This is a genomic window from Gordonia polyisoprenivorans NBRC 16320 = JCM 10675 (assembly GCF_000241325.1).
GTDB classification, from domain to species: domain Bacteria; phylum Actinomycetota; class Actinomycetes; order Mycobacteriales; family Mycobacteriaceae; genus Gordonia; species Gordonia polyisoprenivorans.
The window spans coordinates 1-57,331 of the sequence record NZ_BAEI01000030.1; the positions used below are offsets into that span (position 1 = coordinate 1).

A 57,331-nucleotide genomic window follows, 5' to 3' on the forward strand; every position below is an offset into this window, starting at 1 on the left:
AATTTTCCGGGATGCCCCGCAACACACCGTGTTGCGGGGCATCCCCCATTCAACCCCCATCTCACGTTCGGCTCGATATCGTTCGAAGCCACTCGATCCATGCGTCCATGCCCTCGCCGGTTTTCGCGCTCACCGGTATCACGCGTGCGGCCGGATTGACCTGGCGTAACGCATCACGGTACGCATCGAGTGAGACATCAAGATGTGGGAGCAGGTCGATCTTGTTGAGGAGCACCACATCGACCGACCGGAACATGACCGGATACTTGAAGGGTTTGTCCTCGCCCTCGGTGACCGCATACACCATGGCCTTCGCGTGCTCACCGACATCGAATTCTGCAGGACACACCAGGTTCCCGACATTCTCGATGACCACCAGATCTATCTGCGAGAGATCGAGGCCTTGCAGCGCACGGTTCACCATCGGTGCATCGAGATGGCACTCTCCTCCGAAACCGTTATTGGTGTTGAGTAACGACACCTGCGCTCCGCGGCCGGCGAGTTGGGCCGCGTCGAGATCGGTGGCGATATCGCCCTCGATGATCCCGACCGGCACCTCCCCGTCTAGTGCGTCGAGTGTCGCCTTGAGGATTGAGGTCTTTCCTGATCCGGGTGAGCTCATCAGATTCACCGCCACCACGCCGTTCTCGGTGAACAGGCTGCGATTGATGTCGGCCCGACGGTCGTTCTCGGTGAAGATGGCCTCGAGGACGTCGATCCGTTCCGATCCGGTGTCGTAGGCGCTCATGTCCCCGAATTCACTGTCGCTCACGTCGCCGGACGGACGCTGCGTCGCCTCGATCGCAGCGAGGTCGTAGCTGTGTTCATGTGTGTGCGGTTCATGTGTATGCACCGCGCCGTCCCCGTGCGAGTGCACCGTCCCGTCAGCATGCGTGTGGTCGGTGTCGTGTCGATGAAAACGACCCATGGTCAACCTCTTTCGTGAGTACGGGTGGGCATGTCGTCGACGGGTGCTGTGACGTCGAGGGCTGTGACGTCGTGGGCTGTGACGTCGTGGGCTGTGACGTCGATGGAGGTCACGAGAAACTCTTCGCCCGTGAGAACCTCGACGCGCGCGCTGCCGCATCCCGGGCAGGCAATCGAGAACCGCGAGGTGATCGGCGACGTCGTCGTACAGTCGGCACACGCCACGGTGGCCTCGACCCAGTCGATGTCGAGCGCGGCTCCGCCGAGATCTTCCTGCGCGGCGACGATGTCCCAACAGAACGTCAGGGTCTCCGGTACGACCTGCCGCAGAGCGCCGACCCGTAGATGCACCGTGTCGATGCGGCGGACGCCGGCGTGCGGCCGCACCACCTCGACGATGGCGTGACACAGCGACAACTCATGCACGGTTCACCTCCGCAGGGTTTCCGACGGGGCCTCGCCGAAACGAGCGCGATAGGCGGCGGCGAAGTTCCCCAGATGCGAGAATCCCCAGCTCACCGCGACGTTCGACACGGTGACCCGGTCCGTGGGCAACGAGTCGGCCAGAACGTCGTGGATGCGGTCGAGCCGTCGATTGCGGATGTAGGCCGACGGCGTGGTGTGCAACTCGTCGCGGAACCCCTGCTGCAGGGTGCGTTCGCTCACCCCGGCCGCCTCGACGACATCGGGCAGGCTGATCCGCTCGGCGAGATGGGCCTCGATGTACTCCAGTGCCGCCCGGACCGTGCGACGAGAGATCGCCTGGGGACGTGCGACGAGATCGTCGTGGTAGGTCGAATCCTGGACGTAGAGCAACGTCGACATCAGGAGATCTTCGACGGCGCCGATCCCGATGCCCTGATGCAGTAGGGACTCGGCATAGAACAGTTCGGTGGTGAGCAACTGCACCGCACTGTGCCACCTCGAGGCGACCTCCGCGGTCAGGTCGAAGTCGGGAACGAAGCGCACGTTCTCGTGGATCTCGCGGCCGCGTAACCGCGAGAGATAGGAGTTGAACCGGAACGCCCCGAACGAGAGCACCAGGATCGTCGAGTCGACGCCCGGGACGGCGAGCAGATGATCACCGGGGTTGGCCACCACGGCATGCGTTGCCGACCCCACCAGCGACTCCTGATTCACCGACCAGTCGGTCGAGCCACTCATCTGCATGTACACGCCGTAGTGATCCCCATGCCGCGGGATCTCGAGATGGGCGGCCGCGATGTCGAGATACAGCAGCGACAACCCGCGGCTGCGCACCCCGTGGACGACCGCGTGAAAGGCCCGATCCCCGGTCGGCGTCAGGGTCAACTGGTCGACGTCGAGCGCGCGGGGAAGCATGAGCTGGGCCCGCGCGAGCTCGTCGGTGTCGAAGATGGGCCGGCTCTCCAGCGCTGGTGGCACACCGCGCGGCCGTACCCGACGTCGCACCGGGGCATTGGTGCGCGCCGCATTCACCCGCCGCGGATTGTGCAGAACCGACATCACACCTCCTCCGGTGAGCGTCCGACTCGGTGAGTCTCTGACGATGACCACCATTGTCCGGCGCTTCGGCCCGAGGACAAGAAGGTTGCGGAAATCGGATGAATGTTGCGGCTACGCGGTTGTGACGACCGTTACTGCGGCTTACCGTCGAGGGTGGTTTGGGAATCACGCCGCACAGCCCGTGGCCGTGAGCCGACCTTCCTTGGAGGATCCATGAGCACTGTGGTTTCCATGGTGGCCCCGAACGGACCCGACGACGGTGAGCAGCGCCGCAAGCTGCTCGCGGATCGTCTCGCCGATCCCGAGGTCGCAGACTCTCTGATGTCGCTGCTCGACCACGCCGACCTGGTGGCGATCCTTGTCGAGGGTGTCGACGGCATCCTGCGCCGCGGCGACGACCTGTCCAATACCCTGATCGACGCCATGAGCGAGGCCCGCGCCACCCTCACCGCCGACGACAGCCCGTTCGCCGGGATCAACGCCGACGAGGTCAAGGACGCCGCCCGTTCGGCGGTTGCATTGGCCAAACAAGCTGGACCGCTGCTCGCCGCGCTCGCCGACTCCGGGGCCGTCAATGCGGGCACCGTCGGAGCGGCCGGACGGCTCGCCGGCGCGCTCGGCGACGCCGACGCCACCTACAGCGCAGGCATGTCGGTCCCCTCGGCCTGGGGGATCGCCCGCGCACTGCGCGACCGCAACGTCCGCTCGGGCCTGGCCTACCTGCTCGAGGTCGCCCGGTCGCTGGGCGCCAGCAACGGTCAGGCACCTCCGAATCACGCTGTATCCCGGACCGATTCGTCCACCACAACACAACGAGGAGTGCGCTGATGGCTTCGGTGCTCTGGTTTCAAGGTGGTGCCTGTTCGGGCAACACCATGTCGTTCCTCAATGCCGAGGAACCCAGCGTCGTCGACCTGATCGTCGACTTCGGGCTGGAAGTCCTCTGGCATCCCTCACTGGGTCTCGAACTCGGTGATCAGGCCCAGAAGATCTTCCGCGACTGCGCAAGCGGTGAACGGCAACTCGACATCTTCGTCTATGAGGGCACCGTCATCGAGGGCCCCGACGGCAGCGGCCGCTACGACATGTTCGCCGAGCGCCCGATGAAGGACTGGGTGGTCGAGCTGGCCAACGCGGCGTCGGTGGTCGTGGCCATCGGTGACTGTGCCGCCTGGGGTGGCATCCCCGCCACCGAACCCAATCCCAGTGACTCCACCGGACTGCAGTTCCACAAGCGCAATCGGGGCGGATTCCTCGGCGCCGACTGGAAATCCAAGTCGGGGCTGCCGATCATCAACATCCCCGGCTGCCCGGCTCACCCGGACTGGATCACCCAGATCCTCGTCGCGCTGGCGACCGGCCGGGCCGGCGACATCGAACTCGACGAACTGCATCGCCCGCAGACATTCTTCAAGTCGTTCACCCAGACCGGCTGCACCCGCGTCCAGTTCTTCGACTACAAGCAGTCGACGATGACGTTCGGAGAGGGCACCCGGACAGGGTGCCTGTTCTACGAATTCGGTTGCCGCGGACCGATGACGCACTCGCCGTGCAACCGCATCCTGTGGAATCGGCAGTCCTCCAAGACCCGAGCCGGCATGCCGTGCACCGGCTGCACCGAGCCGGAGTTCCCATTCTTCGATCTCGCCCCCGGCACGGTGTTCAAGACGCAGAAGGTCTCCGGCACCATCCCCAAAGAGGTGCCCGAAGGCACAGACCATCTCACGTACATGGCGCAGGCCGCGGCCGCGCGTGTGGCCGCCCCGCGATGGAGCAAGGAGGACATGTTCGTCGTGTGATCGGCCGGTCGCACCGGTGCGGTAACTCGCCACCGATGCCGCGCCGTCGCAACCCGTCCACCCCGGCGAACCAACCAATCATGGCGAAAAGAGCATCATGACAACGACTTCCGAACAAAAGACGTCCATCGACCTGTTTGTCAGCCCACTCGGCCGCGTCGAGGGTGACCTCGACGTCCGGGTGCACATCGACGACGGAGTCGTCACCTCGGCGTGGACCCAGGCGGCGATGTTCCGCGGCTTCGAGATGATCCTGCGTGGCAAGGACCCCCAGGCCGGCCTCATCGTCACCCCGCGCATCTGCGGGATCTGCGGCGGATCGCATCTCTACAAGGCGTCCTACGCACTCGACACCGCATGGCAGACCACCATGCCACGCAATGCGACGCTGATCCGCAACATCGCGCAGGCCTGCGAGACGCTGCAGAGCATCCCCCGCTACTTCTACGCGCTGTTCGCGATCGACCTCACCCACCCGAAGTACTCGTCGTCGCCGATGTACGAGGAGGCGTGTCGCCGGTTCAGCATCTACACGGGCACGAGCTACCAACCGGGAGTGGTGCTTTCCGGCAAACCCGTCGAGGTGTACGCCATCTTCGGCGGGCAGTGGCCGCATTCGTCGTTCATGGTGCCCGGTGGCGTGATGTGCGCCCCGACGCTGGCCGACGTCACCCGCTCCATCGCCATCCTCGAGCACTGGAAGGACAACTGGCTCGAGAAACACTGGCTCGGTTGCAGTGTCGATCGCTGGTTGGAGAACCGTACCTGGGCCGATGTACTGGCCTGGGTCGACGAGAACGAATCCCAGCACGACTCCGACTGCGGATTCTTCATCCGCTACTGCCTCGACATCGGATTGCATTCCTATGGAGCCGGTGTCGGCAACTACATCGCCACCGGCACGTACTTCGAACCGTCCCTGTATGACCATCCGACGGTCGAGGGCCGCAACGACGCGTTGATCAACCGGTCCGGGATCTACGCCGACGGTCACTACTACGACTTCGACCACCTCAAGGTCGCCGAGGACGTCACCCACTCGTTCTACAACGGCGACCGGGCGCTGCATCCGTGGGAGGGTGAAACCGACCCGATCGACCCCGAACGCGGAAAGGCCAAGGGCAAGTACTCGTTTGCGAAATCGCCCCGGTACGACCTCAACGGCAGCGGCACCGGTATCCCGCTGGAGGCGGGGCCACTGGCGAGGCGCATCGCGGCGTCGGCACCCGGCGGTGGGCCCCATCAGGACTTCGACCCGCTGTTCAAGGACATGATCGACAAGATCGGGCCGAGCGTGTTCGTCCGGCAGCTCGCGCGAATGCACGAGGCGCCCAAATACTTCCGGTGGGCCAGGCAGTGGCTCGACGATCTCGACCTGCAGGAGAGCTTCTACCAGAAGCCCGTGGAACCGGAGTCCGGCAAGGGATTCGGCTCCACCGAGGCCGCTCGGGGCTCGTTGTCGGACTGGATCGTCCTCGACAAGGGCAAGATCGCCAATTATCAGGTGGTCACGCCGACGGCGTGGAACATCGGACCCCGCGACAAGGATGGCGTCCTCGGACCGATCGAGCAGGCGCTCATCGGCACGCCGATCCACGACATCAACGATCCCGTCGAACTCGGTCACGTCGCCCGATCCTTCGACTCCTGTCTGGTGTGCACCGTCCACGCCTACGATGCCAAGTCCGGCAAGGAGATGTCGAAGTTCGTCGTGAACTCGATGCTCTGATGGCCTCGACTCCCGCCTCGTCCACCCAGCCCGGGTCGGTGCCGCCCGCCCCGAGCGATTTGCTCGCCGACGACCCGCATCCACCCGAGCCGGCCGACCTCGTCGTCGTCGGATGCGGAAACCTGATTCGCGGCGACGACGCGGTGGGGCCGTTGGTGATCCGGCGATTGTGGGATCGCCACGGTGTGGTCGACGGGGTGCGGCTGGTCGACGGCGGCACGGCCGGGATGGATGTGGCGTTCGCGCTGCGCGGGGCCCGGCGGGTGATCATCGTCGATGCCGCCCGCACCGGACAGCCGCCGGGGACCGTGTTCCGGCTTCCGGCAGCCGAACTCGGCGACATCGGGCCGGACCCCGGGGTCCACACGCACTCGTTCCGGTGGGATCACGCCCTCGGATTCGCGCGCTGGATGCTCGGCGAGACGTGCCCCGACGACATCACGGTGCTGCTCGTCGAGGCGCAGAGCCTCGAGCCGGTGGCCCTCGACGCCGAGGAGCCCCTGCGCCCACCGGTTGCCGCGGCCGCCGAGCAGATCATCGAGTTGATCACCGCCGAGTACCCCTCACCTCCTCAGCCGGCTGAGCCCGAGGTCGAATTCACCAATGCCGGAAGCCTTCTCGTCGACGCCGACGTCGCCGCCCGGTTCTTTCCCACCGACTCGATCGCCGCACGCTGCGACGGCGACGACCTGCTGATCTACCCGCTACGGTCCACCTCCGCCGGCGGATTGTTACTGAAGCAGCGATCCGCCGGCGGGGACCGTGCCACAGTGGTGCGACAGGTGTTCGACGACGCGGGTCGGACGGCGCCGGTGGGCCGGTTCGTCCTGCGATGGGACGCCGACCATCACGTCGCACGTGTGCGGATAGGAGAGCGCTGAATGGTTCGTGTGCAGGTCCTCACCGGCGATGCGGCCCGGGCACCTCATCTTCCGGGCGGGGCGCAGTTCGCCCCGGCGGCACCGTCGGCGACCGTCGATGTGCAGCCGCTCGGGGTGTTCGCCTACCCGGCCGGACTGATGGTGATCACCGGCGACGAATTCGCTTCCCTACGTGCCACTCTCGCCGCCGGGTGTCGGCCGGCGAGCTGGCCACCCGAACTCGCGGGCATCGGCGCCGCTTACGACGGCCGCCTCGACGAGGCCACCGAACTGCTCACCGCCCGCGCCCGGATGACCGACCACCCACTCGACTGGTGCAATCTGGCGACCATCGCACCCGAACGGGTGAACCTCGACGCACTACTCGCGCGCATCGACCCACGGTGGCACAGTCACGCGCAACTGGTGCTGGCCCATCTCGGCCGCGGCGAGGTCCCCGACCCGGATCCCGCAGCGCCGCCGGAGGTCCGGGCCCTGATCCTCGCCGCGCAGGCCGGGTACGCCGAGGCGCCCGAACGCCGTCGAGAACTACTCGATGCCGCGATCATCGAGGCCTTCGACGCTCCGGCGCTGCGGGCATTGTGCCTGGCCGCGCGCGCCGAGGCGCTACGCGAACTCGGCCGTGCCCCCGAGGCTATCACCGACCTCCGGGAGGCGCTGCGGCTCCTCGCCGACGCCGACCTGCCCACCGCGCGCGCCGAACTCCACCTGGCCCTCGGGCAGGTGCTGCACGAGCACGCCGTCGACACCGGAACCGCGATGAACGATGCGGCCGCGGAGTTCCAGAGTTGTCTGCAGGTCGTCGATCCCGACGACGCACCTCTGGTCTGGGCCGCGGCCCACCGCGATCTCGCTGCGGTGTATCTGACGATGCCGCTGACCTCGGCGTCGGATCAGCTGCGGGTGGCGGTGGCCACCCAGTCGCTGCGCAAGGCGCTGGCGGTGTACACCCGCGACGAGCACCCCGAGCAATGGGCGGCCACCAGCGTGAACCTCGCCAACGCTTTGGTGTACGCGCCCAGCGCCCATCAGGAGCAGAATCTGATGGAGGCCGTGCAACTGTATGCCGACGTCCTCGCCGAGCGGGATCCGGCACGCGACCCTGCCGGCTACGCGCGGGTGCTCGCGAATCAGGGAAATGCGTTGGCGCACCTCGGGATGTTCCCCGAGGCCACCGCCGCCCTGCACGAGGCGCGGTTTCTGTTCGAAGACCTCGGGGCCGACGAGATGGTGCGGTCGGTGCGCGGGGTGCTCGACGAGATCGCCCGCGCCCGAACCCGTAATGCCCCAGATCCCGGTGACCTTGATGTCGGTGACCTTGATTCCGGGGAGGCCGACGATGGACAACCATGAGCGCCTGCAGTTCGACCTGCTGACGGCCACCGCGGCCGAGGCCTTCGTCGAGCGGATCGTGCAGCGCTGCGGCGGCACCGACAACGCCCTGCAGCGACTGGCCACCGATCCGGACGGGGAGGGAATCTGGTTGTCGCAGTTCGTCGATGCGGTGTTCGCCGACCACTGCCTCGACACCCCGGCGGGCCACTGCTTCGTCCTGGAGGCCACCTCGCGGCGACCGATCTCGATCGCCGTCGACGGTACTGTCGCCGAGGTTCTCGCCGTCGCCGCCCGCATGGCCTTCGCGGATCTGTTGCGCACCAAGGTGACCGAGGTTGTCCATCGAGCACAGGGGTATGGCGTATGACCACACAGCAGGAGAGACCGACGCAGGCGCCCGCCGCGTCGCCCACCATGGAGGAGTTGGCCAAGGCCGTCGACGACGCCGCCACGGCGGTCGCGGCGCTACCCGCCGAATCCCGTACCGTCGCCGAGGGATTGCGCGAAGCGCTCGACGCGCTGAACAAGGCCGCGCTTACGGCCATCGTCCGGCGCCTGCGCGACGACGACACCACCCGGGAGGCACTGTTCGAGCTCGTCGACGACCCGGTGGTGCACCTGGCGATGATGGTGCACGGACTGCTGCGGCCCGACCCGCTGACCGCGGCCCGTCAGGCGCTCACCGCTGTCGAGCCGATGATCGCCGCACACGGCGGCTCGGCCGAGGTGGTCCGCGTCGACGACCGCATCGCCTACATCCGGCTCGGCGGCTCCTGCAACGGTTGCTCGATGACCGATCAGACGCTGCGCACCACGGTCAGCGAGGCGATCGTGTCGGCGGTCCCGGCGATCGACGCCGTCGAACTCGACACCGCACCGGCGCCCACATCGTCGGCGGCATTCATCCCCCTGGGGGAGATCTCGGTCCGCACCGCCGAATCCGGCTGGGTCGACGCGGGTGCGGTGGCGGAGATACCGCGGGGTGAACTCGTCGTCCGTTCGCTCACCGACGAGCACGGCGAGTCCGCAGAGGTGATCATCGTCAACATCGGTGGCACCTTACACAGCTACCTCAATGTGTGCGCACACCAAGGCCTTCCGCTCGACGAAGCACTGATCGACGAGACCGAGGGCACCTTGACCTGCCCGTGGCACGCCCTGTGTTACGACGCCACCGACGGCGAGTGCATGAGCCTGCCGGGTGCGGCACTCGAGCAGCGGCCGTTGCGGCAGGACGGAAACCGGGTATGGGTACGACCACGCGGGTGACCCGTACGGTGTCGATGCGCACCACCCGCCCGGGTGGTGCGCCTCCCGCTGCCGACATCGCCGACTCGCACGGCTGGCGCGCGGCGCGATGGCTCGGCGCACCCGCCCCGGGCGGCCTGGCGCTGCCGTCGGCGACCCCGGCCGCCGACACCCTCTACGCACCGCGTGGGGTGTGGCTCGACGAGCACCACCTCATCGCCGCCGACACCGGAAACCATCGACTGCTCCTCTGGCACGGCATTCCCGACACCGATCACCAGCCCGCCGATGTGCTGCTGGGACAAAGTGAATGGGCCTCCGACGGCGCCAACGACGACGGCCGCGGCAGCGAGCGCGGCCTGCATCTGCCGACCGGGGTGCTCGTGCATGACGGCGCCCTGATCGTGTGCGACGCGTGGAACCATCGCGTGCTGGTGTACTCGGAGGTCCCCACGGCGACGCGTCCCGCGGATCTCGTTCTCGGACAACGCGAGCTCTCGGATGTCGAACCGAACCGTGGGGGCGCACCGAACGGCGCGAGCTTCTACTGGCCGTTCGGTGCGGGGATCGTCGACGGCGGATTCTGGGTCGCCGACACCGGGAATCGGCGGGTACTCGGCTGGCTCGACGGTGTACCCACCTCGCCGGACCGGCCCGCCGACGTCGTCCTCGGGCAGTCCGATCCGCAGGGGCGTGAGGAGAATCGTGGTGGTCCGGCCGACGCCTGCTCGTTCCGGTGGCCCCACGCCATCACCGGCGTCGACGGGTATCTTCTCGTCGCCGACGCCGGCAACCACCGCGTCCTCGGCTGGCGTACCCCGGTCGTCGCCGACCGCCCGGCCGACCTGGTACTCGGGCAATCCGACTTCACCGGTGCCGGCGAATTCCCCTACGCCCCGCAAACCGCTGCGGGACTGCGGTTCCCCTACGGTGTGACCGCGGCCGACGGGCAACTCGCCGTCGCCGACACCGCCAACAATCGCCTCCTGCTCTGGGAGCGTCCCGACTGGCTCGCCCGCGCCCTCGACGGGGTGATCGGCGGCGCCGACGGGGTCCTGGCCCAGCCCACCATGGCCGCCAACGGTGAGAACCGTTGGGACGCGGTGGCTCCCGATACCCTGTGCTGGCCGTACGGACTGCACCGGGACGGCAACACCATCGCCGTCGCCGACTCCGGGAACAACCGGATCATTCTGTGGGACAGGGCATCACCGGAGATGACGTCATGACGGTGCGGCTCGAGGTGGAGGTGCGTGGCGTCGTGCAGGGCGTCGGCTTTCGGCCGGCTGTTGCCCGGATCGCGCTGAGACGCGGGCTGTCCGGCACGGTCAGCAACGAATCCGGTTTGGTGCGCTGCGAATTCGAGGGCAGTGCCGACGCGGTGTCGGGCGCCGTGGACGAGGTCAGTGCCGGTCCCACACCGCTGTCCCGTATCGACTCCGTCCGCACACGGACGTTGCCGTGTCGCCATGACCACGGCTTCCGTATCGCCACCAGCCGCACCGGCGGGACGGGCCGCACACTGGTTCCCGCCGATGTCGCCTGCTGCGCAGCCTGTCTGGCCGAGATGCGCGACCCGGGCAACCGCCGCCATCGGCACCCGTTCATCACCTGCACCGACTGCGGGCCGCGCTACACGGTGATCACCGACCTGCCCTACGATCGCGCGGCGACGACGATGGCGCACTTCGCGATGTGCGAGGCCTGTCGGGCTGAATACGAGAATCCGCTCGACCGCCGATTCCACGCCGAGACCATCGCGTGTCCGGACTGCGGGCCGCACCTCGAGTTCCGGCGCGCCGACGGCGCACGGTTCGTCGGCGCCGCCGTAGCCGACCCGATCGACGCGGCCGCGCAGGCGCTGCACGACGGGCAGATCGTGGCGATCAAGGGGATCGGCGGATTCCACCTGGCCTGTCGCGCCGATCGGCACGAGCCCGTAGCCACGCTGCGCGACCGCAAACACCGTCCCGACAAGCCGCTCGCGGTGATGGCCGCCGACCTCGACCACGCGGCAACACTGATCGAGCTGACCAATGCGACACGTTCTGCGCTCGCGTCACCGCAGGCACCGATCGTCGTGGCACCGCGGGTGGGTGCGGTGGCACCGGGCGTTGCGCCCCGACTCGCCGAACTCGGTGTGCTGCTGGCCTATACCCCGGTGCATCACCTGCTGTTCGACGCGATGGGCGCGATCCCGCTGGTGATGACCTCCGCCAACACCAGCGGCTCACCCATCCTGTACCGCGACGACATCGACGACCGGCTGGCCGGGATCGCCGCCGCCGTTCTCACCCATGACCGCCCGATCCACGTGCCGTGCGAGGACTCGGTCATCCGGATCGCCGGCGACGGGCCGGTACCGGTACGTCGGTCCCGCGGGTACGCGCCGATGCCGGTGCCCGCCGCCGACGCCCCGGTGCCGATCGTCGCCACCGGCGGCGACCTCAAGACCACCTTCTGTCTGCTCGCCACGCACGACGGTGGCCACATGTCGTCGCATCTCGGGGACTTCGCCGACCCGCGCACCCAGCGTTCGTTCACCGACGCACTCGACCACCTCCAGACCATGACCGGTATCAGTGCGGGCGCGATCGCCTGCGACATACATCCGGGATACGCCACCACCTCCTGGGCGCGCCGCCACGCCGCCGGCCGTCCGATCGTCGAGGTGCAGCACCATCACGCGCATGCGGTGTCGCTGCTGGCCGAGCACGAGCTGCTCGGCACCTCGGCGCTCGTCTGGTGTTGTGACGGAACCGGATACGGGACCGATGGCGTCATCTGGGGTGGCGAACTCCTTGCGCTCGGACATGACGTCAGCACCTTCACCCGGGTGGCGCACCTGGCCGAGTTCGCCCTCCCCGGCGGCGACAATGCGGTCCGCGACCCCTCGCGCATCGCCCTGGACCTGCTGTGGCGCAGCGGAATCACCGACATCGACGATCTCGCACCGGCCCGCGCGCTCGGTGATGCGGCCTGTCGCATCCTCGCGCAGCAACGACGTTCGGGCATCGGCTGCCCGGTCACGACCAGTCTGGGCCGGCTGTTCGACGCGGTGGCCGCACTCTTGGGGATCTGTATCCATCCCACCTATGAGGGTCAGGCGGCCGTCGAGCTCGAAACCTGCGCGCGTACAGGAACTCCCGACTCGTTCGCCCCCGCCTCGTTCGCCCCCGCCAGGTCGGAGGCGGATGACGCGATCATCGACTACCGGCACCTGATCGCCGGGCTGGTCGACGGCCTGCGCACCGGGCGCCCGACCGCCGATCTCGCGGCGTCGTTCCAGCACTGGGTGATCGACGCGCTCGTCACCCGATGCGTACGGTCGGCGCGCGCACTCGACATCGGGATCGTCGGCCTCAGCGGCGGGGTGTTCGTCAACAACGCTCTACGCCAAGGGGTGTCCGACGGAGTCGAGCAGGCCGGCCTGCGTGTGCTCGCCCATCGCGTGGTCCCCGGGGGCGACGGGGGCCTGGCACTGGGGCAGGCGTGTATCGCGGCGGCGACGCTGCGATCCGGGCCGGCGAACGAACGGCCCGTACAGACCGACATCCCGGGCGTCGTCGGCGCATCCGGCACAGCGACGAAAAGAGCGGAGTAGCCATGTGTTTGGGAATTCCCGGCCGGGTGACCCACATCTGGGAGGAGGCGGGCACCCGCATGTCGACCGTCGACTTCTCCGGGACGAGCAAAACCGTCTGCCTGGCGTATCTGCCCGACATGCAGATCGGCGAATACACGATCGTCCACGCCGGTTTCGCCATCACCCGGCTCGATGAGGAGTCCGCCAACGAGACACTGCGGATGTTCGACGAACTCGGCATCCTCGACGAAGAACTCGGGTCCGAGCCCGTCGACGAAGGGACGAGCGCATGAAGTATCTCGACGAGTTCCGTGATCCGGCGGCCGCGCGCGCCCTGGTCCGCCAGATCCGTGACCGCGCCACCACCCGCTGGACGCTCATGGAAGTGTGTGGCGGACAGACCCATTCGATCATCCGCAACGGCATCGACCAACTACTCGACGACGTCGTCGAGTTCATCCACGGTCCCGGCTGCCCGGTGTGTGTCACCCCGTTGGAGATGATCGACCGCGCTCTGCAGATCGCCGGCCGCGAGGAGGTCATCTTCTGTTCGTTCGGCGATATGCTGCGCGTCCCCGGCAGCCACGAGGACCTGTTCTCGGTGCGGGCACGCGGAGGTGATGTGCGCGTGGTGTATTCACCGCTCGACGCCGTCCGTATCGCCGCCGACAACCCCGACAAGGAGGTGGTGTTCTTCGGAGTCGGCTTCGAGACGACCGCCCCGGCCAACGCGATGTCGGTGCTGCACGCCCAGCGACTCGGGCTGGTGAACTTCTCGATGCTGGTCTCGCACGTGCTGGTGCCCCCGGCGATGACCGCGATCCTGTCGTCGCCGACCAATCGCGTGCAGGCCTTTCTCGCCGCCGGACACGTCTGCACCGTGATGGGCATGAGCGAGTACGGCCCGCTCGTGGAGCGCTACCGGGTGCCGATCGTCGTCACCGGCTTCGAACCCCTTGATCTCCTCGAAGGTGTGCGGCAGGCCGTCGACCTCCTCGAATCCGGCACGCCCGCGTTGCGCAACGCCTACCCGCGTGCGGTCAGTCCGGCCGGTAACGGTGTGGCCCAGGAGATCCTGGCCGACGTGTTCGAGGTGACCGACCGGCAATGGCGTGGCATCGGGATGATCCCGCAGTCCGGCTGGAAGCTGTCGCGCCGATACGCACAGTTCGACGCCGAGGTGCGCTTCGGTGTCGGCGAGGTGACGGTCGAGGAGTCGGCGGACTGCCACGCCGGAGAAGTGTTGCAGGGGTTGCTCAAACCGAACGAGTGCCCGGCGTTCGGCACGCTGTGCACACCGCGCACACCGCTGGGGGCGACGATGGTGTCCAGCGAGGGAGCGTGCGCCGCCTACTACCATTTCCGGCGGCTGTCCCTCGACACGACGGGTGCGGCGCATGTCTGAGTCGCCGGCGACCATCGACCCCGAATCCTGGTCGTGCCCACTGCCGTTGCGCGACACCGAGCGGATCGTACTCGGCCACGGTGGCGGCGGCATCCTCTCCGAAGAACTCATCGAGAACCTCTTCGTGCCCGCCTTCGGCGGACGTCACGGTCCCGCCCGCGACTCGGCGGTGCTGCCCGTCGACGGCGGCCGGATCGCCTTCACGACGGATTCCTATGTGGTGCAACCACTGTTCTTTCCCGGCGGCTGCATCGGCGACCTCGCGGTCAACGGCACCGTCAACGACCTCGCCTGCAGCGGAGCCATGCCGCTGGCGCTCAGCGCCGGGTTCATCCTCGAGGAAGGACTCGAACTCTCGGTACTCGGGCCGGTGGTGGAAGCGATGGGCGCCGCCGCACGTCTCGCGGGCGTACGCGTCGAGACCGGCGACACCAAGGTCGTCGGCCGCGGATCGGCCGATCAGTTGTTCGTGAACACCGCGGGTGTCGGGGTCGTCCCCGCCGGCGTCGACGTGTCGCCGGAACGCATCCGGCCCGACGATGTGGTCATCGTGTCGGGGCCGATCGGAGAGCACGGTGTCGCGATCCTCAGCGTGCGGGAGGGCATCGACTTCGGGTCTCCCGTCGTATCCGACAGTGCCGCCCTGTGTTATCTCGTCCGTGACGCGCTGGCCGCCGGTGACGTGCACGCGCTGCGTGATCCGACACGCGGCGGGGTGGTCGCCGCGACCACCGAACTCGCCGCAGCCGCCGGCGTCGGCATCGAACTCGACGAATCCCGGATCCCGGTCCCCGAAGCGGTCGCATCGGCGTGCGGTTTCCTCGGACTCGATCCGCTGCAGATCGCCAACGAGGGAAAGATGATCGCCGTGGTCGCCGCAGACGACGCCGACGCGGTGGTGGCCGCCATGCACGCCCGGCCGGAGGGGCAGAGTGCGACCGTCATCGGCCGGGTGGTCGCCGCGCACCCGGGAATGGTCGTGGGCCGCACCGCCTTCGGTACCACGCGGGTCATCGAACGCGACCTCGGCGAACAACTGCCACGCATCTGCTGATCGGCGGCGCGCACAGTCTCGCCGAGCCCCGACCACGCCCTGGCGCCGGACATGGGGAAGATGGGGTGGTGGACACCTCACGGATCACGGTGAACTGTTCGATCCTGCTCACCGACCTGCCGTTGCTGCACCGGCCGCAGGCCGCGCGTGACGCCGGATTCGGCGCCGTCGAGTTCTGGTGGCCGTTCGCCGCCGCCGTCCCTGCCGACCGTGACGTCGACGCCTTCGTCACCGCGGTCGAGGACGCCGGGGTTCGCCTCACACACTTGAACTTCGCCGCCGGGGATCTGTCGGCAGGCGAGCGTGGACTGTTGTCGCACCCGGCCACCGGCGCCGAATTCCGTGACAGCGTCGACGTCGCGATCGGTATCGGATCTCGGCTCGGTGTCGTCGGCTTCAATGCGCTGTACGGCAACCGCATCGGCGATCTGGCCATGGAGGTCCAGGACGATCTCGCCGCCGAGAACCTCGCGTTCGCCGCCCGCGCGGCCGCAACCATCGACGCCGGCATCCTCCTCGAACCACTCAGCGGCATACCCACCTATCCGCTGACCCGGGCGGCGCACGCGATCGACGTCTGCGACAGACTCGCCCGCGACCACGGCGTTGACAACGCGGCACTGCTGGCAGACCTCTACCACCTCGCGGTCAACGGCGAGAACCTCGACGACGTGATCGACACCGTCGCCGACCGGATCGGCCATGTTCAGATCGCCGACGTCCCGGGCCGCGGTGAACCCGGCACCGGCAGCCTGGACCTGTCCCGACCACTGGCCGCGCTCGCCGCCCGCGACTATCCGGGATGGATCAGCCTGGAGTACATACCCACCCGTTCCGATACCTTCGACTGGGTACCGGACTTTCCCGCATTTCGGTGACGCAGAGACGGTGTGGTGACTGAGCGAACGATGGAGGAAACCCCGTGGCGACAATAGGATTCATCGGACTCGGCGTGATGGGCAGCCCGATGGCCATCAATCTGGTCCGTGCCGGTCACACCGTCGTCGGCTACAACCGGACCCCGGCCAAGGCCGCCGACCTCATCGCAGCCGGCGGTGACGCCGCCGAGTCGATCGCCGCGGCCGTCACCGGCGCCGAGTTCGTCGCACTCAACCTCCCGGCGTCTGCCGACGTAGAGGAGGTCCTCACCGGCCCCGACGGGGTCCTCGCCCACGCTGCGCCGGGCACCGTGGTCATCGACTTCTCCACCATCGATCCCGCGACCGCGATCCGCATGGCCGAAACAGCGGCAGCACAAGGGTGTTCGTTCCTCGACGCCCCGGTGTCGGGCGGGCAGGAGGGCGCGGTCGCCGGTAGCCTGTCGATCATGGTCGGCGGCAACGACGACGCCTACGAGCGCGCACTGCCGGTCCTCGACGCGGTCGGTGACACCATCGCCCACGTCGGGCCGAGTGGCAGCGGCCAGATCGTGAAGGCGGCCAACCAGCTCATCGTCGCCGCGAACATCCAGGCACTCGCCGAGGCGGTGGTCTTCCTCGAAACCCACCAAGTCGACACCTCCGCCGCCGTCGGCGTTCTCGCCGGCGGCCTTGCCGGCTCCACCGTCCTCAACCACAAGGCGCACCGCATGATCGAGCGCGACTTCGCGCCGGGCGGTCGGATCGAACTGCACCACAAGGACCTTGGGATCGTCACGGCCGCAGCCCGCGATGCCGGTGTGGTCACCCCGGTCGGGTCACTCGTGGCGACGCTGATGGCCTCGGCTCGCGCCAACGGCGACGGCGGCCTGGACCACAGTGCGCTGTTGCGGGGGGTCCTGCGTCTGTCCGGGAAGTTGGACGAGGACGCCGAGTAAGGCGAGGAGCCTCAGGCCGACGGCCTCAGGCCCGCAACACATCCCGGGTGACCTGCATCTGACCGAGATGCTGGGCGAGTTCATGCACCACGTGCAGGATCACCCACTGCGGTGAGACGGTCGCGAGGTCGACGTCGGAGGTGGTGCCCGTCGCATCCCGAGCGGCGATGCCGTCGCGAAGGATCTGCTCGGTCCACGTGATCATGTCGGTGCGCGTGCTTCGGATACGTGCGAGGAGGTCGGGGAGTGAACCGGTCGCGTCGAACTCCGAGGCCCGATCGCGCGGCAGATCGAGACCGCACCCGAAGCTTCCGAGCCACCATCGCGTCATCTCCACGCAGTGGTGGGCGACCGCATAGGGCGAGTTCGATCCGTCGACAGGGAGCCGTCCGTGGACCTCGGAGTCGGTGAGTTCCTCGAGCACAGCGACCATGCCGGTCCAGCACGTGTCGGCGGTGTTCAGGGCGGCAGCGGTCCACGAATCCATATCGAGGACTGTCGCACATGGAGTCACTTCGGCTGCAACGGACGCCGCCGCACCCCACTGTCGGTCGTTCTCGCCTGTTTTCAGTCATTTCGAAAGTAGAGATTTGGCAAAACCCCAGGTCGCGGTCGCTCGCTACCCACGCCAATGACTGAAAACAGGCGAGGAGAGTCGCCGGCCGTGTCACGATCCCTCTCGTGCGCATCGGAATGACGCTGCCCGTGATGGAGCCCGACCTGGACGCCGACGTCTTGCGGTCATGGGCCACGGCCATCGACGACGGACCGTTCTCGTCACTGTGTTGGGGTGAACGAATCGCCTTCGACAACCCCGACACCCTGACGCTGCTCGGCGCACTCGCCGCCTGGACGAGCCGCGTACGGCTGGTGACCACGGTCGTCGTCCCGCAACTGCACGACCCGGTCATGCTGGCCAAGGCACTGGCCACCGGCGACATGCTCAGCGGCGGCCGGCTCACCGTGGGCCTGGGTATCGGCGGCCGCCACGAGGACTATCGCGCCGTGGGCGCCGACCTCGCCACCCAACGTATGCGCGTCCTCGGTGAACGTGCCCAGATAATGCGCTTGGTGTGGGCGGGGGAGAACCTCACCGGCGCCACCCGACCGGTCGGGCCGTCGCCCGTCCAGGCCGGCGGTCCCGAATTACACGTCGGGACAACGGGTCCGGCCACCATCCGCAGCGCCGCCGCCTGGGCGTCCGGTGTCGCCGGGGTGACCCTTGACCTCGACCTCACGCGGCAACGCGAACTCTTCGACATCGCACGTACCGCGTGGGCCGACGCGGGGCGGCCGCCTCCGCACCTGGCCACCTCGTTCTGGTTCGCCTTCGGCGACGGTGACGCGTCGCGCGCGCAGATCCACCGGCACCTGCGTCGCTACATGAACTGGATACCGTCGGAGTTCGTCGACGCGATGGCCCCGACCACCGGCTGGGCTGGGACCGAGGACGAGTTGCGGACAGTGCTGTCGGCGTTCGCCGACATCGGAACCGACGAGGTCCAGCTGATTCCCACCAGCGCCGACCCCGAGCAACTGCACCGAGCCGCCGAGGTGGCCGCGGACTTCCGCCTGACGTGACCGGCGCGTGACCACGTGCTCGCCGGGGTGTCGACTGCGCATCAACCTCAGCCTCTCCGGTGACGGCGCCCGATGAGCGGACCATCCTCGGCTCATGTCCATCACCACCAACGACACCGTCGAATGGAACACCTCGCAGGGCACCACCCATGGCGCGGCTCGCGAGAAACGCACCTTCCCGTTCACGTTCGAGGGCCAGAAGTTCAACGCGTCCGATGACGAGCCCTACTGGATCGTCGAATCCGACAAGACCGGAGCGAAAGCCGCACACAAGGAGTCGTCGCTGACGAAGAAGAAGTAGCGATCGCCACGACGTACTCGCAGCATTACTGCAGGCGCCGCATCGCCCGCGCCGCGAAGTCATCGAGTGCTGCTGTCACCTCGACGGCTTGCCACATCCGGTTACGCCGGAAGCCGGTGAATTCCACCAGGACACCGGCCTCCACGAGCGGGGCGATGGCCCGGCCGGCATTTGTCGGCGAGATGCCGAGCTCGCCGGCCACCGTCTTGGTGTCCACGACCGGTTGGCGCAGAACAACATCGAGAAGCCGTTGAGCCGATGACCCACCACGAACCCGGACGATATCGCTCCAGTGACTGCGGATTCGCCGAAGCTCCGACACCAGGTCGGTTGCTTGCGCGATCGCAGACATCGCTGCGTTGGCCATCGTCTCGATGATGGGGACGACATCGCCTTCGCGATAAGCATCGAGGGTGGCGAAATAGTGTCCGGTGTCGGCGAGTAGTCCTGCCGAGACCGGAATCGTGACGGTGTGGGTCATTCCGTGGTGGCGAAACATGGACTGCACCAGCGCCCGACCGGTGCGTCCGTTCCCGTCCGGAAAGGGGTGGATCGTCTCGAACTGGGCATGTGCGATTGCGGTGGCGAGCAGTGGCGGCAGATCTGTGCGGCGCGCGAAAATCAGCAGATCATCGATGAGTTGGGGCACGTATCGCGCGGCGGGTGCTACGAAGTCGGCGCCGTGTGGACCCACTCCCGAGCCACCGATCCATACCTGATCGGTGCGCCAGGCGCCGGCGATCGCCGGATCGTGGTTCTCGAGCAGTGCGCGATGCATGGCAAGAATGGTGTCGGCGTCCAATCGGTCGGCCAGCGCTATCGCCGCGCTCATCGCAGCGACGTTGCCGACGATGGCGGTCGCGTTGCGCTTCTCGGTGCTCCCGAGCTGTGCGAGGGCTATCTGTTTTGCGCCGGACGAGAGGTTTTCGATCTGGGATGACGAGGCAGACTCGGAGCGGAGCAGGATGGTGGCGAACGACGCTATCTCGCTGCCGAACTCGGCGTCGAAACGGGCGATCATCGCACTTGCCTCGGATACCAGTGTCGCCAGCGGCGCCGGGACAGCCGGAGTCTTGTCGGCGATGAGCGGCACGACGGCGGCGCGGTAGGGTCCGCGATGACGGTCCCGCTGCGCACGCGCGAGCAACTCGGCCGGAATTGTCGGTGTCCAGTCAAGGTACTCGTAGTCGATGGCCGGCCACATTCGCGACGTTCACCTATCTGAACGAAATAACTGAGAGCATGCGCCCACCATACCCTCACTTATCCGCTAAGTGAGAATAAGGAGAGGCCTGCCTTCACCCAGCCGGACGCATCCGGGGCCGCGGCTCGTCGTCGGGCAGGACCACCACCCGCAGGGCGGCACGGAACTTGTCGGTGGTCACCCGCCAGCCCTGCTCCTCGTGGCGGCAGGCCTGCGCCTCCTCCGGATCATCGGCCTCCTCGGCGGACTGCGCCCACGACAGATACTGCTCCTCACACGTGCGGATCAACTGCAGCATCTCCGCACGGTCGTACCCGCAGATCTGGGCGATCTCGCGGGGACTGAGCACCGCGTTGTCGGTGTCGAGTTGCAGCACCGCCAGCAGGGTGTCCGGCAATGGATCCGAATCCTCGGCTTCCGCCGGCGAATCATCTTGTGCACCAGAGACACTGGCGCCTGCACGCACACGCGCGACGATGCGCGGCACGTCGTCGTCGATGAAGCCGAACCAGTCGGCCAGTCCGGCCCGCAGGTTGTCGCCGGAGAACACGGTGACGTCGATGACGCGGTGCGCGAACACCTGCCGTTGACGCAGCATCACCCGGATACCGTCGCGCGAGGTCGGTTGCGCGGCGATGTAGGGCGCCGCGACCAGGGGGTCCGAGACGGAATCGGTGAGCATCGCGAATGCCACCAGCCGCGGCAGATCCTCGTGCACCCGCAACCACGACGGTGGCTCGGTCGGCAACACCACGTCTCCGTCGTCGTCGACCTCGATGCGCTGGCCGGTGACCTCCTCGAGCATCGAGACGACAAGGGCGCGCAGATGCTCCGGACCGTGCGGGACGACCCCGGCGCGCAGCGTGGGCTCGACGCGGGGCGGCTCGTCGGCGAGAAACGGTGCGCGCAGGAAAGTCGGATGCACCGTCTCCCACACCTGTCGGAAGGTGTTGACGATGGCAGCGGCCATCTCGTCGGCGCGGGCATGTCCGCCCTCGAGGATGTAGGTACCGCCGGCCAGCCGGCGCCAGCCGAGTGCGCGCAGCTGCCCGATCTGGATTCGGTAGCAGTCGACGGAGGTGTGCAAGGTGAGCGGGTCCAGCGTCAACCGCACCCGATGTGCCCGCGTGTACCGGATGTCGATCCGGCCGTGCGGGCCCTCCGGGATGCTGGGGTCCTGTTCGATCCAGGTGAGATCGGCCGCGGTCAGCTCACGGAGGAATGCGGCGAGTTCGGTGCGGAACTCCTGCCAGGCGTCGTCGATGGATGCATCGAAATCGTTGGTGCGCATCGTTTCTCCCTCCGGTCGCGAAGGGGACGTTCCCTTCACCGATGACGATAGGGCAGGGGTACGACACTTTCGGAACGGCCGCCGTCAGCTCACCTCGGACGACACGCCCCACCTGTTCGCTAGCTCGGCGACGGGCGCCGACCACTCGCGATCGCCGTCGCCCCAGGCCAGCTGGGTGACACCGGTCGCGAGATCGATGTCGGCGCGCGCCCATGCCCCCGCCACCGCACGTCCGCGCCGCAGCAACCGCAGATGCCCGTCGGCGAGTGTGGTCTCACACGGCCCGTCGAACGCCGGATGGGTGTTGCGGAACCGGCACAACGCCAGCAGCGCCCCGACCACCGGGCGGCGGAGGTCCTCGGCGATCTCGGCATGCGTGTAGTGGTGACGATTGATGTCGCGGCCAACGCCGGTCCGATCGAGCAACTCCATGTCGTTGCCGCCGGCCAGCAGCCCGACGTAGTAGACCTGCGGGATGCCCGGCACGAACAACTGCAGCGTGCGGGCGCTCAGATAGCGCTCGTCGTCACGGCCGAGCGCATCGTAGAACGTCGAATTCACCTGATAGATATCGACGTTCGCTGCCGATGTGCCCGTGGCGAGGCGACTCGTCCCGCCGGTGCGCCGGTGAATCTCCTCGACGAGCTCGTGAACCTGCACGGGGGTGAGTAGCCCAGGCCCCTCGACCGGGTCGGGCCCGACGTCGACGACCCCGATGCCGTCATGGGTGTCGAGCACGGTGACGGCGTTGTCGGGACGGATCTGCAGCCAACGCACCAGCGCCTGCGCATCGGCGGTGTAGAGGGTGTGCAACACCAATGCGGGCAGAGCGAAGTCGTAGACGCGGTCGACCGAGCGCGCGATGGCGATCTGCCGCGCGAAATGCGAGTGCACCTCGACGAGGACCTCGACGCCGCGCGTGTGCGCCTTCGCCGCGAACTCGTCGATGAAGGCGATGGTCTCGGGTGTCATGAAACACGAGGTTCCCGGTGTCTTGATCGCATACCCGACGGCGTCGAGACGTAGCGCGCTCACCCCGGCATCGGTGGCCGCGTCGAGGATCGAGTCGAGGTAAGCCCGGCCGGGCGCCGACCGCACGTCGATGTCGATCTGGGCGGCGGTGAAGGTGGTCCACACGTACCGCACACGCCCGCCGAGCGCGATGGCCGTGAACGGCAACCCGGGCCGCGGCCGGTAGATGGCCGTCAGCTGGTCCTCGGTGGCGCCGTTCGGGAACACCGACGACAAGGTGAGAAACATTGGCGCATAGCACGACTCGTCGCCGTGGGCGACGACGTCACGAAACTGTGCCGAGTCCGCCGACACGTGGTTGATGATCTGATCGGCCATCACCTCGTGCGTGGTCGCGAGGTCGGTGATGTCGGCCCAGCTCCCCAGCCGGGGGTCGACGCGGGTGTGGTCGACGGGGTCGAATCCGGCGTCGGCACCGTCGAACGGGGTGAAGAACGGCAGCACATGCACCCCGCCGAACACACCGTCGAAGGGGCCTCGCAGGAGTGCGGTGAGCCCGGCGAGGCTGCCACCGAACCGATCCGCGTACGCAATCAGATGCACCGTGTTCTGCACGACGCCAACGCTACTGGGTGACGTGCATTTGCGGCGGGAACCGGGCTCAGGCGAGGGTGGTACTCCTCACGCCTGCGTCATCGGGGTCACCACCGTCGAGGTGGCGGCAAGCAGCGCTGCGCCTCGCGCACAGACGAACTCGGCGTCGGCGGGGATGACGACGGGACAGTCGAACCGGGCGGCCACGCTGTCGGCGAGCAGCGGGAACGTCGGGGCGGTGCCGATGAGCACGACGTGGTCGGGGCCGGGATCGGTGTCGCCGCAGCGCTGCAGGGCGCGCACGATCTCCGCCGCCTGCGGGCGGGCGAGGCCGTAGAGGTCGTCGAGGGTGAGCGTCACACCGTGCTGCTCGAGTCCGCGGACACCTGGTGTGACGACCTCCATCCGGGTCGACATGGTGCGCAACGTGGTTCGGACTTCCGCGCAGTGCGCTCGCACCTGGGCGACTAGCGCCGGATGCGGCGGCACCGGGTGCCCGGCCTGCGCCGCCTTCGCCAGGACCCGATGCTCGAGACGGTCGTCGAAGTGGCACACCCCCAACCCGGGAAAGCGGTGCGCGGTGATGGTCGTCAGATGTCCCGAGCGTGGCCGACGCGCATGGGCGACCACGGCGCTGTCGTCGCGCAGGTCGCAGACGGTCACGCCATGTGCCCGGTCGAGACCGTCGCAGTGGTCCACCCATTCGAGCGCGGCGTCGGTGTCGGGAACGAGCAGCAGCGCCCGATGGTCGGCGAGTCCGGCATCAACGAGACTGCGGTGGAACAGCGATACCTGCGGGACGGTCCAATAGGTCGGGTGCGCGATGAGCAGCCGTGCGACATGTTCGCCGACGGTGGCCTCGAGGTGCGCGACCAGGACGACGAGCAGCCGGGCGGCGAGGTCGTCGGCGAGACGGTCCGGACCGCCGGGTGCGCTCAGCGGACGTGGATCACCGAGATGGTCGACGAAGTGGCGGTAGGTGGCATCGGCGTGACGCCGATCGGGCAGGGCTGCGGCGGTGTGCGCGGGCCAGCGCAGAGCGGCCGGGAAGGCGTACTGCGAGTCGATTCGGACGGAACCGACAGATCGGTCGGCGGTGGCCGTTCGGCCGCCGGAAGACGCGTCGCGAATGACCGCAACGCGCACGTGGTCGGATTGGAGATGAAGCCCGACAACCACACTCATGATCAACCTCCGCAGACGCCGGTGGAACGTCGGTGGGCACGGAAGTGGCTCACCAGAATCCACGATGCGCTTGCGGCCTGGTGAGCCGCTGACGACATCGTGAGGATTGCCTGGCAGACAGGTTGCGGATTGGGCACGAGCGCGCCCCCAACCATCGGCCGGGGGCGCGCTCGTCGATCGGTCGGTGTGCTCAGCCGAGCTGGGCGGCCACGATCTGGCTCTCGAATTGCGGATGCGTGGACAACCATTCGGTCACCGCGCCGTCGGGATTGTTGCCGCCGTACTTCTGGGTCATCAGATTTTCCAGCTCCGACAGGTCGGCGTCGGGGACGACGAGATTCTTGAACAGCTGCGCGGCCTTGGGTGCCTTCTCACCGAAGCCCTTGGTGGCGAAGTTCCACAGGCCTTCCTTGCCGCCGAGCGCGCCCTTCGGGTCCTGCAGGTCACGGATCTTGAACGCGGAGTACGCCCAATGGGGCTTCCACAGGGTGACCGCGACGTTGGTGTTGTCGGCTTCGGCCTTGCGGATCGAGGCGAGCATCGCCGCGGTGGACGAGGTGGTGAAGGTGAGATCCTGCAGACCGTACGCCGGGATCACCTTGTCCTTGACGATCGCGGTCTCACCGGCGCCGGGCTCGATGCCGACGAGGGTGTTGTTGTACTGCGACGCCATCGATTTCAGGTCGCCGATCGACTGCGCGGGCGACGAATCGTTGACGGCGATGGTCAGTTTCGCGTTGTCGTACCAGCAGCCGAGCGGTTCGAGCTGGTCGCCGTAGCGGTCGATGTAGGTTTTGTGCGTGCTCGGCAACCACACATCGGTGAGCACGTCGACGTCACCCTTGGACGCCGCGGTGAAAGCGGCTGCCGCGTCGAGGGTTTTGACGTCGGCGGTGTAGCCGTTGCGTTGCAGGATGTTCTTCATCAGGTAGGCGGTGGCCGTCGACTCGTCCCATCCGCTGAACGCACCGATGGCGACGTTGGTGTCGTTGCCGGCGCCGAGGCTGCCCGCGGGTGCCTTGCCCTGCGTCAGCGAGCAATTCGCGTACTTCGACGCGAGATCGTTGGTGGCGCTGGTGGTGCCGCCGGAGCCGCTGTCGGAGTTCGAGTTCGACGCACCACAGCCACTCAGCGCCAGCGCGCCGACCGTCACCGCGGCGGCGAGCACCCCGAGCTTTCTCGTCATCTTTCTCATCTCTACCTACCCTCTTTCCCTACTTCACTTCACTACTTCACGGTCTCCGGTGTTCAGAGCTGTGCGACGCGGCCGCGGTTACCGATCGCCGAACTCAGCCGGTCGAGGTAGACGGCGATGATCACCACGGCCAGACCGGCTTCGGAACCGAGTGAGAGGTTGAGCGTCTGCAACGCCTCGTTGACCTGGCCGCCGAGCCCGCCGGCACCGGCGAACCCGGCGATGACGACCATCGACAGCGCCAGCATGATGACCTGATTGATACCTGCCATGATCGTCGGCATGGCCAACGGGATCTGGATCTGGCCGAGGATGCGAGCCGGGCTGGAGCCGAAAGCCTGTCCGGCCTCGACCACTTCGGGATCGACCTGACGGATCGCCAACTCGGTCAAGCGGATACCCGGGGGCATGGCGAAGATCAGTGTCGACACCACACCCGGAGTGGGGCCGATGCCGAACACGATGATCACCGGGACCAGATAGACCAGCCCGGGCAGCGTCTGCATCAGGTCGAGAACGGGGCGCACGATCGACGAGACCACCCGGCTGCGGGCGGCGAGGATACCGATGGGCAACGCGATGATCAGCGCGATGATCACCGAGACCAGCACCAGCGCAATGGTGTTCATCGCGTTGACCCACTGGTCGAAGGCGCGGATGAAGTAGAAGCCGATCACCGCGAAGATCGCGAGCTTCCACCCCTGCCGCCACCCGGCGGCCAGCAACGCCAGCGCAGCGAAGATCGCGATCATCACGTAGTACGGCGGACTCGACAACACCGTGTTGAACGCATCGTAGAGACCGGTGATCACCGTCTTGATGGCGTCGAACAGCCAACCGGCATGGTCGGTCAGCCAATTGAAGGCGGACTCGATGGCGTCGCCGACGTGGATGCGCGGGTTGACGAAGCTCATGCGTTGTCCTCCTCACGCAGGGCGAGCGCAGCCAGCAGGCTGGTCCGCGGGATCACCCCGCGCAACCGGCCGTCGTCGTCGGTCACCACCAGCGGGACCACGGATTGTGCTGACGGAGCGAACAATTCCGCGATCGGGGTCGAAGCGTTGACCCGGACCAGCGAGTCGGTGCGCACGAGTGGCCGCAGATCCGGCGGGTCGTCGGGCATGGTGGCGATGTCGTCGTCGGTGAGATAGCCCAACAGTCGGCCGTCGTCGGTGACCAGGGCGCGATCGGTCTGGTGGTGACGCATCGCGATGATCGCCTCCTGCGGCCCGGCGGTGACGGGCAGTGTCACCTGCGCGGGTTGCAGCACCGACGCGGCGGTGAGCACGCGGGTGCGGTCGACCTCGGCGGTGAACTTGGCGACGTAGTCGTTGGCGGGCTCGGTGAGAATCTGTTCGGCCGAACCGATCTGGACGATCCGACCGGACCGCATGACGGCGATCCGGTCGCCGACGTACATCGCCTCGTTGAGATCATGGGTGATGAACACGATCGTCTTGCCCAGGGACGCCTGCAATTCGACGAGTTGATCCTGCATCTCCCGGCGGATCAGCGGATCGAGTGCTGAAAAGGCCTCGTCCATCAACAGGATCGGGGTCTCGGCGGCCAGCGCACGCGCCAATCCGACGCGCTGTTGCATACCGCCGGACAACTGGCGGGGATAACGGTCGCCCCACCCGTGCAGACCGACCGTCTCGAGCCAGTGGTCGGCGCGCTCGAGCCGCTCGGCCTTGGCAATTCCCTTTTCCCGCAATGCATAGGCGGCGTTATCGCGGACGCTGCGGTGCGGCAGGAGCGCAAAGTGCTGGAACACCATGGAAATCGAGTCGCGGCGGATCTGCCGCAGGTGCTTGTCGTTCACCGCGGCGAGATCGATATCGCCGACGAACACCGAACCGGCCGACGGCTTCCACAGTCCGTTGAGGGTGCGGATCAACGTCGACTTGCCCGATCCGGACAACCCCATCACGACGAAGATCTCGCCGGGTGCGACATCGAAGGTGGCGTCGATGACCGCGGCGGTACCGAGGTCCTTCACGTCGTCGGCGTCGGCGCCCTCGCGGAGACGCTTGACGGCCTCGTCGGGTCGGCGTCCGAACACCTTGTAGACATGTTCGGCGCGTAGCGCGGGCCCGGCTGCGGACGCGGTGGTCGCGCTGTCGGTCTCGGGCGAGATGGTCACCTCTCCTCCTTCCAGCAGGCACCCAGGCGTTGCGCATCACGCAACAAACTGTGCTAGCGGCAATCGCGGCACCTTTTAGTCACCCTAAACAGAAGCTGTGTGATGCATGGGCACTACAACGAAATGAGCGGCCTGTTGCTGCCGTGTCGGGTTTGTCGGATATCAGGGGGAGTGCTGGTGGGTCCAATCGTCCGAACATACGAACTCGCGCTTGTGCCCGGGTAGATCAGCCGTCTACAGGGGCGCCGCGCTGTTACGCTCCGAGCCTGCGCCGCAGGATCTTTCAAGGAGACACGATGCGACTTGCCCGGGTGATGCTCACTCTTGGTTGTGCGGCACTGCTCACCGCGACGGCGGCGTGCTCGTCGGTGAATGGTTCGGCCTCCGGGGAGCATGGTTCTGGCGCTGACTCGACTGCGTCGTCGAGTGCGGCGCCACTGGTGGTCAACGCGACGCTCGGCAAGGTGTGGAGCCCCTATCAAAAGGGATACGGCGAGGTCCGACCGTCGGAGATCTTCAACGGCGGCGATCCCACGGGCCTGGTGAGCAACGTGGTGTGGTCGTCGTGGGGCGGCCCGCAGGCCACCGGAACCGGCTCGGCCCTGTACGGAGGCTCCGGTGAGATCGTTGCCGAACAACATGCCGAACAAGCCACCGTCGTCGCCTTCAATCTCGGTACCTGCGACGGAGCACAGCGGTATCAGGCCATCGAATGGTTCTTCCCACAGCACGGCGAACACTTCGACCCGAGCCGCTACATCAACATCTGCTCAGGCGACTACGTCGACCCGGGTTCGCCCGACACCGGCTCATCGACAGCCGCCACCAGCACTGCCGCATCGGGTTCCGGTGCCTGGTCCGGGGATCAGCTGACGATCACGCCCACGTCACTGGGGGTGGTCAAGGTTGGCATGTCGGTGCAAGCAGCCGCTGCAGCAACGGGATTGACGTTCCAGGTCAAGGGCGACGGAGCCCGCGGTCCCGCCATGAACAGGCAGAACGAACTCTACGTCGACGGCGATCCCGTCCGGTGCGTGGTGGCCTCCGGTACCAGCGCCACCGGTCCTGCGGTCACCACCGAGAAGGGTGTCGGACTCGGCGACCCGCAAAGCGCCGTGACCGCCGCATACCCTGACGCCCAACCGATTCCGCAGAACGGTCCCTTCGCCCGGCCCGGATACTTCGCCACAGTCCCCGGTGGACAACTCTCGTTCACCATCAGCAACGGCGTCGTCAGCCGGATCGCCGGCGGAGCGGACGTCACCTCGCCGAACTGCTCGGTCTGAGAGCAGTGCCCGGATCAAGCGCTCGGCGCCGCCGCAGATTCGCGGGCCACGGCATAGGTGCGCTCGGCCTCGGCCGGTGTATCCACCTGTGGTGGTGAGCCGTTCAGCGGCTGCCGGGCTGATTCGCGGAGGAACAGGACGGCAACCAGGCCGACGATCCCGCTGCCGATCAGATAGAAGCCGGGCATCAGGTGATTGCCGGTGGCGCTCACCAGCGCCGAGGTGACCAGAGGGGTGGTGCCGCCGAACGCCGAGACCGCGATGTTGAAACCGATCGACAGCGCTCCGTAGCGTACCGAGGTCGGGAACAGGGCGGGCAGCGTCGAGGCGGTCGGCGCGGCGAAGCATGCCAGGATGACGCCGAACACCACGCATGCAACGATCGGCGCCCAGATGGTGTCCATCCCGAACAGGATGAAACACGGTACGGCGACCACGATTTGCAAGATCGCGCCGATCGCGAAGATGGGTCGACGGCCGATGTGGTCACTGAGCCGACCGAGGAAGACGATCAGGGCGACCACCACCAGCATCGACAGCAACACCAGGAGGTCGGAGCTGAGCTGGCCGCGACCGATGACGTCGGTGAAATAGGTTGGTAGATAAGCGGTGATCATGTAGTTGGTGACGTTGTAGAGAATGACCAGGCCGATACACACCAGCAGCGGTCGCCAGAAGCGAACGAAGATGGTGCCGATCTCGCGGCCGGCGCTCTCGGTCTGTTTGACCTTGGCGTCGTGTTCGTCGAGCTGCTTCTGGAATGCCGGCGTATCTTCCAACCGCATCCGCAGGTAGAGGCCGATCAGTCCCATCGGACCCGCGATGAAGAACGGAATGCGCCACCCCCACGACGTCATCGTGTCGTCGCCGAGCGCGGCATTGAGTACGGTCACCATCAGGGAGCCGAGCGAGTAGCCGATGAATGTGCCGAAATCGAGCCAGCTGCCCAGGAATCCGCGTCGGCGATCGGGGGAGTACTCCGCGATGAAGGTGGTGGCCCCACCGTATTCACCGCCGGTGGAGAACCCCTGGATCATGCGCGCCACAAGCAAAAGGATCGGCGCCCAGATCCCGATGACGCCGTAGGACGGGATGCAGCCGACCGCGAAGGTGCCGGCGGCCATCATGATCATCGTGACGGCGAGCACCTTCTGCCTGCCGATCCGATCACCGAGCGGGCCGAAGAAGAACCCGCCGAGCGGACGCACGAGGAACGCCGCGGCGAAGGTCGCAAAGGTGGCCAACAGCTGCGCGCTCGACGACGCATCCGGATAGAAGACCTTGCCCAGCGTGGCGGCGAGGTAGCCGTACACACCGAAGTCGAACCACTCCATCATGTTTCCCAGCGCCGCCGCCCCGATCGCTCGCTTGAGCATCGGCTGGTCGACGACGGTGATCGACTCCTGTGTCAGCGGAGGCTTGCGGCGGATGAGCGCGGCCAATGAATGCAGGTGGCGCTCGACGACGTGGGCGTGCGCCCAGTGCAGAGGCGACGGCCTGTGGCCGGCAGGTGCAGGATCAGGCATTTTCTTAGCCTAGGTAATCGCTCCCGCTTTCCGCGAATCCGCAAGCGTTATGGGCGAATTGATCGATATGTCCGGCTGCGCTCCGCCGCTGTGGGGATCGATGGCTACAACCCACTCGCCGTCCTCACCGCCGGTGGTCCCGAGTCGCCTGCTCGTTCTTATGATGGTCCCGACTCGCCTGCTGTCTCCCCATGATGGTCGAGGTGCCGAGGAGCGCAAGCGACGAGCCTCGAGGCCCCTTGTGCCGTAGCTGGTTTCGTACCACGCCCATCCCGGCGGCGAGCCTGATTCGGCCAGCCTGTCGTCAAGCGGTGACTTCCTCGTCGGGAGGGTGTTGCTCGATTGTCGTTGTCCACGCAGCACTGTCGGTGCGTGCTGGTGGATCGTAGGCGGGAACCCCGCCGTAGGTGTAGCCCAGTACGGCACTGTTGTAACCCCCGAGGGTGCGCTGCCGTTGTCGGCGCCGAAGATGGCTGGCAAACAGCGCGAGCAGGGCGGCGGGAGCACGAGCGAGCCGGCCCCGATGAGCATCCCCAGCCACATCGATTCAGCATAGAGAATCTCTGGTGCGTTATCGATACTTCATGGCCAGTCCAGAGGCGCAGCCACGACCACTCGCCTGTTTTCAGTCATTCGCAAAGTAGCCCAGCCCTCGCGACCGGGGCTTTTGCCGCGGAGCTACTCGCAGAATGACTGAAAACAGGCGAGGCCGGGCTCGGCTGCAGCCGAACTCCCTGCTAACGCACGTCCGCAGGCTCCGGATCGTCGACCAGCCGGCGCAACCCCATCGACTGGAATGCGACGACGTAGATCAGTGTCCACAGCACCAGCCAATCGACGAATCCCAATGCGTTACCGGCCAACCCGGAGGCGACGGCGGGTTCGTGGAGAACGTTGCCGGCGGCAAACCGGTAGTAGAGCAGGAAGGTTCCGACGGCCAGGACAAAGGTCAGCACCGCGCGGACCGCGGGTGCGAATCGGTTGCCGAAGCCGTTCGCCCAGAAGATCATCCAGAATGCCCAACACACGCCGATCTGTGCGGGGAACTGATGGATGGTGTTGCCCAGTTCGGCCGAGGCCTGGGAACCGACGAGTAGTTTGGCCAACGGGACCATCACGAAGTAGATCGTCGTCCCCAGCAGGGCGTTGCCGATCGTCGCGGCAAGTGCCGTCTTTCCGCCTCCGCCGAACAGCTTCCACGGCCAGTTGTCGAGTGTCTGACCGGTCAGGATCACCGACACCACAATCGAATAGAACCATCCGAGCACGGTGTCGAGCGACATCATCGGATTGGTCACCGACGACGACACCGCGGGCAGTCCGATGACGATGTAGAGCGCCAGCGTGGGGATGGCCACGAATGCGATCTCGCACAGTCCGATCAACGGTTGCTTCATCCCCAGCGCGGTCCATGGCCAATGCTGCCAGTTGAGCACCACCATCACCCACGTCCCGAACCCGAACAACACGAACAGGGCGCCCGAGAAGTAGCCCATGCCGCCGGCGCGGGAACCGGCGAAGTCGGGGAACAGCGCACCCAGTCCGCTACCGAGCAGCCAGGTCACGGCGACGGCGAACACCGCCGTCGAGACCAGGACGGCGATGCCGCGCAGGGGCTGGCCGAGCCGGTCGAATCCCACGAACTCGGAGTTGAAGCCGATGAACACGATGAACAGAATCGCCCAGAACAGTGCGGCGTTGAACGGCAACGGATAGAAATGCCACGGGCTCGACGTCGGATCGGCCAGCAGATACCAGCTGAGCACCGAGACCACGACGACGACAACGAGGTTCGACACCCCGAACAGCAGCCATCGTCGGGAGCCAGGCGGTGGCGCCGGATTCTGCTGGTCGGCGGGCGGTTCGACACCGGTGGTCATCGTCATGGCATTGCGCTCCTCGAGGTCTGCGTTGGGCAGTCCGCAACACTATGAGCTGCATCACAAGGTGGTGACAGGGTTGCGGAGCGTTGCACGACCTCCAAGTGCGGGCAACCCCCTGCAACGCTTGCCTCGACGCGTAAGCCGACGACAGCGCCACGACAGCCACCTGCGCCACCCTGTCGGTATGACAATGCTGACCGTGATCGCCGACGACGGACACCTCCTGTCGGCGCACGTCCACGGAGTCGGTCCCACGATCCTCGTCGTTCCACCCGGCGGTGGGGACGCGACCTCGTGGAGCGCCGTTGCCGAGCACCTCGCCGACGCGCATCGGGTGGTGGTCATGAACCGGCGGATCTACGAGCCAGACGCAGTGATCACGCTGCCGCACACCGTGAGCCGAGAGGTGAGCGACATCGCGGCGGTCGCGCGGGCCAGTGGTGCACCGGTCGTCGGGGTGGGGCACTCGTCAGGAGCGACGGCACTGCTGTGTGCGGCCGTCGAGCATCCGAATCTGTTCTCCGAGTTGGTGCTCTACGAGCCGCCGGTCCCCACCACTAGTCTGATCGGTGGCGTCGCGGAAAGTGCTGCGCGGGCAGCTTTCGATGCCGGTGACGCCGCACAGGCCATGCGGATCCATCTGCGCGACATCGTCGGCATGCCCGACCACCTGGTGACGCATCTGTTGGGCAACCCCACCACGGCCGAGTACATGACCCGCCACGCAGCCGGGCAACTCGCCGACACCGAAGCCATGGACGGTCTCGGCGTCGGCGTCGACCGCTATCGCACGGTCACGCTGCCGGTGACCCTCATCGAGGGCGAGGACAGCCCACCACACCTGCACCGACGACTCGCAGAACTCGGCGATGCGCTACCCGATGTCGTTGCACACCAAATACTCTCGGGACAGGGACATGCTGCGAATGTGACGGGACCGGCGTACCTGGCCGAGGTCGTCACGGCGAGTCTGCACTGACCCGGCCGCCGCGCAGCAGGGGGAGCAGAGCCGCCGACGCCACAAGGGCCGACGCGCCGCAGATCACCAGAAACCGCCAGTCGCCCAGCCATGCGCCCATCAGCGGCGACGCCGCACGGGCCAACGCCATCGGCACGGTGATGGCGGCCAGCACACTGGCGAAGTGGGCGACACCGAAGTTGTCGGCGATGATCGACGGCCGCGCGATCACCCCGACGCCCTGCCCGATGCCGACGGCGGAGACACACAGCAGGGTCACCGGAACCGAGAGACCGGCCAGCGGCAGCAGCATCAAACCCAGGCCCTGGATCGCGAACGCCCCACAGGCCACCGGTGTCAGCGCGACGCCGCGCAGCACGGTGACCAACGCCAGTCGTGACAGGATCTGCATCGCACCGATGGACACCGGTATCGAGGTGGCGATCCACATCGAGTGCCCCACCGACAGCAGATAGGAGATCACCAGCAACAGGAACGCGGCCACCGATCCGGCCTGCCCGACGAAGGCGATCAACAACAACCAGAACCGGCGCTGCCGAAACGCTGCACCGACGGGCACCCCCGTTCGGCGCTGTACCCGACTCCGGTGCCGTTCCCGCGACGGGATCACCATCAGATGACCCGGGACCGCGGTCACCAACAAGAGCGCACTGAGCACGAGAAGTGTGGTCCGCCAGCCCCATTCGGCATTCATCCACCCGAGCGCCGGATAGACGAGGTAGGTCGACAGTCCGGCGATCATCGTCACCGCCAGGATCGTCCGGTCCCGGTGAGGTGCGTCGGTGGCCACCACGATCACCGCGAACGCCGCCTCGTACGTCGACATCGCGATCGCCAGCCCGACGAAGACGAACGCCGCATACAGCACAGCCAACGACGTTGCCTGCGACCACATCACCGCGGCACCCACACCGATCAGCGAGCCCGCGGTCATCATCATCCGACCGCCGTGACGATCCATGAGGCGACCGATCGGAAACGCCGCCAACGCACCCATCAACGTGGAGATCGTCGACGCCCCGGCCACCGCGGTGCGGGACACGCCGAGATCGTCGGCCATGTTGTCGATGATGACCGGCAGGATCTGGATCAGCACCACATAGGCCACCGTGTTCGACACGGCGAACACGGCGATCAGCAGGCGGCGATCGAGGGTGGTGGCGGGTGATTCGGCGCTGGGGCAGACGGCCTCCGCCGTCATCCTCGCAGCAGCGGCAGGAGTTGGCTGCCCTGTCGTTCGATCTCGCGCAGATACGGGGTGTCCGACAGCACGAAGTGGGTGATGCCGAGATCCTGGTACTTGCGCAGCGATTTGGCCACGTCCTCGGCCGAGCCCACCAGCCACGTGGTGGCCGCACCGCCGCCGCCGAACTTGCCCGGCGTCGTATAGAGGTTGTCGTCGAGAACCTCACCGCGTGAGGCGAGTTCGAACAGGCGCTGCTGGCCGACGGCGACCTTGCGGTGCGGGTTCTGGCCGTAGGCGCCGCGGTCGGCGAAACTCCGGACCTTCTCCTGTGCCTCGTCCCACGCCTGCTCGGTGGTGTCACGCACGAAGGTGGTGATCCGCAGACCGAACTCCAACGGCGGATGCTGACGCCCGACCTCCCCGCTCAGGCGCTTGAGGCGGGCGATCCGCTCGGCGACGCCGTCGAGAGGTTCACCCCAGAACAATTGGACGTCGGCCTGTTCGGCCGCCACACGTTCGGCTGCCGCCGACGCCCCACCGAAGTAGATGCGAGGATGGGGACGGCCGGGCCGCGGTGCGATACGTGGCACCACCGTCGAGTTCTCCACGCCGAAGTACTCGCCCCGATAGGTCACGTTCTCCTGCGTCCACAATGTACGGACGAGCTCGATGAACTCCCGCGTGCGGGCGTAGCGGGCGGCCTGATCGCCGTCGGAATCCCCGTATGCGGCCAGGTCGTCCTTGCCGGAGACGATGTTGACGCGCAGGCGTCCGCCGCTGAGATGGTCGAGAGTGGCTGCGGCCGTGGCGAAGTTCGCCGGACGCCAGTAGCCCGGCCGGACCGCGACGAGCGGCTCGAAGGTCGTGGTGCGTGCCGCCAGCGCGGTGGCGACGGTGAAGGTGTCCGGGCGGCCCCATCCGGTCCCGATGAGCGCACCCTGCCATCCGCTGCGCTCGAGTGCGGTGGCGTGCCGGGTCAGCGTGTTGAGGGTGTTGTGATCGGCGACGGTGTCGTCACCCCGGTGGCCGGGATCGATCTGATTCGGTATGTACCAGAGGAATTCGCTCATGAGTCTTTCGGATCTGTGGGTGTGTCCGGATCGTGGGGTGTGTCGAGAAAGTGCGTCAGCTGCGCCCGGCGGACGTCGGCGTTCTGGCCCTGTACGAGAACGAACAATGCCGAGCGGGCATGTAGTTGCGCGGTGTCGTCGAACCCGATGCCGTGCCCGGATCGGGCGATGAGCAGAGCGCGGGTCAACGTCGAGAGTGCTTCGCCGCTCGCGGCTTTCACCGCGAGCCGCTCCTGCGTGCGATGGGGCCCGGCGCCGGCCGCGATCGCCTCGTCCGACAGCCCGTAGGCGTCGGCACGGATCTGCGCGATCCGCGGCGCCCATCTCTCGGCGATCTCGCGGGCGATCGGCTCGCGTTCGGCACGGAGCTCATCGATGACCCGTGCGGCGAGCCCGAAATGCTGGGGCCGTGCGTCGCTGACGGTGTCGACGTCCTCACGACGCCACTCGTCGAGCGGCTGTACCGAGATGACGTCGGCGTCGGCGACCGGCGCGTCACTCAGGTGAATCCGCTGCGTGCGGCTACCGCCGAGCGCGCTCAGTCCGAGAACTCCTGCGGTGATGTGCTGATCGATCGGGATCAGCGACGTGATGACGGTGCGGCTCGAGGGTTCGACCGCCGCGACGAACACCGCGGAGTTCAGACCCCAACCGCTGAACCAGGAGACCGTTCCGTTCAGACGCCAGCCGCGCTCGACGCGGGTGGCCTCGACGAAGTGGTCGGGAAAGCGGCGGACATCGCTGATGGCGGCTCCCACCAGCAGGCGACCCGACAACGCATCGTGGGCGCGCTGCGAAAGATCGCCCCCGCGTGCGTACTCCTTGGCCAGCCGACCGACGATCGGGGCATGCTGCGCCCAGACCAGCCAGGTGTTGAGGCAGGCGCCGGAGAGGATCTCGTGTACCCGACGGTCGGCGGCGCGTGACAGCGCCGCCCCACCGAACTCCTTGGGCGCAAGATGATTCAAGAGCTTGACGTCGGCAAACTCGGCGACCCGTTGTGGTGGCACGCCGTCGCGATCGGCCCGCAGGCCGTACGGGCGCAGCACAGTGCCGGCATAGTCGGCAACCCTTGCGACGAACGGGATCTGATCGGCATCGTCGACCTCGTCGGCCGCCACCCGATCCGGCCGGCGGATTGTCGATTGCGCGGCGGTGATTGCAGGCATCGAAGTCCTTTCACGGAGTCATCCCGAAAACTACTGCGCCGCAGCGTCGATGAGTCCCTTGCATTCAGCCTGACCCGAACGGATGACGGTCCCCGGCTCGGGTGGTTGGCTTCTGCACAACCACTTCCCCATCCCTGCATGTCTTCAGGCATGTCTCGAGAGGACAGATCTCCTTGACCACCAAACGTTTTCGGCACCTGCTCGCGGCGTCGGCACTGAGCGTCGCGGCCATGACCGTGCTGGCCGCCTGCGGCAGCGGGGCGTCGACGTCCTCGGATGCCGCCGGCCCACCGGTGTTCGGTGGCACACTCACCTTCTACGACCCGGTCCAGTACACCGCGTGGACGTCGACCAACTCGATCTGGTCGAACAGCCAGGTCACCGACAACCTCACCGAACGCCTCGTCTGGCAGGACCCCAAAACCGGCGACTTCGCGCCGTGGCTGGCCAAGTCCTGGGAGATCAGCGACGACCACCTGACCTACACCTTCCACCTCCGTGACGGTGTGACATTCAGCGACGGAACACCGTTCGACGCGGCGATCGTCAAGGCCAACTTCGATCAGCACGGCAACGGTGACGAGCGCCTCGGCATCACCAAGGACCCGTTCTGGTCGGACTACGCCGGTACCGATGTGGTCGACCCGCACACCGTCGTGGTCAAGCTGTCCAAACCCAATGCCGGCTTCCTGCAGATCTTGTCGAACTATCGGGCCAGCTCGATCCTCGGAAAGTCCTATCTCGACCGAGACCTCAACGGACAGAGCGAAGCTCGCAACATCGTCGGCACCGGGCCGTTCGTCGTCGACTCGGTGAACGGAACCACCGGGATCACCCTCAAGCGTCGCGACGACTACAACTGGGCGCCACAGGGATCGGGCCACTCCGGCAAGGCCTACCTGGAACGGATCGTGTTCAAGACCGTTCCCGAAGCCGGTACGCGGGTGGGAGCCCTGCAGTCCGGCGAGGCACAGATCGCCCGCAACATCGCACCGTACGACGAGCAGACCGTCAGCGCCGGTGGTGGCCGGCTCCTTGCGGTGCCGGTGCAGGGCGAGACCAATGACCTGACCGTCTATCTGGCCGATCCGGCCGCGCCGACCCAGGACAAGAACGTGCGCCTGGCCCTACAGGCAGCCACCGACCGCAACGAGATCAACAAGACCGCACTCTCGCCGAGCTACCCGATCCCCACCAGTGCACTGGTCAAGGGCACCCCGTTGCGCGGCGACGCGTCGAAGTACCTCACCTACGATCTCGCGAAGGCCAAATCGCTGCTCGACGCCGCCGGCTGGAAGCCGGGTGCCGACGGCATTCGCGTCAAGGACGGAAAACGGCTGAGCTTCCCGATCCGGATCGCGCCCTACTACCAGGTGTCCCAGTCGGTGCTGGAAATCGTTCAGGCACAGTGGAAGAAGGCCGGTGTCGAGATCACTCTCACCAGTCCCTCGGTGACCGACTACGAGGCGCAGCTGGCGTCGGGGAAGGACTGGTACTTCAGCCAGGGCCAGACCTCGACCGCCGACCCGGGAGTGCTGCGCACCGCCTACGAGACGGATCGGCAGAACGTGACCGGCAACTACCGGCCCGATACGACGCTCAACCAACTCCTCGATGCCCAGTCCGCCGATTTCGATCCGGCCAAACGCAAGGCCGCGATCCAGGCGATCGAGGATCGCATCTTCAGCGAGGGCTACTCGATCCCGCTCTACGACGAGACCCAGGTCTTCGGCCTGGCGTCCAACGTCCACGGATTCGGTACCGAATCCACCGGACGGTCCTGGCTCTACGACACCTGGCTGCGCCAGTAACCGATGAGGTCATCATGCGTCACTACATCCTGAGGCGAGTGGGTCAAGCCGCTCTGGTTCTCCTCGCCGCCTACACGCTCGCCTTCCTCCTGCTCAGCGCGTTGCCCGGCGATGCCGTGCACAACAAGATCGCCGACCCGGAGGCCCAGTTGACCCCGGAGGCCGCCAAGACACTCCTGGAGTACTACGGGATCGACCGGCCGTTGTGGCAGCAGTACCTGAGCGGACTCGGTGGGGTCCTGCACGGAGACCTCGGCTTCTCGCTGACCACCGGGACGCCGGTCAGCCAGATGCTCGCCGCAGCTCTGCCCGCCACACTCCAATTGACGGCGCTGGCACTGGTTTTCGGCCTGTTGATCGCCGCGGTGGTTGCCGTCGCGATCAACTACGCGCCCTGGCCGTGGTTGCGGGGAGCGCTGCAGGGACTGCCGCCGTTCTTCGCCTCGGTGCCGACGTTTGTCATCGGCATCCTTGTCCTGCAGGTGTTCTCGTTCCGCTGGCACCTGATCCCGGCCTCCGACGACGGCAGCCTGACGGCGTTGATCGCCCCCGCCTTCACCCTGGGCATCCTGGTCGCCGCACCCCTGTCCCAGGTCTTCGCCTCGTCCATCGCGGCGACGCGCGGCCAACCGTTCGTTCACGTGCTGGCCGCGCGCGGAGCGGGGGAGCGCTACATCTTCGGGCGTGGTGTCCTGCGCAATTCGTCGCTGCCGGTCCTCACCCTGTTGGGTCTGGCGTGCGGTGAACTGATCGCAGGATCGGTGGTCACCGAGGCCGTCTACGCCCGTGCCGGTCTCGGGCAGCTCGTCATGGTCGCCGTCAACACCCAGGATCTGCCGGTGGTCTCCGGCGTCGTCATCATCGCCGCCGCCATCTACGTCGTGGCCAACCTCCTCGTCGACCTCGCCTACCCGTTCCTCGATCCACGCATCCTCGTCACGGCCAACGCACCGCGCGCACGGCGCACCCGGCCCGCATCGGCGCCGACCCCGCGGACCTCCGCCACGGCCGACGTGCCGTCGGCCCGGCGCCACGCCCTGCCCGCCGAGGTGGCAATGCCATGACGCTCCTCGAACCGAACGTACCCGTGACGACGCCGTCGGAGACGGGCTCGGCATCAGCCGAACCGGCGCCGAAAGGATCTGCTGGGCAGACGGAGTCACGCACTCGCCGCGCAGTGCGCTGGATTCGCGGCCACTGGGGACTCGTCCTGGCGGTCACCGTGTTCACCCTCGCGATCGCCTGGGCGATCGTGCCCGGGATCTTCACCGGCTACGACCCGATCGCCATCGACAACACCGCGCGGTTGCAGCCCCCGTCCGCCGACCACTGGTTCGGCACCGATCTGCTGGGCCGAGACCTGTACGCGCGCACCGTGTACGGGTCGCGGGCCTCGCTGCTCGGTGCCAGTCTCGCGGTGGCCGTCGCGGTGCTCGTGGGGTCGGTCCTCGGCGCGGTGGCCGGCTGGTTCGGTGGGATCGCCGACTCCGCGGCGATGCGCCTGATCGACGTGGTCCTGTCCATCCCCGGTTTCCTGCTCGCCATCACCATCGTCGTGGTGTACAGCGCGCAGACCGGCCGCACCGGGCTCGTACCCGCCGCTCTCGCAGTGGGTCTCACCTCGGCGGCCACCTTCGCCCGGCTCATCCGCGCGGAGGTACTCAAGGTTCGCACCAGCAACTACGTGGAGGCCGCGGTCACCAGCGGCGCCCGGTCGTCGACGATCCTGTTCCGCCACGTCCTCCCGAACTCCCTGACGCCCACCATCTCGCTGATCACCGTGCAGCTGGGTATCGCGATCATCTGGATCGCCTCCCTGAGCTTCCTCGGACTCGGCCAGCAACCACCGGCACCCGAGTGGGGTCTGCTGGTCGCCGACGGCCGCAAGTACATCGCCACCCGCGGCTGGCTCACCCTCTACCCGGCACTGACCATCGTGGCGGTCGTGTTGTCCACCAACCACATCTCCCGTCACCTCTCGAAACGGAGCAGCTCATGACGACCACACCGGTGCTGTCGGTGCGGGGCCTCTCGGTCGGCTACCGGGTGTCGCGTGAACTGCGAGAGGTGCTGCACGACATCAGCTTCGACGTCGCGCCCGGCCAGGTCCTCGCCCTCGTCGGCGAGTCGGGCTCGGGCAAGACCACGACCGGCCACGCCATTCTCGGTCTGCTCCCCGGCAACGGTGAGCTCACCGCGGGCTCGATCACCTTTCGCGGAGAGGAACTCACCACCTTCACCGGCAAGCAGTGGCGCGATCTGCGTGGGCGTACCGTCTCGCTGATCCCCCAGGACCCGACCGTCTCGCTGGATCCGGTTCGGCGCGTGGGGCATCAGGTCGAGGACGTGCTGCGCCTGCACACCGACCTCGACGCCGCCGCACGACGTGAGCGGGTACACGAACTGTTCGAGCTCGTCGGTTTCACCGAGGTGGCACGCCGCTACGAGCAGTACCCGCACGAACTGTCCGGCGGCATGCGCCAACGTGTGCTCATCGCGGCAGCGGTGGCCGGTGATCCCGACCTGATCATCGCCGACGAGCCGACCTCGGGACTCGACGTCACGGTCCAGAAGCAGGTGCTCGATCTCATCGACACGTTGCGGGAGCGGTCCTCGACGAGCATCGTGCTCATCACCCACGACCTCGGGGTGGCCGCCGACCGATCGGATGTCATCGGGGTGATGCAGCAGGGCCGCCTCGTCGAGTTCGGGCCCACCGCCGAGGTGATCGCCGACCCGCGCCACGACTACACGCGCCGGCTGCTCGCCAGCGTGCCGTCACGGTTGTCGCTGCGCGCGGATCGTCGGCCCGTGCCGCCCGACGCCGACACCCTCATCGACGTCCGTGACCTGCGCAAGGAGTTCGGCGACTTCCCGGCGGTCAACGGCATCTCGTTCTCGGTCCGGGCCGGTGAAACGGTATCGATCGTGGGCGAATCCGGAAGCGGAAAGACCACCACGGCACGGATTCTGACCGGTCTCACCGCCGCGTCCGACGGCAGTGTCTCGGTATTGGGTACCGAGATCACCGGGCTACGGCGCAGCGGATTCCGTCCGCTACGCCGTGACATCCAGATCGTCTACCAGAACCCGTATTCCTCTTTCGATCCGCGATTCGACGTCTTCGATGTGGTGGCCGAGCCGCTGCTGTCCTTCGCCGACGACAGCGTGCGCTGGGCGCGCCACAGCAGACGCGGCCGACGCCGGGTATTCGGTGACCGTGTCGCCGCCGCCCTCGAGTCCGCGGCGCTCCCCGCCGATTTCATCGACCGGCATCCGCGTGAACTCTCCGGCGGACAACGCCAACGCGTTGCGATCGCGCGAGCACTCGTACTCGAGCCGAAGATTCTTGTTCTCGACGAGCCGATCTCGGCTCTCGACGTGTCTGTCGCCGCGCAGATCCTCGCCCTGCTCGAGCGTCTGCAGCGCGAACGTGGGCTGACCTACGTGTTCATCTCGCACGACCTCGCGGCGGTCGCCGCACTGTCCGACCGGGTGGTGGTGATGCGCCACGGCGAGATCGTCGAGCAGGGGCCTGTCGAGCAGGTGTTCGGCAACCCCACCGACGAGTACACCGTGCGACTGCTGAGTGCCATCGCCGGCGGCGACCTCCCCGGCGACGAGTTCTTCGACGGTGAAATACCCAGCTCAGCAGCGCAATTGACCGCCACGTCGAGAAGGGCCCACTCATGACTCGCACCACCGCAGACAGCGAATCCGCCACCGCGCCGGGCTCGTTGGCCGAGGCGTTGGCCCGAATCCGTTCGGTCCTCGCCGAACTCGCCGTCGGCGCCGGCGACCGTGACCTACACCATGAGCATCCGTACACCCTGATCCGCCAGCTCGCCGACGCCGGATTCGGTCGTTTGCGGGTGCCTCGGGAATTCGGCGGATTCGACGTGGACCTGCCTACGCTGTTCTCGATTCTCGCCGAGGCGGGTGCAGCCGACTCCAACGTGCCGCAGATCTGGCGCGGGCACTTCACCACCACCGAGATCCTGCGCTCAGAGGCAGATCCCGATGTCCGGCGATATTGGCTGACCAAGGTCGCGCGGGGCGCGGTCTTCGGCAACGCACAATCCGAGCCGTCGGCGCAGGTCGCCGGTCTCAGTGACGGCGAGGGCTGGGGCGTGATCACCACCCGGGTGCATCGCACCGGCTCCGGCGAGCGGGTGGTCTCGGGTACCAAGTTCTATTCCACCGGTGCGCGTTTCGCCGACTACATCCGCACCGCTGTCCTCGCCGACGACGGCAGCCGCAGCTTCGTGGTGATCGACGCCCGGCATCCCGGTGTCGAACACGTCGACGACTGGGATGGCATCGGCCAGCGGCAAACCGGTAGTGGCACCACCATTCTCACCGACGTGCCGGTCGAGCCCTACGGCGACATCGGCCGCTACCGGGACTCGTTGCGCGGGCTGGACTCCTTCGTGCAGATCGTCCACCTGGCCAACCTCACCGGTATCGCCCGCAGTCTCGTCGCCGATACCGTGGAGGTGGTGCGCGCCCGGACGCGGACCAGTCGCCACGCCCTGACCCAGGATGCGACGGCCGATCCCGACGTCCTGGCCGTCGTCGGTCGGCTCGAGGTCGCAGCGTTGACGGCGTCGTCGCTCACGCAGACCGCCGCAGCCGCCCTGGAATCGGCGCACGACGCCGCGTCCGAGGAGGCATTTGCGGCGGCCTACCTCACCACCTCCACCGCGCAGATCGGCGTGATCGACGCCGTCCTGGACGCCGCCGGCCACGCCTTCGACGCCGGCGGATCGTCGACCGTGCGCAATGCCGTTCACCTCGACCGGCATTGGCGCAACGCCCGCACCCTCGCCTCTCACAACCCGGTCATCTACAAGCCACGCGTGGTCGGCGACTTCCGGGTCAACGGCACCGCCCCGGTATCGGGCTACTACCTCCACCACCTCAAGGACAACTCATGACCCGGCAACTGCATCTCAATGTCAACATCCTCAATGCCGGTGTCTTCGGCGGTTCCTGGCGGTTTCCGAACACCGACGGCCTCTCGGCCTATCGCATCGAGCACTACACCTCGATCGCCCACAAGGCCGAACAGGCACGCCTGGACGCCGTCTTCCTGGCCGACGGGCCCCTCCTCGATCCGAGTATCCGGCACCGCACCGGCAACAACTTCGAGCCGACGTCGGTGCTGGCGCGCATCGCCGCGCAGACGGAGAACATCGGACTGATCGGCACCCTGTCGTCGTCGTACAACGATCCCGACGAATTGGCCAGGCGTCTCGGCGATCTCGACTATCTCAGCGGCGGCCGATTCGGGTGGAACGTGGTCACCACGGCCGGGCCGGTCGCGGCCCGCAACTTCGGTCGCGACGCCGAGCCCGACCACGCCTTGCGATATCAGCGGGCGGCGGACTTCGTCGACCGGGTGGTGGCCGCGTGGTCGGAACGTATCCGTCTGGTGTCGCCGCAAGGACGGCCGGTGGTGGTGCAGGCCGGCGGGTCCAGCGACGGCAAACGTCTGGCCGCCCGTGTCGGCGAGGTGATCTTCTCCGCCGATCAAGACATCGACTCGGCGCGGGCCTTCCGCACCGAATTGCGCGACGGCGCAGCCTTGTTCGGTCGCAATCCGGACGAGATCGTCGTCCTGCCCGGACTGTCGACCGTGCTCGGCAGCACCGAGGCCGAGGCACTCGAGCGCCGCGAGACCCTCGACAACCTGCTTCCCGATGCCTATGCCCGCCAACGACTCTCCGGCCAGTTGGGTTTCTCCGTGGAGGGCCTCGACGACGCCGAGCCGATTCCGCGCGAACTCCTGGTCGATCCGGACGAGGCGGGCGGCTCACAGACCTTCTATCGGGTGGTCCGCGAGATCATCGACCGGGAGAACCCCACCCTGGGTCAGCTTCTCAAGAAGCTCTCCGGTGGCGGCGGGCATCGGATCGTGGTCGGCACACCCGAGCAGATCGCCGACGACATCGAACGCTGGTTCCGGGCAGGTGCCGCCGACGGCTTCAACGTCATGCCCGACGTCCTGCCCTCCGGATTCGACGACTTCGCCGATCACCTCGTTCCGGAGCTGCAGCGGCGGGGACTGTTCCGCACGGACTACGAGTCGGACACCTTGCGAGGGCACCTGGGTCTGCCGGTGCCACCGATCCGGCGTGAGGCACCGAAAACCCTTGTCAGCGCGCGATGAGCTCCGGTGAGGAGAAGAACGTGAGTACCATTCTCGAACTCGCAGTCGGCGAAGGGCCGGACCAGGTCTCGCTGCCCGACGCCGAGCGGTTGGTGGCGGCGGCGCAGTCGTCCGGTATCGACGCGATCCGGCTGGTCGATCGCAGCGCCGGTACACCGACGCTGGACCCGTCGGTCGTCGGCGCCTACCTGGCGGGTGAGTACCGGCAGATCAGTTATCTGATCGACGTCGCGACCACCCACAATGCGCCCTACAACCTGGCTCGGCGGGTGCTGTCCATCGATCGCGCCACCGGCGGACGGGTGGGCCTGACGCTGCGGACGGGTGTCGGCGACGAGGTCAGCGACCCGGCCGCACCTGATCCGGATGGCGCCGAGCCCGACTCGGCGTCCCGCTGGGTGGAGTACGCGCAGATTCTCCTCGCTCTGTGGAATTCGTTTCCCGCCGAAGCGCTCCGGGGCGATCAGGCGGCGGGCATCGTCGCCGACGACACGCTCATCCGACCCATCGGCCACGACGGAACCTACTATCGTGTCGCCGGACCGCTGGACGGCCCGTCGTCGCCGCAGGGCCGTCCGGTACTGCTCGCCGACGACGCCGACGCGGTGGGGTGGGAGCGTATCGCGGGCGTCGCCGATGCGGTGATCATCGACCAGGCCGCGCGACTCGGACACCCACCTCGCGAAGTCGCCGTGCTGAGCCGTATCGGCATCGACGATCCCGACACCGTGCGGCAGGCCCTGGCGTGGAACACGATCAGCGGCGTCGTGCTCGTTCCGCACGGCAGCGTCGACGACACGATCACCACCATCGGAAACCTGGTCCGGCGACCCGACCGCACTGCACCGCAACATCTTCGGGAGACCCTCGGTCACCCCGCCTTCGAGGAGTCCGTCCGATGACCGCACTCGACATCGGAGCGCACAGCGTCGCGCCGCCATCGGGAATCCTGACACCGCAGGGGATTCGCACCGCCATCGCACCGATCCTGGCTCGGATCGCCGAGTCGGCCCGCGTCCGCGAAGAAACCCGTGACTTCGCGTTCGACGACGTCCGCGCCCTCGCCGACCACGGGGTGGCGCTGACCGGGATCTCACGAGAAGAGGGAGGTGCCGGCGGATCGGTCCGCGATGTCGTGGAGGTGATCATCGACATCGCACGCGCGGACTCCAATGTGGCCCAAGCACTTCGCGGCACCTTCTTGCTCGCGAATCAAGTCGCCGGACGCCCCGATCTCCCGTTCCGCGACGTCAGCCTGGCCAGGTTGCGCAGCGGTGCGCTGTTCGCCGGAACGGCCAACGAACGCAACGGGGGAGCCGGCGGCAGCGTCGCGACCACCGCGACCCGCACCGACGACGGCTACGTGATCAACGGACGCAAGTACTACTCGACCGGCGGTCTGTACGCGTCGTACTTCTCCGCGCAGGCCCGCACCGACGACGGCGCCGTGCTGCGCTTCACCGTGCCCACCGACCGACCCGGGGTCGAGCGTCTCGACGACTTCGACGCCATCGGCCAACGCCTCACCCAGAGCGGCACCACGATCCTCGACGGCGTGCACGTGTCCGATGACGAAGTGGCACTCGCCGGAGCTGGCCCCGACAATCCGAGTCTCGACAACCCGGGCCCCGACAACCCATGGCAGGGTGCTTTCGCCCAGCTGTATCTCGCTGCGGTACAAGCAGGAATCGCCGCGCGCGCTCTCGACGATGCCACCTGGTTCGTCCGGGAGAAGGCACGGCCGATCAAGCACAGCACCGCCGAGAAGAGCGTCGACGATCCGTACGTGCGTGTGACCGTCGGCGAGATCGCCGCCCGCGCCCAGGCCGCGCGCGGCGTCGTGCTGCTCGGAGCCGACGCCGTCGCCGACGTGCGGGGCCGAACGGGAGACGACGCACGCCGGGCCGGCGCCGTGGCCGCGGTGTCGGTCGCGCAGGCCGGCGTGGTGGCCATCGAATCATCCTTGCGCGCAGCAGAACTGCTGTTCGACGTCGGAGGCGCCTCCATCACCGACCGAGACCTCGGCTTCGATCGGCACTGGCGCAACGCGCGCACCGCCGCCAATCACAATCCGCGGCAGTGGAAAGCGGCCGTCGCCGGCGCCTGGCACCTGACCGGCGAGGAGCCGCCGACCACCGGGCTCTTCTGATGACCGCCACATCCCACTCACACCGATCACGCAGCGAAAGGCACTCATGACCATCGAGGTCACCCGCACCCTGGGCCGTACCGGGGTCCCCATCACCCCGTTCACCCTCGGCACCATGAACTTCGGACGATGGCAGGAGGAGGACGAGAGCATCCGGATCATCCATTCCGCCCTCGACGCCGGGATCACCTCGGTCGACACCGCCGATGTGTACGCGCAGGGTGTGACCGAGGAAGTCGTCGGCAAGGCGATCGCCGGACGCCGTGACGGCCTGTTCCTGGCCACCAAGTTCCACGGCACGATCGGGAACAATCCGTTGCAGGCGGGTAACTCCCGGCGCTGGATCACCCGCGCCGTGGAGGACAGTCTGCGCCGTCTCGGGACCGACTGGATCGATCTGTACCAGGCCCACCGGCCCGACCCTGCGACGTCGCTGTTGGAGACGCTCCAGACACTCAACGACCTCATCCACCAGGGCAAGATCCTGTACTACGGGACCTCGGTGTTTCCCGCGCATCTGCAGGTGGAGGCGCACTGGCTGGCCGAGCGGTACGGGCTGATCGCGCCCCACACCGAGCAACTGCCGTACTCGCTGCTGGTGCGCGGGGTCGAGCGTGAGGTGTTCCCGACCGTCCAGAAGTACGGGGTGGGCGCGCTGTCGTACGGGCCGCTCGCGGCCGGCTGGCTGTCCGGGAAGTACCGGGTGGGTGCCGGGCAACCGGAATCGGCTCGCGCCGAACTCATCCCGGGACGCTTCGACATCGCGGCGTCGGCCAATCAGCGTAAGCTCCATGCGGCCGATGCGCTGGCGAATCTCGCCGAGGAGAACGGTCTGTCGCTGGTGGAACTCGCGATCGCGTTCGCGCTCAACCACCCTGCGGTGAGCAGTGTGATCATCGGCCCGCGCACCCAGGAACACCTCGAGGCCTACCTCAAGGCCGTGGACATCCGACTCACCGACGACGTCCTGGACCGCATCGACGAGATCGTCGAGCCCGGAACCCAATTCCACGATCGCGACACCGGTCGCGACACACCGTCCCTGCAACCCGCCGCTCTCCGCCGCTGACACACCGACCCGCACACCACGAAAGGCATTGACCGATGGCTACCTTCGGACCCACCGAACTGACCTACACCGCCGAACCCACCCGGTACGAGAACATTCCGTACCGCCGGACCGGCCGGTCCGGTCTCGATCTCCCGTCGTTCTCGTTCGGGCTGTGGCAGAAGTTCGGCACCGACTACCCGTTCGAAACCCAACGCGAGATCATCCTGCACGCCTTCGATCTGGGCGTGACCCACTTCGACAACGCCGACCGCTACGGCCCTCCGCACCGCGCGGCGCAGAAGAACTTCGGCCGCGTCCTCGCCAAGGATCTCGCGCCGTACCGCGACGAGATCATCCTGTCGACCAAGGCGGGCAACGCGATCGGGCCGAGTCCGTATCAGCGGGGCGGCTCGCGCAAGTCACTGCTGTCCTCCCTCGAACACAGTCTGCGTGATCTCGGCACGGACTACGTCGACATCTTCTACCACCACAGCCCCGACGAGTCGACACCGCTCGAGGAGACCGTCGGCGCCCTGGCATCGGCCGTGTCGCAGGGAAAGGCGCTCTACGTCGGGATCTCCAATTACCAGCCCGACCGCGCTCACCAGATCGCGGAGTTGTTGCGGGAGGCCGGTATCCCCCTGCTGATCCACCAGCCGCGGTATTCGATCTTCGATCGTCGCGTCGAACAGAACGGGCTCCTCGATCTCGCCGAGCAGGACGGGTTCGGGCTCATCGTGTACTCGCCGCTGGCCCAGGGGTTGCTGACCAACAAGTACCTGGAATCGATCCCCGACGGCGCCCGCGCGGTCAACAGCACCTTCCTGAGCCCGGACGTCATCGACGACACCTACCGGCAGCGCGCCAATGAACTCAACAAACTGGCCGAGGCGCGCGGACAGTCGTTGGCGCAGTTGGCGTTGCAATGGGTGCTGCGGCAGCCGGCGGTCACCTCGGCGCTGGTGGGCGCGAGCTCCACCTGGCAGCTCGATCACAACCTCAAGGCCCTCGACTTCCCGGAGTTCACCGCCGACGAGCTGGCCCTCATCGACGAACACGGGGTGCACGGCACCGGACTGAACCTGTGACATGAGCGAGCGAAAGCGGCCGCTGCGGCTCAACTTCCTCCTGCACCTCGACAACGATCTACCGGTGGCCCAGGCCTACCGCGAAGCCATCGACATCTTCGTTGCCGCAGAGGAATGGGGCTTCGACTCGGGCTGGGTGATCCAGCGCCACTTCCGGCAGGGCAAGGAACAGATCTCCGCACCGCTGGTGGCACTCGGAGCAATCGCGCAGCACACCAAGCGAATCGGGCTCGGAACCGGTGTGCTCGTCCTGCCGCTCGAGGACCCGCTGCGGGTCGCCGAGGACGCCGCCACCGTCGATGCCCTCTCAGGTGGGCGGCTGCAACTCGGTGTCGGGTCGGGGCCCTTCCCGGGCGCGTGGGAGGCGTTCGGGAAGGACCTGGCCGATCGTCAACGGATCTTCGGGGAGTCGGTGTCGCGCCTGCACGAGGTGTTGGAGGGTGCACCGGTCAATGCGGCGGGCGAATCCCTGTACCCGCCGGGCGACGGTGTGCGCCGCCGACTGTGGCAGGCCACCACCAGCAACCCGGACTATGCGCACGCCTCCGCCGCGGCGGCCGCGCTCGCCGGTGACGGTCTGCAGCTCTCGCGGGCCAACGCGTGGAGCGGCGGGACGGTCGAGGACGCGCAAGCCGCGCAGGCATCGTGGATCTCGTCGTATCGAGCCGCGTGGACCGACACCCGGCACCCGCCACGAATCCAGGTGTCGCGGGCCGTCTATCCACATCCCGACCGCGCCGAAGCGGTCCGGCTCGTGACGCCGGGAGTCCATCGGTGGCGGAGTTGGAGTACCTCGGGTGCTCCCAAGCATGCGCAGAGTGTGGAGGAGTACCTGGCCGCCGACCGCGCGCTGCTGGGCCCGGCCGACTCCATCGCCGAGGCGCTGGCCGCCGACCCCGCGGTCGGTGAGGCGACCGATCTGCTCATCAGCTTCGTCCCCGGGGTGCCCGACCTCGACGAACATCTCCGACTGCTGGAGTCCACCGCCCGGGACCTGGCGCCGCTGCTGGGGTGGGCACCGTCCGAAAGAAGCCAGGTATGACCGGATTTCACCTCACCATCTCGTTGATGACGCCGGGTCACTTCCGGCAGGCGTGGCGGCTGCCGCACGTCGACCCGCTCGCCTACCTCGACATCGACCACTTCCAGCGGCTCGCGCGGATCGCCGAGGACGCCACCATCGACGCGGTGTTCCTCGGCGACGGCCCCGCGTTGCGCGGTGAGATCGCCGAAGCCCCTGGTACCGGTCTGGATCCGGCTGTGTTGCTCGGCGCTCTGGCCGCGGTCACCGAGAACCTGGGTATCGTGGCCACCGCGTCGACCACCTACAACTCGCCCTACAACCTGGCGCGGCGCTTCCAGGCACTCGATCATGTGACCAAGGGGCGCGCAGCGGTCAACATCGTCACCACCGGAACACCGGCGGCCGCAGCCAACTTCGGCCTGCCCGCCCACCCTGACAAGGAATCCCGGTATCGGCGGGCATCGGAGTTCCTGGAGGTCGCCACACGACTCTGGGACAGCTGGCAACCCGACTGGCTCATCGCCGACAAACAGTCCGGTCGCTATGCCGACACGGCGAAGATCGCGTCGATCGACCATGTGGGGGAGTTCTTTTCGGTGGCCGGGCCGCTGCCCGTCGCGCCCGGCCCGCAGGGGCGCCCGGTGATCGTGCAGGCCGGTGGTTCCGAGGGCGGACTCCGACTTGCCGGTCAGTACGCCGACGTCGTGTTCACCGTCGCCCAAACACAAGACAAGGCAACAGCATTCCGTGACGAGATCCGACGCCGCGCCACCTCGGGCAGACGTCATCCCGACGACGTCAAGGTGTCGCTCGGTGTCGTCGTGCTGGTCGGTGCGACGGCCGACGAGGCGGCGCGACGCGCGGACGAACTCTACGCGACCCTGCCGATCGACCGGCTCACCAACGAACTGATCGCGAACCTCGGTCTGCCACCGGGATCGTTCGGCCCCGATGACCCGATCTCGATCCATGATCTGCCCGATGCCATCCCGGGTACCGCGTTCTCGACCGGCTTCAGTGTCTCGACCCGCGCTCTCATCGCGCAGTCACCGCGCACGCCACGGCAATTGGTGCAGTCCGGCGCCGGGGGTTCCGGCCACCGGCTGGTGGTCGGTTCACCCGAGCAGGTCGCCGACGACCTGCAGTCCTGGTTCGAGGCCGGCACCGCCGACGGATTCACGATCATGCCCGCCGACACCTCTGTCGACTTCGAGAACTTCGCGACGCTCGTCGTCCCGATCCTGCAGGAACGCGGTCTGTTTCACCGTACGTATCCCGCACGCACACTCCGCGAGCGCTTCGGGCTGCCGTTCCCTCACTCCCCGGCCAGCCACGCCCCGTGTAGTCCCGCGGGCACGCGGATCGGCAGGTCGACCGTTGCGATCGGTCCGTCGGCCGGCCGGTCGGCGTCGAGGAGATAGAACCTCGAGCGCTTCGACTCGGTATCGGTGCCGATCGCACCCCAGTAGTCGTGGCCCTCGCCCGGGATGAAGATCGGCTCACCGATGGCAACACCAGGGGTCCAACAGGTTTCGGTGTCGGCGGCCAGATCGTGGAACCAGAGGCTGTCGCGGACGTCGCTGTCGTGGGGTCCGTGTCCGACGGTGGCGATCCGGCGATGGTTCTCGGTGAGCAGCCTGTCGTCGACGCGCGGGAACTCCATGTTGTGTGCGTGGTCGCTCAGGACGGTGCGCACGATCCCGCGGTTCGGGTCGATCACCGCCCGGGTCAGGGTCGACGACGCCGGGCGCTTCACGTCGGCGAAGCCGCCGGGGTAGGTCCACTCGACGTAGTCGACGGTGACGGTGCCGTCGGCATTGTCGAAGGCATTCGCGAAGTGCCACACCCAGAACGGATCGGTCTGTACCCACCGGATCGGGCCGCCGTCGCGGGGGATCAGCGCGATCCGGGTGCCGTCGTCGGGACGCCACGACAGCAGCGACCCGCCGGTGAGCATCGCCTCGATGTCGAAGACGAGCGGGCACACGAACAGCACCACATATTGTGCGGTGAGCGCCATGTCGTGAATCATCACCGGCTCGGTCAGTCCGTCGACAGGAGTGGGTGTGCGGGTGACCGTTCCGTCGGCGGCGATCACCGACCACGTGAGGTACGGCGCGTCGAGGGCATAGTTGAACAGGACCAGCTCGCCGGTCCTCGGATCGAGCTTCGGGTGGGCAGTACTGCCCACGGTCATCGCGCCCGCGCAGTCGGTGGGGCCCAGCGTCGAGAGATCTGCCGGATCGAGCAGGAAGGGGCGATCGGATTCGGCCATCGCCATCAGACGTCCCGAGTGCGAGACGATGTTGATGTCGGGCAATTGGCGGAAGGTGCCCGCGAGCTCTGGTCCGACTTCGTCGGCGCCCGGCGCGTAGCCGTCGGTGATTCCCGACCAGAGTGCTTGTCCAGCAGCCTCTTCGGCGACAACCATCGGGGTGCGGACAAATCTATTGGTGTAACGCACCGCGCCGTCGGCGATGCTGATGCGGTGCACCATCGCGTCGCCGTCGAGCGGATAGACGTAGGACCCGATCGGGTCGAAGCGCGGGTTGGGGCCGTTGCGAAGATAGCTGCCGCGCAGGTTGTTTGGCAGGTCACCGTGGACGGTGAGGTCGGCGACGTCGACCTCCTCGCGTTGCGGGGCAAACACCCCGGTGAGGTGGCTGTGGTGAGCGAGGTCGACCGGGGCCGGCCGGGTGGAGGGCGAGGTGAGACTCATGGTGGGTGCCTTTCAGGCCTGATGCGAGGTGGTGGTGGCCGTTGCGGGGACCTGGGCTCCGGCGATGCGCTGGGTCTGCTTGACGGCCAGGACGATCAGCACGATCGGGATCACCCAGTTGAGGATGACGTTGCCCGGAGCGGTGCCGGGTGCGGCGTGGTCGGCGAGAACTCCGGCGACGACGTGGGAGCAGCCCATGAGGAACACCGCGCCCGCCCACACCAGGCTGATCCGACGGTTCTTCTCACGGAAGATCGGTGAATGCCACAGTGCCGGATCGACGCTCTCGCGGGCGTACTGCTCGGTGAAGGGAATGGTGAATGCCGAGATCAGCATGATCGCGGCCAGCACGAATGTCAGTCCGCCGCGCGCGAAGTTGGTGAGTGTGACGTTGAGTTGATCGCCGGCGAAGAGCCCGACCACTGCGAGGATGCCGAAGACGGCGATGGCGGTGACGTCGAGGATCTTCCAGCTGCGGCCGCGGAAGGCGCCCCACGCGGCCATCGCGAAGGCAATCGCGCACGCGACCCCTGCCGCGAGGGCGACGTTGTCGCCGGTGTTCTGGGCGACGAGCGAGAAGACGAACCAGGGGGCGAGCCCCAGGATCATGAGGAGTGCGTTCATGGTGTGTGTCCTTGTCGGAGTGGTCGGCCGGTGGTGTGCCGTTCTGTTGTCCATTCTCGTCCGTGCCGATGACGCAGACATCTGTGTCATCACGGAGATTTCTCTGCCAACCACGGAGATTTCTCTGCCAACGGGCCCTGGGTCGGGGTCAGTCCCGATGCCGTCCGGCGACGTAAGCGGCCAGCTCGACGCGGGTTTTCAGCCCCAGTTTCGCCAGTGCGTGCGACACATGGGTCTGGACGGTGCGCGGCGAGATGAACAGTTGGTCGGCGACGTCGGCGCCGGAGGCTCCCGTCGCCACCAGGTCGGCGACAGTGCGTTCGGTGGGCGTCAGACTGTCCCAGCCGTGGGTGGGCCGATCGCGGACCGTGTTCGGGTCCATACGCACCCCCATCGGCCGCAAGCGCGAGACGATCCGGGATGACGCGGTGACCGCTCCCATGCCCTGGGTGAGCATCAGCGCGGCCCGCGCGTACTCCCGAGCGGCTTCGGTGTCACCCAGAGCCGCTGCGGCACAAGCGGTTTCTTCCCAGGCGGAGGCCTCGACCAACTGATCACCCGCGGTGTGCAGGACCGCCGCCGATTCGCGGCCCACCTCGACCACCGCGCGCAGTTCACGTCGCCCGACCGACGCATCGCAGCGGGCGCCGGCCAACGCCGCGACGGCTCGGAGGTAGGGCAGCTCGGTGGCTCCGGATGCGGCGAGGCCGTCGGCCACCGCCTCGACAAGGTTCAGGTCCTGGGCTCGGGTGCCGATCCGGGCGAAGTCGAGGGAGAACATCGTGGCGTGGGTGAACAGCCGTCGCTGCATCAGCGAGGCCCAGTTGGCGGTGGCCGCCGCGGCGGCGGGGCGCAGTTTGCGTCGGGATTCCAGCAGCAGGGTCTGCACGCGCTCGTGCACCTTGATGCCGAACTGGTCGGGCGCGTCGCCGGATGTCCAGGCGTCGAGTCGTGTGGCTGCTGCGGCGAGGTCACCGCGCAGGACGTCGATCATCGTGCGCCCGCCGTCGGCCAGCGACGTCCACCCCATGTCGGCGCCGGCGGCCAGCTCGAGCCCGGCATCCCAGGTGGCGGCCGCGTCGTCGAGGTGGCCGAAGCCGAGTTCAATTCCAGCCCTAGTGAATTCGTGATACGCGGTCATCCAGTCGGTGCCCCGGCTGGTCCGTAATCGGGTCATACCGGTGAGGAGGTCGGCGGCCGCGGCCGGGCCGCGTGCGTACAGCTCGATCAGCGGCGGCCAGATGTCGGCGGAGGTGGGGTGCGGTCCACGGCCGGCCGGGTCGGTGGTCTCGCGGGCCGAGGCCTGCAAGGTCAGCTGCAGCCCGGCGTCGAGATGTCCCAGGAGGAACAGACGCAGCCCCTCGGTGGTCAATCCGGGTGCCGAGCGTCGGCTCAGGTCGGTGGAGACGTCGATGAACGGTGTCGTCGGGACCGGCGAGAGCCCCTCGAGGAGCCCGACGTGTCGCCGGAGGTCACCGAGGCGTTCGGCGACGGCGTCGTCGATGGGCAACGCGAGGGTCTCGTCGACGAGCGCCCGTGCTTGGTGGGTCTCGCCGCGCGCGACGAGCGCGAACAGCTGGACACCGCGCAGGCCGGCGAATTCCTCGGGGTCGGTGCTGTGCGCGAGCCCCTCGGTGGCGGTGGTGGCCGCGCGAGTGAGCTGACCGGTGCGCGCCAGCGCGACCGAGAGCGGCAGGTGCACGCCCGTTGCGGTGTCGCCCTGCCGGGCGAGGGGATCGAGGAGGTCGACGACCACTGCGGGCGAGTGGGTGAGGTCGTCTCGGGCCCGGCGGACCGCGTCGGCGATGGCGTTCGGGTCGGTCCCGGAGGCGAGTCGGTGATGGGTTTCGCGCTGGTGATCGCCGCGGGTCTGCGGCAGGTCGGCGATGGCGTCGTGCAGGATCGTGCGGAATGCCGGCGCGAGCTGCTGGTAGGTGACATCGGCGTACAGATCGTGGGTGAACGACAGCGTTCCGTCCTCGTCGGCGGTGATGATGCCGGCATCGGTGGCCGACTGGGCGGCACCGATCAGAGAGGCCGGCGCCGCGTGGTCGATGGCGGCGAGATCGACGAGTGTCGCCGGTCCACCCCACACCGCGAGCTTCTGCGTCAGATCGCGAGCCCGCGAATCCAGCAGGGCCAGATGCTCGGCGACGGCATCGCGATCGCCCGTCGACACGCGGGCACTCGCCCCGGCGCCCAGGGTGGCGCGGCCGTCGGTGATGATCAGATCGCCCGACTGATCGAGGGTGCGCAGCAGCGAGATCGCGTGCATCGGATTGCCATGGGCGGCGGCGAGCGCGCCGAGCAGGGCGCGGTCCGGCTCGGCGCCGACGACCTCGCGGCACACTGCGGCGATCTCGTTGCCCGACATCGGCGGTAGCGACCATTCGCGCGCCGTCGGGCGAACGGCCAAGCGGGGCAACAGTTCTCGCTCGGGCAGCGGTCGGCGTCCGACCACCACCACCAGCGGCAGATCACGCGCCGCCGCCGACAACCGCGTGAGCAGGGTCAGTGACTCCGCATCGGCATGATGCGCGTCGTCGAGGAACAGCGCGAGCGGACCGTCGGCACACATCGCGTCGACCCGGTCGTACAGGCTGTCGCCGTAACCGTCGGGGATCACCGCGGGCAGGTCGGCACCGACGAGTGCGGCGGCCACCGCGAACGGCTGCCGCCACGACAACTCGTGGGCCGAGGTCCACGTCGTCCGCACATCGACCTCGGACCGCAACTGCGCCAGCGTGTGCGACTTACCGGCACCCGGGCCGGCGGTGAGGATCAGCGTCGTCGGCGCCGGGGCCTTCGCGGCACCACGAGAGGTGCCGGTCGGCGCGAGTGCCGTGGACAGGGCCGCGCGAAGATCGTCGATCAGCTCGCGACGGCCCTGCTTGTGCACTCGCGCCATGGGGTTCAGGGTAGACGGACGGCCGCTTGTCACGACCGCTCTCGGCGAGGAATCGTCGCGTCAATGTAGTGCGCAGACATCAGAACTGTAGAAGCGCGCTCGCCGCTGATTGGTCTTGCCCGAATACGTATACAGACACCGTCGAATACCCGTGTATGCCCAAGCTCTGTTACAGGAGACGGGCGGCATGCAGATTCCCGTGCCTCGCAGCATGCGCAACCTGGTATTCCAGATGCTTTGCTGTTTCGACGGGAATCGCAATCTGTCCACGTCATCTCCTGGCCAACTGCGAGAGGGCTACAGTGTCTGAATGACGGATACGCAGACCATTTTGAGCTCGCTTGAGCACACTTTTGACTGTGCGGTGGCCCCCGACTGCATCGGTTGGGGGGCGGATCAGATCGAGTTGGTGGCTCGTCCGAAAATTGAATACGCAAATACACTTGTGTTGCGAAATATGGGATTCGCTCAATCCGTAGAAGCCGCAGGGCTCTACGGTACCTGTTTCGCGATCGCGCGCGCCTGCAACTTTTGGAAGCTGGAATATGAATCCCGTAGTCGATTTATCCAGGTACTCGCATGGACCGTGGTCCCAAATCGCGATGAGAGCAGAATTCGAGCAGCGGAGCTGTTCTATGGTCTGGCTGAAGACTGCAAGGGGCGGCGCGACAAGCGGTCAGCGGCGATCTCTCTCACTAACGGGGCCCTGTGCATACTAGAAATGCATAATGCTACGGAAACGCAGCTCATCAAAGCCGCGTCCGTATGTGCGGAGACTATCCGCATGCGCGCACGCAATAGTGTGGACTATGGGTACAGCCAGATGAACCTCGCGCTTGCCGAGAGATTGACCATAAAGTTCTCGAGAGAGCCCGATAAGGCCGCGTTCTACGCTCGCGTTATTCGTGACTTCGACAGGGCCGCGAAAGTATTGAAGAAACACAACGAGTTCAGT

The 57,331-nt window shown here is 67.2% G+C and carries 51 protein-coding genes (1 of these 51 cut by a window edge); 31 read left to right on the plus strand and 20 right to left on the minus strand.

Features of this window, described 5'->3' with window-relative positions; all coding sequences use genetic code 11:
* Positions 1-61: 61 nt before the first annotated feature.
* From hypB to GOPIP_RS07265, 3 genes are read right to left on the minus strand one after another with little or no spacing between them, the layout of a single operon-like run.
* Positions 62-928 carry a hydrogenase nickel incorporation protein HypB gene (hypB, locus tag GOPIP_RS07255; RefSeq protein WP_006368945.1) on the minus strand — a complete coding sequence of 289 codons (867 nt, stop codon included), beginning with the start codon at positions 926-928 and terminating at the stop codon, positions 62-64.
* Between the two features lie 2 nt (positions 929-930).
* Positions 931-1,353 (minus strand): hydrogenase maturation nickel metallochaperone HypA, encoded by a 423-nt coding sequence (locus tag GOPIP_RS07260; RefSeq protein WP_006368946.1) that lies wholly within the window; start codon positions 1,351-1,353, stop codon positions 931-933.
* A 3-nt stretch (positions 1,354-1,356) separates the two neighbouring features.
* Positions 1,357-2,412 carry a helix-turn-helix transcriptional regulator gene (locus tag GOPIP_RS07265; protein WP_006368947.1) on the minus strand — a complete coding sequence of 352 codons (1,056 nt, stop codon included), beginning with the start codon at positions 2,410-2,412 and terminating at the stop codon, positions 1,357-1,359.
* Between the two features lie 213 nt (positions 2,413-2,625).
* Here GOPIP_RS07265 and GOPIP_RS07270 point away from each other — a divergent pair, with 213 nt between their 5' ends.
* From GOPIP_RS07270 to GOPIP_RS07335, 14 genes are all read left to right on the plus strand, one after another.
* Complete coding sequence (locus tag GOPIP_RS07270) at positions 2,626-3,240, plus strand: helical membrane plugin domain-containing protein (RefSeq protein WP_006368948.1); 615 nt, start codon at positions 2,626-2,628, stop codon at positions 3,238-3,240.
* On the plus strand, positions 3,240-4,211 hold the full coding sequence (locus GOPIP_RS07275) for an NADH-quinone oxidoreductase subunit B family protein (RefSeq protein ID WP_006368949.1): 972 nt from the start codon (positions 3,240-3,242) through the stop codon (positions 4,209-4,211). Before GOPIP_RS07270 ends, GOPIP_RS07275 begins: the two co-directional genes overlap by 1 nt.
* Before the next feature lie 97 nt (positions 4,212-4,308).
* Positions 4,309-5,940: a nickel-dependent hydrogenase large subunit gene (locus tag GOPIP_RS07280; protein WP_006368950.1), complete on the plus strand. Its 1,632-nt coding sequence runs from the start codon at positions 4,309-4,311 to the stop codon at positions 5,938-5,940.
* The gene (locus GOPIP_RS07285; protein WP_006368951.1) at positions 5,940-6,821 is read left to right on the plus strand and encodes a hydrogenase maturation protease; all 882 of its coding nucleotides are present in this window, start codon (positions 5,940-5,942) and stop codon (positions 6,819-6,821) included. Before GOPIP_RS07280 ends, GOPIP_RS07285 begins: the two co-directional genes overlap by 1 nt.
* Positions 6,822-8,174, plus strand: a complete 1,353-nt coding sequence (locus GOPIP_RS07290; RefSeq protein WP_006368952.1) for a tetratricopeptide repeat protein — start codon at positions 6,822-6,824, stop codon at positions 8,172-8,174.
* On the plus strand, positions 8,161-8,523 hold the full coding sequence (locus GOPIP_RS07295) for a hypothetical protein (RefSeq protein WP_006368953.1): 363 nt from the start codon (positions 8,161-8,163) through the stop codon (positions 8,521-8,523). Before GOPIP_RS07290 ends, GOPIP_RS07295 begins: the two co-directional genes overlap by 14 nt.
* Entirely contained in the window at positions 8,520-9,425 is a 906-nt protein-coding gene (locus GOPIP_RS07300) for a NifU family protein (protein ID WP_006368954.1), read from the plus strand. The genes GOPIP_RS07295 and GOPIP_RS07300 overlap by 4 nt, the downstream gene beginning before the upstream one ends.
* Positions 9,404-10,633, plus strand: a complete 1,230-nt coding sequence (locus GOPIP_RS07305; protein WP_006368955.1) for an NHL repeat-containing protein — start codon at positions 9,404-9,406, stop codon at positions 10,631-10,633. Before GOPIP_RS07300 ends, GOPIP_RS07305 begins: the two co-directional genes overlap by 22 nt.
* Positions 10,630-13,008: a carbamoyltransferase HypF gene (hypF, locus tag GOPIP_RS07310; RefSeq protein ID WP_006368956.1), complete on the plus strand. Its 2,379-nt coding sequence runs from the start codon at positions 10,630-10,632 to the stop codon at positions 13,006-13,008. The genes GOPIP_RS07305 and hypF overlap by 4 nt, the downstream gene beginning before the upstream one ends.
* A gap of 2 nt (positions 13,009-13,010) precedes the next feature.
* The gene (locus GOPIP_RS07315) at positions 13,011-13,283 is read left to right on the plus strand and encodes a HypC/HybG/HupF family hydrogenase formation chaperone (protein ID WP_006368957.1); all 273 of its coding nucleotides are present in this window, start codon (positions 13,011-13,013) and stop codon (positions 13,281-13,283) included.
* Entirely contained in the window at positions 13,280-14,395 is a 1,116-nt protein-coding gene (hypD, locus tag GOPIP_RS07320; protein ID WP_006368958.1) for a hydrogenase formation protein HypD, read from the plus strand. The genes GOPIP_RS07315 and hypD overlap by 4 nt, the downstream gene beginning before the upstream one ends.
* Entirely contained in the window at positions 14,388-15,449 is a 1,062-nt protein-coding gene (gene hypE, locus GOPIP_RS07325; protein WP_006368959.1) for a hydrogenase expression/formation protein HypE, read from the plus strand. The genes hypD and hypE overlap by 8 nt, the downstream gene beginning before the upstream one ends.
* Positions 15,450-15,514: 65 nt before the next feature.
* Positions 15,515-16,327 (plus strand): hydroxypyruvate isomerase family protein, encoded by an 813-nt coding sequence (locus GOPIP_RS07330; RefSeq protein WP_006368960.1) that lies wholly within the window; start codon positions 15,515-15,517, stop codon positions 16,325-16,327.
* Positions 16,328-16,371: 44 nt separating this feature from the next.
* The gene (locus tag GOPIP_RS07335) at positions 16,372-17,265 is read left to right on the plus strand and encodes an NAD(P)-dependent oxidoreductase (RefSeq protein ID WP_035727449.1); all 894 of its coding nucleotides are present in this window, start codon (positions 16,372-16,374) and stop codon (positions 17,263-17,265) included.
* Between the two features lie 25 nt (positions 17,266-17,290).
* On the opposite strand, the gene GOPIP_RS07340 is transcribed toward GOPIP_RS07335, so the two are convergent.
* On the minus strand, positions 17,291-17,752 hold the full coding sequence (locus GOPIP_RS07340) for a DinB family protein (RefSeq protein ID WP_006368962.1): 462 nt from the start codon (positions 17,750-17,752) through the stop codon (positions 17,291-17,293).
* A 206-nt stretch (positions 17,753-17,958) separates the two neighbouring features.
* On the opposite strand from GOPIP_RS07340, the gene GOPIP_RS07345 reads away from it, so the two are divergent.
* Together GOPIP_RS07345 and GOPIP_RS07350 are read left to right on the plus strand one after the other, a co-directional pair.
* Positions 17,959-18,846, plus strand: a complete 888-nt coding sequence (locus GOPIP_RS07345) for an LLM class flavin-dependent oxidoreductase (protein WP_035727451.1) — start codon at positions 17,959-17,961, stop codon at positions 18,844-18,846.
* A gap of 94 nt (positions 18,847-18,940) precedes the next feature.
* Positions 18,941-19,147 (plus strand): hypervirulence associated TUDOR domain-containing protein, encoded by a 207-nt coding sequence (locus GOPIP_RS07350; protein WP_006368964.1) that lies wholly within the window; start codon positions 18,941-18,943, stop codon positions 19,145-19,147.
* A 25-nt stretch (positions 19,148-19,172) separates the two neighbouring features.
* Here the strand turns inward: GOPIP_RS07350 and GOPIP_RS07355 are convergent, their stop codons facing one another.
* The 7 genes from GOPIP_RS07355 to GOPIP_RS07385 all read right to left on the minus strand — a co-directional run bounded on the left by GOPIP_RS07355 (position 19,173) and on the right by GOPIP_RS07385 (position 27,731).
* The gene (locus GOPIP_RS07355) at positions 19,173-20,351 is read right to left on the minus strand and encodes a Fic family protein (RefSeq protein WP_006368965.1); all 1,179 of its coding nucleotides are present in this window, start codon (positions 20,349-20,351) and stop codon (positions 19,173-19,175) included.
* Between the two features lie 94 nt (positions 20,352-20,445).
* Positions 20,446-21,642: a TY-Chap domain-containing protein gene (locus GOPIP_RS07360; RefSeq protein WP_006368966.1), complete on the minus strand. Its 1,197-nt coding sequence runs from the start codon at positions 21,640-21,642 to the stop codon at positions 20,446-20,448.
* A gap of 84 nt (positions 21,643-21,726) precedes the next feature.
* Positions 21,727-23,229: a sucrose phosphorylase gene (gene gtfA, locus GOPIP_RS07365; RefSeq protein WP_006368967.1), complete on the minus strand. Its 1,503-nt coding sequence runs from the start codon at positions 23,227-23,229 to the stop codon at positions 21,727-21,729.
* Between the two features lie 66 nt (positions 23,230-23,295).
* Complete coding sequence (locus GOPIP_RS07370) at positions 23,296-24,393, minus strand: DUF7159 family protein (RefSeq protein ID WP_006368968.1); 1,098 nt, start codon at positions 24,391-24,393, stop codon at positions 23,296-23,298.
* Positions 24,394-24,583: 190 nt separating this feature from the next.
* Positions 24,584-25,579, minus strand: coding sequence for a glycine betaine ABC transporter substrate-binding protein (locus GOPIP_RS07375; protein WP_244421118.1), 996 nt, complete (start codon positions 25,577-25,579; stop codon positions 24,584-24,586).
* A 62-nt stretch (positions 25,580-25,641) separates the two neighbouring features.
* Positions 25,642-26,502 carry an ABC transporter permease gene (locus tag GOPIP_RS07380; RefSeq protein ID WP_006368970.1) on the minus strand — a complete coding sequence of 287 codons (861 nt, stop codon included), beginning with the start codon at positions 26,500-26,502 and terminating at the stop codon, positions 25,642-25,644.
* Entirely contained in the window at positions 26,499-27,731 is a 1,233-nt protein-coding gene (locus GOPIP_RS07385) for a quaternary amine ABC transporter ATP-binding protein (protein WP_006368971.1), read from the minus strand. The genes GOPIP_RS07380 and GOPIP_RS07385 overlap by 4 nt, the downstream gene beginning before the upstream one ends.
* A gap of 296 nt (positions 27,732-28,027) precedes the next feature.
* On the opposite strand from GOPIP_RS07385, the gene GOPIP_RS07390 reads away from it, so the two are divergent.
* Positions 28,028-29,017 (plus strand): hypothetical protein, encoded by a 990-nt coding sequence (locus tag GOPIP_RS07390; protein WP_006368972.1) that lies wholly within the window; start codon positions 28,028-28,030, stop codon positions 29,015-29,017.
* Positions 29,018-29,031: 14 nt separating this feature from the next.
* On the opposite strand, the gene GOPIP_RS07395 is transcribed toward GOPIP_RS07390, so the two are convergent.
* From GOPIP_RS07395 to GOPIP_RS07400, 3 genes are all read right to left on the minus strand, one after another.
* A complete protein-coding gene (locus GOPIP_RS07395; protein ID WP_006368973.1) occupies positions 29,032-30,543 on the minus strand; it encodes an MFS transporter in 1,512 nt (503 codons plus the stop codon).
* Positions 30,544-30,847: 304 nt separating this feature from the next.
* Entirely contained in the window at positions 30,848-31,084 is a 237-nt protein-coding gene (locus GOPIP_RS28210; RefSeq protein WP_006368974.1) for a hypothetical protein, read from the minus strand.
* Between the two features lie 196 nt (positions 31,085-31,280).
* The gene (locus GOPIP_RS07400; RefSeq protein ID WP_006368975.1) at positions 31,281-32,429 is read right to left on the minus strand and encodes a hypothetical protein; all 1,149 of its coding nucleotides are present in this window, start codon (positions 32,427-32,429) and stop codon (positions 31,281-31,283) included.
* Positions 32,430-32,610: 181 nt separating this feature from the next.
* Here GOPIP_RS07400 and GOPIP_RS07405 point away from each other — a divergent pair, with 181 nt between their 5' ends.
* The gene (locus GOPIP_RS07405; RefSeq protein WP_244421119.1) at positions 32,611-33,405 is read left to right on the plus strand and encodes an alpha/beta fold hydrolase; all 795 of its coding nucleotides are present in this window, start codon (positions 32,611-32,613) and stop codon (positions 33,403-33,405) included.
* Here GOPIP_RS07405 and GOPIP_RS07410 read toward each other — a convergent pair.
* Genes GOPIP_RS07410 through GOPIP_RS07420 form a run of 3 tightly spaced genes read right to left on the minus strand, consistent with a single transcriptional unit; the run spans position 33,386 to position 36,830 of the window.
* Positions 33,386-34,606, minus strand: coding sequence for an MFS transporter (locus tag GOPIP_RS07410; protein WP_006368977.1), 1,221 nt, complete (start codon positions 34,604-34,606; stop codon positions 33,386-33,388). The two genes, GOPIP_RS07405 and GOPIP_RS07410, sit on opposite strands and share 20 nt — an antisense overlap.
* Complete coding sequence (locus GOPIP_RS07415; RefSeq protein WP_006368978.1) at positions 34,603-35,661, minus strand: LLM class flavin-dependent oxidoreductase; 1,059 nt, start codon at positions 35,659-35,661, stop codon at positions 34,603-34,605. The genes GOPIP_RS07410 and GOPIP_RS07415 overlap by 4 nt, the downstream gene beginning before the upstream one ends.
* On the minus strand, positions 35,658-36,830 hold the full coding sequence (locus GOPIP_RS07420) for an acyl-CoA dehydrogenase family protein (protein ID WP_006368979.1): 1,173 nt from the start codon (positions 36,828-36,830) through the stop codon (positions 35,658-35,660). The genes GOPIP_RS07415 and GOPIP_RS07420 overlap by 4 nt, the downstream gene beginning before the upstream one ends.
* 173 nt (positions 36,831-37,003) lie before the next feature.
* On the opposite strand from GOPIP_RS07420, the gene GOPIP_RS07425 reads away from it, so the two are divergent.
* Genes GOPIP_RS07425 through GOPIP_RS07480 form a run of 12 tightly spaced genes read left to right on the plus strand, consistent with a single transcriptional unit; the run spans position 37,004 to position 51,546 of the window.
* Entirely contained in the window at positions 37,004-38,641 is a 1,638-nt protein-coding gene (locus GOPIP_RS07425; protein ID WP_006368980.1) for an ABC transporter substrate-binding protein, read from the plus strand.
* A 14-nt stretch (positions 38,642-38,655) separates the two neighbouring features.
* Complete coding sequence (locus GOPIP_RS07430) at positions 38,656-39,705, plus strand: ABC transporter permease (protein ID WP_006368981.1); 1,050 nt, start codon at positions 38,656-38,658, stop codon at positions 39,703-39,705.
* Complete coding sequence (locus GOPIP_RS07435) at positions 39,702-40,640, plus strand: ABC transporter permease (RefSeq protein WP_035727454.1); 939 nt, start codon at positions 39,702-39,704, stop codon at positions 40,638-40,640. Before GOPIP_RS07430 ends, GOPIP_RS07435 begins: the two co-directional genes overlap by 4 nt.
* On the plus strand, positions 40,637-42,334 hold the full coding sequence (locus GOPIP_RS07440; RefSeq protein ID WP_006368983.1) for a dipeptide ABC transporter ATP-binding protein: 1,698 nt from the start codon (positions 40,637-40,639) through the stop codon (positions 42,332-42,334). The genes GOPIP_RS07435 and GOPIP_RS07440 overlap by 4 nt, the downstream gene beginning before the upstream one ends.
* On the plus strand, positions 42,331-43,578 hold the full coding sequence (locus GOPIP_RS07445; protein ID WP_006368984.1) for an acyl-CoA dehydrogenase family protein: 1,248 nt from the start codon (positions 42,331-42,333) through the stop codon (positions 43,576-43,578). The genes GOPIP_RS07440 and GOPIP_RS07445 overlap by 4 nt, the downstream gene beginning before the upstream one ends.
* Positions 43,575-44,813, plus strand: coding sequence for an LLM class flavin-dependent oxidoreductase (locus GOPIP_RS07450; RefSeq protein ID WP_006368985.1), 1,239 nt, complete (start codon positions 43,575-43,577; stop codon positions 44,811-44,813). Before GOPIP_RS07445 ends, GOPIP_RS07450 begins: the two co-directional genes overlap by 4 nt.
* Before the next feature lie 20 nt (positions 44,814-44,833).
* Entirely contained in the window at positions 44,834-45,715 is an 882-nt protein-coding gene (locus tag GOPIP_RS07455; RefSeq protein WP_244421120.1) for an LLM class flavin-dependent oxidoreductase, read from the plus strand.
* Positions 45,712-46,962, plus strand: coding sequence for an acyl-CoA dehydrogenase family protein (locus GOPIP_RS07460; protein ID WP_006368987.1), 1,251 nt, complete (start codon positions 45,712-45,714; stop codon positions 46,960-46,962). The genes GOPIP_RS07455 and GOPIP_RS07460 overlap by 4 nt, the downstream gene beginning before the upstream one ends.
* 46 nt (positions 46,963-47,008) lie before the next feature.
* Positions 47,009-48,031, plus strand: coding sequence for an aldo/keto reductase (locus GOPIP_RS07465; protein ID WP_006368988.1), 1,023 nt, complete (start codon positions 47,009-47,011; stop codon positions 48,029-48,031).
* Between the two features lie 35 nt (positions 48,032-48,066).
* Positions 48,067-49,101, plus strand: coding sequence for an aldo/keto reductase (locus tag GOPIP_RS07470; protein ID WP_006368989.1), 1,035 nt, complete (start codon positions 48,067-48,069; stop codon positions 49,099-49,101).
* 1 nt (position 49,102) lies between these two features.
* Positions 49,103-50,143 (plus strand): LLM class flavin-dependent oxidoreductase, encoded by a 1,041-nt coding sequence (locus GOPIP_RS07475; protein WP_006368990.1) that lies wholly within the window; start codon positions 49,103-49,105, stop codon positions 50,141-50,143.
* Positions 50,140-51,546 carry an NtaA/DmoA family FMN-dependent monooxygenase gene (locus GOPIP_RS07480; RefSeq protein ID WP_006368991.1) on the plus strand — a complete coding sequence of 469 codons (1,407 nt, stop codon included), beginning with the start codon at positions 50,140-50,142 and terminating at the stop codon, positions 51,544-51,546. The genes GOPIP_RS07475 and GOPIP_RS07480 overlap by 4 nt, the downstream gene beginning before the upstream one ends.
* Here GOPIP_RS07480 and GOPIP_RS07485 read toward each other — a convergent pair.
* The 3 genes from GOPIP_RS07485 to GOPIP_RS07495 all read right to left on the minus strand — a co-directional run bounded on the left by GOPIP_RS07485 (position 51,441) and on the right by GOPIP_RS07495 (position 56,376).
* On the minus strand, positions 51,441-52,844 hold the full coding sequence (locus GOPIP_RS07485; protein ID WP_006368992.1) for a carotenoid oxygenase family protein: 1,404 nt from the start codon (positions 52,842-52,844) through the stop codon (positions 51,441-51,443). The genes GOPIP_RS07480 and GOPIP_RS07485 overlap by 106 nt on opposite strands.
* Positions 52,845-52,856: 12 nt before the next feature.
* Positions 52,857-53,468, minus strand: coding sequence for a hypothetical protein (locus GOPIP_RS07490; protein WP_006368993.1), 612 nt, complete (start codon positions 53,466-53,468; stop codon positions 52,857-52,859).
* A 148-nt stretch (positions 53,469-53,616) separates the two neighbouring features.
* Entirely contained in the window at positions 53,617-56,376 is a 2,760-nt protein-coding gene (locus GOPIP_RS07495; RefSeq protein WP_006368994.1) for a helix-turn-helix transcriptional regulator, read from the minus strand.
* Between the two features lie 784 nt (positions 56,377-57,160).
* On the opposite strand from GOPIP_RS07495, the gene GOPIP_RS28215 reads away from it, so the two are divergent.
* On the plus strand, positions 57,161-57,331 hold the 5' portion of the coding sequence (locus GOPIP_RS28215; RefSeq protein WP_168436303.1) for a CHAT domain-containing protein. Its footprint extends 1,893 nt past the window's final position; only the first 171 of its 2,064 coding nucleotides appear in the window; the start codon lies at positions 57,161-57,163; its stop codon lies beyond the right edge, outside the window.

What these genes read in the sequence shown, in the direction of transcription:
- hypB (WP_006368945.1), bottom strand. Translation starts at nt 928, where the DNA reads ATGGGTCGTTTTCATCGACACGACACCGACCACACGCATGCTGACGGG.
- GOPIP_RS07265 (WP_006368947.1), bottom strand. Translation starts at nt 2,412, where the DNA reads ATGTCGGTTCTGCACAATCCGCGGCGGGTGAATGCGGCGCGCACCAAT.
- GOPIP_RS07270 (WP_006368948.1), top strand. Translation starts at nt 2,626, where the DNA reads ATGAGCACTGTGGTTTCCATGGTGGCCCCGAACGGACCCGACGACGGT.
- GOPIP_RS07275 (WP_006368949.1), top strand. Translation starts at nt 3,240, where the DNA reads ATGGCTTCGGTGCTCTGGTTTCAAGGTGGTGCCTGTTCGGGCAACACC.
- GOPIP_RS07280 (WP_006368950.1), top strand. Translation starts at nt 4,309, where the DNA reads ATGACAACGACTTCCGAACAAAAGACGTCCATCGACCTGTTTGTCAGC.
- GOPIP_RS07285 (WP_006368951.1), top strand. Translation starts at nt 5,940, where the DNA reads ATGGCCTCGACTCCCGCCTCGTCCACCCAGCCCGGGTCGGTGCCGCCC.
- GOPIP_RS07290 (WP_006368952.1), top strand. Translation starts at nt 6,822, where the DNA reads ATGGTTCGTGTGCAGGTCCTCACCGGCGATGCGGCCCGGGCACCTCAT.
- GOPIP_RS07295 (WP_006368953.1), top strand. Translation starts at nt 8,161, where the DNA reads ATGGACAACCATGAGCGCCTGCAGTTCGACCTGCTGACGGCCACCGCG.
- GOPIP_RS07300 (WP_006368954.1), top strand. Translation starts at nt 8,520, where the DNA reads ATGACCACACAGCAGGAGAGACCGACGCAGGCGCCCGCCGCGTCGCCC.
- GOPIP_RS07305 (WP_006368955.1), top strand. Translation starts at nt 9,404, where the DNA reads ATGGGTACGACCACGCGGGTGACCCGTACGGTGTCGATGCGCACCACC.
- hypF (WP_006368956.1), top strand. Translation starts at nt 10,630, where the DNA reads ATGACGGTGCGGCTCGAGGTGGAGGTGCGTGGCGTCGTGCAGGGCGTC.
- GOPIP_RS07315 (WP_006368957.1), top strand. Translation starts at nt 13,011, where the DNA reads ATGTGTTTGGGAATTCCCGGCCGGGTGACCCACATCTGGGAGGAGGCG.
- hypD (WP_006368958.1), top strand. Translation starts at nt 13,280, where the DNA reads ATGAAGTATCTCGACGAGTTCCGTGATCCGGCGGCCGCGCGCGCCCTG.
- hypE (WP_006368959.1), top strand. Translation starts at nt 14,388, where the DNA reads ATGTCTGAGTCGCCGGCGACCATCGACCCCGAATCCTGGTCGTGCCCA.
- GOPIP_RS07340 (WP_006368962.1), bottom strand. Translation starts at nt 17,752, where the DNA reads ATGGATTCGTGGACCGCTGCCGCCCTGAACACCGCCGACACGTGCTGG.
- GOPIP_RS07345 (WP_035727451.1), top strand. Translation starts at nt 17,959, where the DNA reads ATGACGCTGCCCGTGATGGAGCCCGACCTGGACGCCGACGTCTTGCGG.
- GOPIP_RS07350 (WP_006368964.1), top strand. Translation starts at nt 18,941, where the DNA reads ATGTCCATCACCACCAACGACACCGTCGAATGGAACACCTCGCAGGGC.
- GOPIP_RS07355 (WP_006368965.1), bottom strand. Translation starts at nt 20,351, where the DNA reads ATGTGGCCGGCCATCGACTACGAGTACCTTGACTGGACACCGACAATT.
- GOPIP_RS07360 (WP_006368966.1), bottom strand. Translation starts at nt 21,642, where the DNA reads ATGCGCACCAACGATTTCGATGCATCCATCGACGACGCCTGGCAGGAG.
- GOPIP_RS07370 (WP_006368968.1), bottom strand. Translation starts at nt 24,393, where the DNA reads ATGAGTGTGGTTGTCGGGCTTCATCTCCAATCCGACCACGTGCGCGTT.
- GOPIP_RS07375 (WP_244421118.1), bottom strand. Translation starts at nt 25,579, where the DNA reads ATGACGAGAAAGCTCGGGGTGCTCGCCGCCGCGGTGACGGTCGGCGCG.
- GOPIP_RS07380 (WP_006368970.1), bottom strand. Translation starts at nt 26,502, where the DNA reads ATGAGCTTCGTCAACCCGCGCATCCACGTCGGCGACGCCATCGAGTCC.
- GOPIP_RS07390 (WP_006368972.1), top strand. Translation starts at nt 28,028, where the DNA reads ATGCGACTTGCCCGGGTGATGCTCACTCTTGGTTGTGCGGCACTGCTC.
- GOPIP_RS07395 (WP_006368973.1), bottom strand. Translation starts at nt 30,543, where the DNA reads ATGCCTGATCCTGCACCTGCCGGCCACAGGCCGTCGCCTCTGCACTGG.
- GOPIP_RS07400 (WP_006368975.1), bottom strand. Translation starts at nt 32,429, where the DNA reads ATGACGATGACCACCGGTGTCGAACCGCCCGCCGACCAGCAGAATCCG.
- GOPIP_RS07405 (WP_244421119.1), top strand. Translation starts at nt 32,611, where the DNA reads ATGACAATGCTGACCGTGATCGCCGACGACGGACACCTCCTGTCGGCG.
- GOPIP_RS07410 (WP_006368977.1), bottom strand. Translation starts at nt 34,606, where the DNA reads ATGACGGCGGAGGCCGTCTGCCCCAGCGCCGAATCACCCGCCACCACC.
- GOPIP_RS07415 (WP_006368978.1), bottom strand. Translation starts at nt 35,661, where the DNA reads ATGAGCGAATTCCTCTGGTACATACCGAATCAGATCGATCCCGGCCAC.
- GOPIP_RS07420 (WP_006368979.1), bottom strand. Translation starts at nt 36,830, where the DNA reads ATGCCTGCAATCACCGCCGCGCAATCGACAATCCGCCGGCCGGATCGG.
- GOPIP_RS07430 (WP_006368981.1), top strand. Translation starts at nt 38,656, where the DNA reads ATGCGTCACTACATCCTGAGGCGAGTGGGTCAAGCCGCTCTGGTTCTC.
- GOPIP_RS07435 (WP_035727454.1), top strand. Translation starts at nt 39,702, where the DNA reads ATGACGCTCCTCGAACCGAACGTACCCGTGACGACGCCGTCGGAGACG.
- GOPIP_RS07440 (WP_006368983.1), top strand. Translation starts at nt 40,637, where the DNA reads ATGACGACCACACCGGTGCTGTCGGTGCGGGGCCTCTCGGTCGGCTAC.
- GOPIP_RS07445 (WP_006368984.1), top strand. Translation starts at nt 42,331, where the DNA reads ATGACTCGCACCACCGCAGACAGCGAATCCGCCACCGCGCCGGGCTCG.
- GOPIP_RS07450 (WP_006368985.1), top strand. Translation starts at nt 43,575, where the DNA reads ATGACCCGGCAACTGCATCTCAATGTCAACATCCTCAATGCCGGTGTC.
- GOPIP_RS07460 (WP_006368987.1), top strand. Translation starts at nt 45,712, where the DNA reads ATGACCGCACTCGACATCGGAGCGCACAGCGTCGCGCCGCCATCGGGA.
- GOPIP_RS07465 (WP_006368988.1), top strand. Translation starts at nt 47,009, where the DNA reads ATGACCATCGAGGTCACCCGCACCCTGGGCCGTACCGGGGTCCCCATC.
- GOPIP_RS07470 (WP_006368989.1), top strand. Translation starts at nt 48,067, where the DNA reads ATGGCTACCTTCGGACCCACCGAACTGACCTACACCGCCGAACCCACC.
- GOPIP_RS07475 (WP_006368990.1), top strand. Translation starts at nt 49,103, where the DNA reads ATGAGCGAGCGAAAGCGGCCGCTGCGGCTCAACTTCCTCCTGCACCTC.
- GOPIP_RS07480 (WP_006368991.1), top strand. Translation starts at nt 50,140, where the DNA reads ATGACCGGATTTCACCTCACCATCTCGTTGATGACGCCGGGTCACTTC.
- GOPIP_RS07485 (WP_006368992.1), bottom strand. Translation starts at nt 52,844, where the DNA reads ATGAGTCTCACCTCGCCCTCCACCCGGCCGGCCCCGGTCGACCTCGCT.
- GOPIP_RS07490 (WP_006368993.1), bottom strand. Translation starts at nt 53,468, where the DNA reads ATGAACGCACTCCTCATGATCCTGGGGCTCGCCCCCTGGTTCGTCTTC.
- GOPIP_RS07495 (WP_006368994.1), bottom strand. Translation starts at nt 56,376, where the DNA reads ATGGCGCGAGTGCACAAGCAGGGCCGTCGCGAGCTGATCGACGATCTT.